This is a genomic window from Frankia sp. RB5, from assembly GCF_059816245.1.
Genome location: NZ_JCBATA010000007.1, coordinates 57672 through 115342, shown reverse-complemented (window position 1 = coordinate 115342; position 57671 = coordinate 57672). Strand labels below are relative to the sequence as shown.

The window sequence follows — 57671 nt, the reverse complement described above, 5'->3', positions numbered from 1 at the left end:
TCCTCGTCGCCATGCCCGTAAGGTAGTGGCCACTCACTAACTCTGTCAATCCCTCTCGCCATCGCCGCGCCGCGCTCGTGGGCTGAGTGTGCCCCTGTCATAGGCGAGGGTGCGGTTCACCCGGACAGTCAGGGCGTGCGCCCGCGGCGGCGTCGGACGATCGCGACGCCGACGGCAGCGAGAAGCGCGACGCCGGCGACCAGACCGCCGATCGTGGTGATACGTCGGGTGGTGCCCGTCACGTGCGCCGCGACGGGCGCCGCGCTCCCGGCGGTGTGCGGGAAGGTGACGGCTGCCGCGGATGTGTAGTTGTCGGAAACGGCCAGTGGATGCGGGAGCGGGACACCGGAGCGGGACGATCGGTCGGGCAGTTCCGAAACCGCGGTCAGGGTCGTGGTTTTCGGAATGGCTGGTGAACGGGTGAGGAGCGTTGACCTCCTCGGTTGAGCGGCGAGCCGGCGCCGGGCGCCTCAGCGGGCCGAGGTCTCGGTGTGGATGCGGCGGGAGTCGAGGCCGGCGGCGCGCAGCGCGCGCGTGACGGCGGTGACCATGCCGCGCGGCCCGCAGACGTAGACGTCGTGGTCGACGAGATGGGGGACGAGCGCGACCAGCCGGCGTGGACTCAGCGGATCGACGTCGGTGCCGGTGCCGGGCGGTGACGCTCCGGTCAGGTAGTGCACGGTCGCGCCGCGTCGCAGGGCGAGCTCGTCGATCTCCTCGCGGAAGATCACCTGGTCGGCGCGTTCTGTGCGGTACAGGAGTGTGAGCTCATCCTGGGCGGCCTCGAGGCCCTCCAACAGGGCGCGCAGGGGGGCGATACCCATCCCGCCGGCGATCAGCAGGACGCGCCGTCGGGTCCGCGCCCGCGCGGTAAGCGCGCCGTAGGGACCGGAGGCCAGCAGCCAGCGGCCCGGTTCCAGACGCGCCATGGCATTGCTGTAGTCGCCGACCGCCTTGACGGTGAAACGCAGACGGTCACCGCTTGGGGCCGCGGACAGCGAGAACGGGTGCGAATGCCGCCACATCGGCCCGCGCAGGGCCCGCAGGCGGAAGTACTGCCCTGGCTGGGCACCCACCGCGCCCAGCGCGTGCCCGGACACCAGAATCGAGACGACGTCGGGTGACTCCCGTTCGACGGCCTCCACGGTAAGTTGGTGACGCAGCGTCAGCCAGGCCGGCGTGAGGATGCGATACCAGCAGACGGCGGCCAGGGCCACGAGGTGTAGACCCGTCCACAGCACGCGAGCCGGCGTCGTGGTGAGGTCGGCCCCGAGCAGCTCGTGGGCGAAGCTGACCGCGATCGCCGGGTAGACGACCAGGTGCAGCAGATGCCACCAGCCGTAGGGCATCGCCCGGCGCACGACGGGAATCGAGCTGATCCCCGCGACCAGCAGCAGCGCCAGGCCGATCATTGCCAGCCAGACATACGGCAGGCCGAACGTCACGCCGACCAGTGCCGAGGCGAACGACGTCCCCACCGACGCGCCGTTTGCCGCGATCGCGAGCGCCGCGTGCGCGGTCGTCAGCGTCAGGAAGGCCAGCCCGCAGCCGAGGTGGATCGTCCGGATGCGATGGACCGGCACCGCGTGCTCGACCCAGGGCAGTCGAGCCGCCAGCAGGACCTGCGCGGCACTGAGATACCCGGCGACGAGCCCACACAGGCGTGCGCCCGCGTCGTACCGGCCCGCCGAGCCGGGCAGCGCGTGCTGGGTGAGCTGGTGTACTCCCCAGCCGGCGACGAGCAGCGCGCCGCCGACCAGGAGCCCGACCAGCACCCGGTCGCTGTCGCGTGTGGGGTCGGCGGTGACCAGGCCCGGCCGCGCCGCGTGCGGCGGAAACGGGGCCGGGTTCGTCGACATTGCGTCACGCTAACCCGGCCACCTGTGTCGTCCCGGGCCAGGGGGACGTATCGCCCGGCCGGTCGCGCCGAGCCTCCACGGAAGGGTGCGCCCGGGCGTCAGGCCGGCAGGGTGGCGACGCCGGGCGGGGCGAAACGCTCGCCCGTGACGGCCTCGCTGACGCCGATGCGGTCCAGGTACGGCGTGATGCCGCCCAGGTGGAACGGCCAGCCGGCGCCGAGGATCATGCACAGGTCGATGTCGGCCGCCTCGGCGACGATCTTTTCCGCGAGCATGAGATGGATCTCCTCGGCGAGTGCGCGCAGCGCGGCCGCCCGCACGTCCGCCGCGCTCGGGGCCGCGGCGGTCGGCGGTCCGTCCAGGGCCGAGGGGGAGGCGCTCGGGTTCGGGGACGAGCCGGCCGGGGCCGTGGCGGCGGAGGGGGCGCGCAGGGCTGCCGCGGCGACGGGATCGACGACGCGCTCGCCGGCCGGACCGGTCTGGTAGACGCCGCGGCGGCCGGCCTCGACGAGGCGGGCAAGGCTCGTCGGCGCCCGGAAGCGGTCCGGGAAGGCGGCGTGCAGGGTCGCGGCGACGTGCAGCGCCACCGGCGGGCCGACCAGTTCCAGCAGGACCAGCGGGGTCATCGGCAGGCCGAGCGGGTCGAGGGCGTGGTCGACCTCGTCGAGGGGGGTGCCGAGCTCGGCGGCCGCGAGCACCTCGCCGAGGAAGCGGGTGAGCAGCCGGTTCACGATGAAGGCCGGGGCGTCCGCGACCAGCACCGCGTTCTTCTTCAGGCTCTTCGCGACGGCCAGCGTGGTCGCCACCGTCGCGTCGTCGGTGTGCGCCGCGCGGACCACCTCGACGAGCGGCAGGACGGCCACCGGGTTGAAGAAGTGCAGGCCGGCGACCCGCTCGGGATGCTCGAGGCCGGCGGCCATGTCGGTCACCGACAGCGCGGAGGTGTTCGTGAGCAGGACCGTCGTCGGCGCGACGATCGCCTCCAGCTCGGCGAACACTGCCTGCTTCACCGCCAGATCCTCGAAGACGGCCTCGATGACCAGATCGGCGTCGGCGAAGGCGTCCTTGGTCAGCGAGCCGGTGACGTTCGCCCTGTACCGGTTCGCCTGGTCGGGGGAGATCCGGTGGCGCAGCAGCAGGGTGTCGATCTCGCGGTGGACGGACGCGACCCCGGCGTCGAGCCGCTCGGCGTCGATGTCGGTGAGCACGACCGGAACCTCGAGCCGGTGGGCGAACACGAACGCGAGCTGCGCGGCCATGAGCCCGGCCCCGACCACCCCGACCTTGGTGACCGGGCGGGCCAGTGACGGATCCGGCCCGCCGACCGGACGCCGCGCCCGCTTCTGGACCAGATCGAAGGCGTACAGGCTCGCGGCCAGCTCGCCGGTGACGGCCAGGTCCGCGAGCGCCTGCGTCTCGGCGGCGAAGCCACGCTCCCGGTCGGCCGTCTCGGCGAACGCGATCAGGTCCAGGGCCCGGTAGGCGGCCGGCGCGGCGCCGTGCAGCTTCGCGTCGGCGAGGGCCCGGCCGCGCTCGACCGCGGCCGCCCACGCCGCCCCGCGCTCCACCGGCGCGCGCCCGGCCGCCGGGTCCACCTCGGCGCGCAGCACCCGCCCGACCCAGACCAGCGCCTCCTCCAGGAAGTCGGCCGGATCGAGCAGCACGTCGCCGAGGCCGAGCTCGAACGCCTTCGGGCCGCGCAGGGTGCGGTTCTGGCTGAGCGCGTTGTCGAGGATCACCGTGACGGCGCGGTCGGCGCCGATCAGGTTCGGCAGCAGCTGGGTGCCGCCCCAGGCCGGAACCAGCCCGAGGAACACCTCGGGGAAGGCGAGCGCGGGAATGCCGGCGGACAGCGCCCGGTAGTCACAGTGCAGCGCCAGCTCCAGACCGCCGCCGAGCGCCGCGCCGTTTACCAGGGCGAACGTGGGCACCCGGCGATCGCCGAGCCGGCCGGAGCCCAGCCGGGCGAACGCCTCGTGGCCGAGCCGGCCGAGCGCCTCCAGCGCCGGGCGCAACCGGTCAACCTCGGTGATCGACGTCCGGAAGGCCAGGTCCGCCCCGACGGCGAAGATGAACGGCTTGCCCGTGACGGCGATCGCGGCGACGGGCGGGTCGTGCATCTCGATCTCGTCCGCGGCGGCGAGCAGGCCGCGCAGCCCGGCGGGGCCGAACGTGCTGGGCCGGGTGTGGTCGTGGCCGTTGTCGAGCGTGACCAGCGCGACCGGCCCGGCCACCCCGGGCAGGGCCACGTAGCGGACGTGGGCCGCGGTGACGACCTCGTCCGGGAAGTCGAGGCTGTCCGAGGCGTACGAGGTGCTCGGGCTGACGTCGTCGCTCATGCCGCGTCTCCTGCCGCCGGGTGGTGGGGGTTCGCCCAGATCGTCGTCGCGCCCATGCCGAGGCCCACGCACATCGCGGTCATCCCGTAGCGGACCTCGGGATGCTCGGCGAACTGGCGGGCCAGCTGCGTCATCAGCCGCACCCCGCTGGACGCCAGCGGATGGCCGAGCGCGATCGCCCCGCCGTACGGGTTGACCCGCGGATCGTCATCGGCGATCCCGAAGTGGTCGAGGAAGGCGAGCACCTGCACGGCGAACGCCTCGTTCAGCTCGAACAGCCCGATGTCGTCGATGGCGAGGCCCGTGCGGGCCAGCGCCTTCTCGGTGGACGGGATGGGGCCGACGCCCATCACCTCCGGGTCGACCCCGGCGAAGGCGTAGCCGACCAGCGTCATCTTCGCCGTCAGGCCGAGTTCGGCGGCCACGTCGGCGGCGGCGAGCAGGCAGCCGGTCGCGCCGTCGTTGATACCCGCGGCGTTGCCGGCGGTGACCCGGCCGTGCGGGCGGAACGGGGTGCGCAGCCCGGCGAGCGCGTCCAGCGTCGTCGTCGGGCGGGGCGGCTCGTCGGCGGTGACGAGATCCCAGCCGCTGTCCGCGTGGCGGGCGGCCATCGGCACCAGGTCCGGCTGGATCTGGCCGTTCGCGTACGCCTTCGCGACCTTCTCCTGCGACGCGAGGGCGAACGCGTCCGCCCGCGCCCGGGTGATCGCCGGGAACCGGTCATGTAGGTTCTCCGCCGTCGAGCCCATGACCAGCGCGGACGGGTCGACGAGGCGCTCGGCGATGAACCGTGGGTTGATGTCGGCGCCCTCGCCCATCGGATGGCGGCCCATGTGCTCGACCCCGCCGGCGACGGCCACGTCGTAGGCGCCGACGGCGATCGACGACGCCGTCGTGGTCACCGCGGTGACGGCGCCGGCGCACATCCGGTCGATCGCGTAGCCGGGCACCGAGCGGGGCAGACCGGCGAGGATGCCGGCGGTGCGCCCGATGGTCAGGCCCTGGTCGCCGATCTGGGTGGTGGCCGCGACGGCGACCTCGTCGACGCGGTCCGGGGGCAGCGACGGGTTGCGCCGCAGCAGCTCTCGGATCACGCGGACGATCAGGTCGTCGGCCCGCGTCTCGACATAGACACCCTTGGCCTTGCCGAACGGCGTGCGCACGCCGTCGACGAAGACCACGTCGCGGAGCTGGCCGCGGGCTGAACCGAACACGGTGGCCTCCCCACCGGCGACATCCGGCCGCCGGCACGCTCGCCAGGGACCGACCGGCCACCGCCGGGACCGGCGCGCGGGCCGGGGCGGTCGGTCGACACCGGCGCGGACATCGCCGGCACGCGCTAGCCTACGGCAGGAGTTACCGGCGGGTAGGTCACACGCCTGTTATGCGCCGGTGTCGCGAGATGCCGGCTCGGTTCCCGCGGGCCCGCCGGTTGACGACGCCGCCGGCCCGGCGCTGCCGCGCTCACCCGCGCCGACGGCGCCTCGGCTGGCCCGGCTGCCGCCGCGCCCGCCCCGCCCGCCGCGGGAGCGGGTCCGTTCCCCGGCAGCGCCGACGCCCGTCCCGCCGACGGCCGCGCCTCCCGTGTCGGCGCCTCCCATGTGGGCACCGCCCGCCGCGCCGGCACCGCCCGCCTCGTCCGTGCCGGCGCTGCCTGCCCCGCCTGCCCCGCCTGCCCCGCCCTGCCCTGCGTCGGACCTGCGGGCGCCGCCGGGCCGCTTCGGCGCGCGGTTGACCGGTCGTGCCGGTCGCTCCCCGGCCGGGTCGGGCGGCGGATCGACCAGCGCGACCAGCAGCGCCGGGGCGGTCAGGTCCCGCTGCCACGCGCGGGCACCGCCGGCGTCGAGCGCGTCGCGCAGGCCCTGCTCCGTCAGCGGGGACGGCGGGGACCAGGCGAGTCGCCGGGACAGCGCCGGTTCGAGCAGGTTCTCCACGGGCATGGTGCGCGCGGTCGCGACGGCGGACAGGCCGGCTCGTACCCGGGTCAGCCGGGCCGCGGCCACCGGGTCCCGCTCGGCCCAGCGGTTCGGCGGGGGCAGCCCGTCGCCGCTGGGGCCGGCGGGGGCGGGCAGTTCGTCGTCGGGCAGGGCGGCGGCGGCGCGCAGCGCGTCCAGCCAGGTGTTCGCGGTCCGGCGGATGCGCGGCCCGGAGAAGACCGGCAGCCGGATCAGCGCGGCGGCGTCGGTGGGGGCGTGCAGGACCGCGTCCATGATCGCGCTGTCGGGCAGGACACGGCCGGGGGCGACGTCGCGGGCCTGCGCCAGCCGGTCGCGGGCGGACCACATGGCCCGCACGGCGGCGAGCTGGCGGCGGGTGCGGGCGCGGTGGATGCCGCTGGTGCGCCGCCAGGGCTCGGCCCGCGGCTCGCGGGGCGGCGCCGCCACGATCGCGGCGAACTCCTGCCGGGCGAACTCGATCTTGTCCTGTTCGATGAGCTCGGCCTCGAGTGCGTCGCGCAGCTCGACCAGCAGCTCCACGTCGAGCGCCGCGTAGCGCAGCCAGGGCTCGGGTAGCGGCCGGGTCGACCAGTCGGCGGCCGAGTGGCCCTTCTCCAGCCCGTAGCCGAGCACCCGTTCGACCATCATGCCGAGGCCGACGCGCTCGTAGCCGAGCAGCCGGCCGGCGAGCTCGGTGTCGAACAGCCGGCTCGGGCGCAGGCCGAGCTCGCCCAGGCAGGGCAGATCCTGGTTGGCGGCGTGCAGCACCCACTCGACGTCGCCCACCGCCGTCTGGACGACCTCGAGGCCCCCCAGCGCGACCGGATCGAGCAGCAGCGACCCGCTGCCGCGGCGGCGGATCTGCACGAGGTAGGCCCGCTGGCTGTAGCGGTAGCCCGACGCCCGCTCGGCGTCGAAGGCGACCGGGCCGGTGCCGGCGGCGAGCCGCTCGGCGGCCGCGGCGAGCTCGCCGGGATCGACGATGACGGGAGGAACGCCGTCCACAGGGGTGAGCAGCGGAATGGGCTCGCGGGCGCCGGTGCTGGGCTCTCCCTCCACCGCTGCGCTCACACCCCCGCTGACCTGCTGTGTTGATTCTGGAACCGACGACGTCACGATCGGCGATCGTACGTCTGAATGCTCGCGGAGGCAGCAGCGCTGTTCAGCGAATCGCGATAATTATACGCATAGTGAATCTGCCACCTGGTACGGTGGCCGGATCGTTCGCGAGGGTGACGTTCCCCGGGCCGGACATGCGGCCGGTGGCGGGACGGACACGGCGACGGCGCCGCCACGGGCGTCGGTTCGGCGGCCGCCCGCTGGCCTCCCGCGCCCGCTCGCCTCCCGCGTTCGCGGGGGGCGAGGGCCGGCACCGCGCAACGGGAACCCCGGCGCCCGCTCAGGCCCGGCGCTGGGTGAGCGGCACGACCCCGGACAGTGCCGGCGGCAGGCCGGCCATCGCGGCGAGCAGGTCGGCGAAGGCGAGTAGATGGGCGTTGGCCGCCGCCGGGCTCGATGCCGATCGGGACGGGTCGGCCACCGGCCGCGGCGCGTCGGCGGCGGGAGCGAGGTCGGCCTCCGCCCAGTCGGGCGACCAGGAGCAGCGCAGTTCCACGTCGAAGGTGTCGCCCTCGGGTCGCAGGACGCCGAAGCGGCGCGAGGACGTGGTCGTCACCGTCCCGCCGAGGGCGCGGACCTGGGCCCCGTGGGAGTCGAGCGCCTCGCGCAGCCACGACCAGGCGACGTCGGTGAGCAGCGGGTCGGTGGCGATCTCCGGGTCGACGCTCGCCCGGGCATAGCAGACGATCCGGACGCTGCCCTGCCAGGCGGGCTGCCCGTCCGGATCCATGAGGACGATCAGCCGACCGGCCGCGGCGTCAGCGGCGTCGCCGGTGAGCCCGCCGGACAGGGCGAACGCGAACGGCGCGAGCCTGTTCGGTGCGGCCACCTCGTGCACGGTGATCTCGGGGCGCAGCCGGGTGATCCCCGCCCGCAGGGCGTCGGTCACCATGCGGAAGAGCTGCGGGCTAGCCTCGAACGACTGCGCGGCCCCCATGACGGCAACGTTAGGGCGTCGACCTTGATCGCGCTGCGTGGACGCCGGAGCGTGCGCCTTCGACCCCGTTGCGTGCGGTCGGCTGCCGAGGGTGCGGTGCGTGCCCCGATGCCCCGTCGCCTCCCGCAGGACGGGAACCTCCCGCGGGGCGGGCAGTCTCGGCGCCGCGGCGGGCTCGCCGAACTCCCCGCCGTGACCGGCGGGAGGGTCGTAGTCGGGCCTCGGGGCGGGGCTGCGCAGGCTCACGCCGGGATCCGGGCGGCGGCCCGGTCACGCCCGCGGTGCTCCCGGCACGCGACCGGCTCCCGCGACGACCGGGCCCGCCCCGCGCCGCGAGCGGCCGGGACCGGGCCGACCAGCACCGCGGCGCCGCACTCGACGCAGGCCCACTCCGGGCAGTCGGCGCCGTGCCCGTCCGCGCAGGGCGGCTGCGCGAAGGGTTGCTCGACGCCGCAGACCGCGCAGTCGAGAACGATGTGATCGTCGAGGCTCAGCCGGACCGATTCCACTCGAGCACCACTCCCCGCGCACCGCGCACGTCGGCCTGTGTTGCGTGTCTCGCCGGACGCGGCCGGCACACCGCGCAACCACGCACCGCGGCGGCGGGCCGAAGAGGGAACGCGGACAACGCGCACCCTCTACCCTCATTCCGACCGGACTGACGGTGCCACGGGACGGACAGATGTCCGCGCATTCCCTCCGGCGTGTCGCGTGAGCCCGTCTCGATCGGGTGTGCGGGAGTCCTCCCCGCTTGGGTGACTCGGGGGATTCTCGGTGAGTCGCAGCTTGTCACCGATGTGTCCGCTTTTGGTCCACCGTGTGCTTTTCATGACGACAATGCGGTCGAATTACGGTCACATCATGGCTGGATCGAGGCCGCGTCCCGGTCCTGACGGGGGAGCGGCGTACCGGGGGTACCCGACCCCGGTGCGCCGGGGCCGGATGTCGGGGCGGCGCGCAGCCAGCGGCGCTCGACGACGAACGGCGCGACCGGCAGCACCGCGGCGGCCAGCGCCAGCACCGTGCGCCGTCGAGGCCACCGTTCGACGAAGGCCAGGTAGCCCACGAGCGCGCAGTAGGCGAGGAACAGCACCCCGTGGATCGGCCCGAGGATCTTCACCCCCTGCGGATGGTCCGCGCCGTACTTGACGGCGGTGGCGATGAGCAGAAGGAGGAACGACGTCGCCTCCGCGAGCGAGACGACGCGGGCCGCGGTGCGGATCCGTGCGTCGCCCTGTGGGGCCTGGTCGGTCATCGGTGCCCTCTCCCTCGTCGGTGTCATCCGGTGTCATCCGGTGTCGTGCCGTCCGTCCCGGCCGGCCCGGGTGCGCCCGCCGGCTACCGGGGTGGACAGCGGCCTTCGTCACATCCCGCGACCGATGGGTCGTCCGGTCCCGCCGGCGGTGGCCTGATGATCGCGGATGGCCGAACCCGCTGGGACCAGCCGGTTTCTTCTACTGCAAGTAGAAGATAGCTGATGCCCGCGGGCCGAATCGATCCCCGCCGGGACGGCGCCGGCGCCGTCCCGCGCCCACTCGGTCGATCGACGTGACCCCGGTCGCACCCGCAGTGGTGCGACAGACATGCAACGATCGAGGCATGTCTGTCGTCCACATCGACGCTGGAACCGGTCCCGCGCCGGCCGGCGCCGCCCAGGTCCACCCGGATGCCGTCGAGCTCGGGGCGGGTGCTGTCCGGCCGGCCGTGGGCGACGGGCCGCGGCGGCCCGGCCTCGCCGCCACCGCCCCGTACCTGCGTGCCTGCCGGCGCGAGCGGCCCGACACCACACCCGCGTGGTTCATGCGCCAGGCCGGCCGGGTGCTGCCCGAGTACCGGCGGCTGCGCGAGAGCGTGCCGATGCTCGACTCCTGCCAGGACCCGGCGCTGATCACCGAGATCACCCTGCAGCCGGTCCGCCGCTTCCGCCCGGACGCCGCGATCTTCTTCTCCGACATCGTCGTGCCGCTGCTGGCGATCGGCGTCGACGTCGACATCGTCGCCGGCGTCGGCCCGGTCGTCGCGAACCCGGTGCGCGACGAGGCCGGTCTCGCCGCCCTGCGCCCGCTGGAGCCGGACGACGTGCCCTACGTGTCCGACGCCGTGCGGGCGCTGCTCGGCGAGCTCGGCACCATCCCGCTGATCGGCTTCGCCGGTGCGCCGTTCACCCTCGCCAGCTACCTCGTCGAGGGCGGGCCGAGCCGCAACCACCTGCGCACGAAGGCGCTCATGTACGGCGCGCCGGACCTCTGGCACGAGCTGCTCGACCGGCTGGCCACGATCACCGCCGCGTTCCTGCGCGTCCAGGTGGACGCCGGCGTCGACGCGATCCAGCTGTTCGACTCCTGGGCCGGCGCCCTGAGCGAGGACGACTACCGTCGTTACGTCGCCCCGCACAGCGCCCGGGTGCTCGCCGCGTTCGAGGGCGAGGTGCCGCGCGTCCACTTCGGGGTGAACACCGGCGAGCTGCTCGATGTCATGGGGGAGGTCGGCGCGGACGTCGTCGGCGTCGACTGGCGGGTCCCGCTGGACGAGGCCGCGCGCCGGGTCGGGCCCGCCCGCGCGGTGCAGGGCAACCTCGACCCGGCGGCGGTGTTCGCCCCCGAGGAGGTCCTCGACGCCAAGGTCCACGACGTGCTGGCCCGCGGCGCCAAGGCGGCGGGGCACGTGTTCAACCTCGGGCACGGGGTGCTGCCGGAGACGGATCCCGGCGTGCTCGCGCACATCGTCGACGTCGTCCACGCGGGCTGACGTCGACGTCCACGTGGGGGTCCGTCCACGTGGGTTGAGCCGGCGCGGGAGCGGCCGTGCCCGGGCCGGCCCCGCCCGCGCGGAGCACGTCCCGGCCGCACCCGCGCCCGTCACCGCCCGCCGGTGCGGATGCCGGCGGGGATATCGGCGAGGATGGTGAATCCTGGGTGACACGCGGTGCGCGTCGGCAAAGGGCGGTGCGCGTCGGGAAAGGGCGGCAGGAAGCTCATCGTGAAGGGCGGCAGGAACGTGCGGGTTGTCATCGTGGGTGCGGGGGTCGCCGGGCTCGCCGCGGCGCACGCCCTGGCCGGACAGGCCGAGGTGACCGTCCTGGAGGCGTCGCCGCGGGTCGGCGGCAAGCTGCGTACCACCCCGCTGGAAGGCATGGACGTCGAGGAGGGCGCCGAGTCGTTCCTCGCCCGGGTCCCGGACGGGCTGCGCCTGGCCCGCCAGATCGGCCTCGGCCACGACATCGTGCATCCGGCGACCACGTCGGCGTCGCTGTGGATCCGCGGACGGCTGCGGCCGATCCCGCCGAACACTCTGCTCGGGGTGCCCACCGACGTACTCGGTCTGGTCCGCTCCGGAGTGCTCTCGCCGTGGGGCCTGGTGCGTGCCGCGGCCGACCTGGCACTGCCGCGCAGCCGCTTCCCGCAGGACCCCACCGTCGGCGCCTACGTCGGCGCCCGGGTCGGCCGCGAGGTCGTCGACCTGCTGGTCGACCCGTTGCTCGGGGGCGTCTACGCGGGCCGCGCCGACGCGCTGTCGCTGCGCACCACCGTGCCGCAGCTCGTCCCGATCCTCACCGAGGACCGGTCGCTGCTGCTCGGCGCGCACCGGGTGCGGGCTCGCACCGGCCCGGCCAGCAGCGGGCCGCCGGCACCGGTGTTCGCCAGCCTGCGCGGCGGCCTGGGGACGTTCGTCACCCGCCTGGCCGAGCGCGGCGGCGCCGACGTGCGCACCGACGTCCCGGTGCGAGCCGTGGAACGGGCCGCGGAGGGCTGGCGGGTGGTCTGCGGCCGCGGCGCCGACGGGCGGACCGCCGAGCCGCTGCTCGCCGACGCGGTGATCCTCGCGGTGCCCGCCGGCGTGGCGCGCACCCTGCTCAGCCCGCTCGCCCCGCACGCCGCGGCCCCCCTCGCCGGCGTGCCCTACGCGTCCGTCGGCCTGGTCACGCTGGTCTACCGGGACGTCACGCCGCCGGCGGGCAGCGGATTCCTGGTGCCGGCGCGGGCGGGCACCTCGGTGAAGGCGGCGACCTACCTGACCACCAAGTGGCCGCACGTCGGCGCCGAGCGGCTCACCGTCGTGCGGGCCAGCATCGGCCGCGCGGGCGCCGAGCACGAGCTGCGCCGCGGCGACACCGAGCTCGCCGGTGTGGCCGCGGCGGAGATCGCCCAGATCGCGGGCCTCACGGCCCGCCCGATCGCCACCCGGGTCAGCCGGTGGGACGGCGGCCTGCCGCAGTACCTGCCGGGCCACCTGAGCCGGATGGCCACGGTCCGCCGGGCGCTGCCCGCGGGCCTCGCACTCGCCGGCGCCGGGTACGACGGCGTCGGCATCCCGGCCTGCATCCGATCGGGGGAGGCGGCCGCCGCGTCGGTGCTGCGCGCCGCCCGGCCGGCCGCCCAGGGCAGCGCCGCCGATCCGGATCCGGTGGGCCCGGGAGTCTGAGAACAGGTCCCGGCCGGCCCGCGCGGGGCCGGCCGGACGAGAAGGAGACGGGTATGCCGGAGTCCACGAAATCCGCGAACGAGCTCAACGCCGAGCTGCTCTACACCGGCTGGTCGGTCTTTGCCGCCGACCGCCCGCTGCCGGCGGATCGGACCCCCCTGGTCGACGAGGTGAACGCGCTGCTCGACGGCGCGCTGGCCAAGGACGTCTACACCCGCGGCGTCTACGAGATCTCGGGCTACCGCGCCGACGCCGACCTGATGGTCTGGTGGACCAGCCCCGACCCGGACCTGCTGCAGGAGACCTACCAGCGGTTCCGCCAGACGGCGCTCGGTGGCCACCTGCGGCCGGTGTGGTCGGCGGTCGGGCTGCACCGTCCGGCCGAGTTCAACCGCAACCACATCCCGGCCTTCGTCCGCCGGGAGGACCCGCGCGGGTACATCTGCGTCTACCCGTTCAACCGGTCGCTGGAGTGGTACCTGCTGCCGGATTACGAGCGGCGCGGAATGCTCGCCGAGCACGGCATCATGGGTCGCGAGTACGAGGACGTGCGGGCCAACACTGTGGCCTCGTTCGGGCTGGGCGACTACGAGTGGCTGCTCGCCTTCGAGGCCGACGAGCTGCACCGGATCGTCGACTGCATCCGCCACCTGCGCGCGAGCGCGGCGCGCCGGCACACCAGGCTGGAGACGCCGTTCTACTCGGGTGCCCGCAAGTCCGTCGCCGACATCGTCGCCGCTCTGCCCTGACCCCCGGGGCCCTGACCCCGGGGCCCTGACCCCGGGGCCCTGACTCCGAGGTCCTGACCCCGGGCGTTGACGCCAGCAGTCGGCGCCTGCCTGGGCGCCCCCACCCGTCCGGCAGGCGCCGACCGTTCCGTATCCGTGCCGACCGGCGCTCGTGACGCGGACCCGGTCGCACGGATGTCCCCCATCGGCGTCCACACGGGCCGGACGGCCGACGGCTGTCCGACCGGAGCCGAAGAGCCATGACGCACAGTAGCAGGTCGGGCGCCGATTGTGTACGCAGCGTGTCGTCGGCGGGTGTCTGTCCGGCATATCAGCAGGCACTATCAGACGCGCGAAATGCGCTACGTCCGGTTACCAGAAATCGACGCTGACTCTGCTACGTTGAGTCGCCACAAACGGATGACTGACGCCGCCGCAACAGCCGGCGGTCCCGGTATCGCCGAGTACCCGCTCCGCCGGGCCGCTGGTAGATCGGCTAGGGAGAGCCGGTAACGTTGGCCCGTGACCATGGAGGGCCGGCCGCGCCGGTACCCGGCGGTCGGGTTCGCGCCGATGTCTGGTGGCGTGCACCAATGGGTTCCGGACGACGCGCGAGCGGCCGGCCCGCCGTCCACGGTGGCTCACAGTCAGTGGCGGGGGAAGATCGCTGGAGGTCCGGTCGATGCGTCACCGAGAGTTGAGCTCGACGCCGTCCGAACGAGCCGCGGCTCGACACGGCGGAACCGGTCCCGCCCGGCGATTCACTGTGTTGCGGCGACCGCGGCGCGCCGGGCGATCAGCGCAGTACCCCACAGCCATCGACACGCGCGCACCGGCGCAGCACGGACCAACCGTCCGGCCCGCCCGGTCCGGGCGAACCTCGTGACGCGGGCCAGCATCACACGGCGGACAACCAGCGCCGCCGGGACGCCGCGGCCCTTCGCCACGCACGCTCCGGCAGGGGGTCGCGCGTGACCGAGATCATCTCGGGGAACCGAAGGACGACCGGCGACGGCGGCTCGACCTTCGCGCCCCGCTCACGCGGCGGCCAGGCACCACCCGTGCCGTACCCGCCCGGGCCCGGACGGGGGAGCGACAGCCCCTACGGCCGGCACGCCGCCCCGCCGCCGCCCTGGAACGGGGGGGGCGGCCGGCACAGCGCCGCCCGGATGGGCGCGGGCGCCGACGACCCGGTGGCCTACCGCGCGCAGGTGACCTGGGAGCGTCGCTACGTGCGGCTGCTGGTCCTGTTCGACGCGGGGGCCTGCGTGCTCGCCGCGGCGCTGGCGTTCTTCGTCCGCTTCGGCAACCTCGTCGACTTCGAGACCGAGCCGGTGTCGATCAAGCCGTACATCCTGATGACGGTGCTGCTGCCGCTGGCCTGGGTGCTGGCGATGTCGCTGAACCGGGCGTACGAGAGCCGGTTCCTCGGCGGCGGCTCGGAGGAGTTCCGGCGCGTCGTCAACGCCGCCGCCCGGCTCACCGCCGCGCTTGCCATCCTGTCCTACGCGACCAAGGCCGAGATCGCCCGAAGCTACGTGCTGATCGCCTTCCCGGCGGCGATGCTGCTGTCGGTGGCGGGCCGGGTCGTCGGGCGCGGCATCCTGCACCGGATGCGCCGGGCTGGGCGCTGCCTGCACCGGGTGCTCGTCGTCGGCGCCGGCGAGTCCGCCGCCACCCTCGTCCGGCTCGCCCAGCGTGACCCGACCTCCGGCTGGGCCGTCGTCGGCGTGGTGCTGGACCGCTCACCCGGCCGCCACAGCCACGACCGGCCAGAACGCAGCGGCTTCGACCTGCTCGGCGTGCCGATCGTGGGCACCTTCGAGACCCTGCACACCGCGATCACCGCGACCCACGCCACCACCGTCGCGATCTGCCCGCAGATGGACGGCGAGACCCTGCGCCGGGTGCTGTGGACGCTCGAGGGCAGCGACGTCGACGTGCTGGTCTCCTCGGCGCTGACGGACGTCACCGGTCCGCGGATCTCGATCCGCCCGGTGGCCGGGCTGCCGCTGCTGCACATCGAGGAGCCGGAACTGACCGGCACCCGCCGGGTGATGAAGGGCGTGTTCGACCGGTTTGTCGCCGGCGTGGTCATCCTGCTGGCCTCGCCCGTGCTGCTGGGCCTGGGGATCGCCGTGCGGCTGACCAGCCGCGGGCCGGCGCTGTTCAAGCAGACCAGGGTCGGGCGGGGCGGCAGCCATTTCACGATGTTCAAGTTCCGGTCGATGTACGTCGACGCGGAGGAACGGAAGAAGGAGCTGGAGGCGCTCAACGAGCGTGCCGAGGGCCTGCTGTTCAAGATGCGCGACGACCCGCGGATCACGAAGGTCGGCAAGTTCCTGCGCAAGTGGTCGCTCGACGAGCTGCCGCAGCTGATCAACGTCCTCAACGGCAGCATGTCGCTGGTCGGCCCGCGCCCGCCGCTGCCGAGCGAGGTCGCCCAGTACGAGGACGACGTGCACCGCCGGCTGATGGTCAAGCCCGGCCTGACCGGGCTGTGGCAGATCAGTGGGCGCTCCGATCTGGAGTGGGACGAGTCGGTCCGGCTCGACCTGCGCTACGTGGAGAACTGGTCGCTGGCGATGGACTTCGTCATTCTCTGGCGGACCGTCTTCGCCGTCCTGCGCCGCGAAGGCGCCTACTGACCTGACCTCGGCATCGTCTGGCCTCGGCCCGGTCTGACCCCGGTCTGACCCCGGTCTGATCCCGATCTGGCCTTGGCTCTGGCCTTGGCTTCGCCCGGCCCGGCCGGCTCCGGTGGACGCCCGCGCTCGTCGCCGGCGCGGGCTGCCGGCTCGGATCCGGGCCCGGTCAGGTCGCGGCGAGCCAGCCGGCGACGCGCAGATGGTCGAGGACCCGGCCCACGGCCGCCTCGCTGGACAGCTGCGCGGTGTCGACGGTGACGTCGGCGTCGTCCGGCTCCTCGTACGGGTCGGACACCCCGGTGAAGGCGGGGATCACCCCGGCCCGGGCCTTCGCGTACAGGCCCTTGCGGTCCCGTTCCTCGCACACCGCCAGCGGCGTCGACACGTGGACGAGGACGAAACCACCCCCGGCCGCGCGCACCATCTCGCGGATCTCGGCGCGGATGTTCGCGTACGGCGCGATCGGCGCGCACACCGCCGTACCGCCCGCGCCGGCGACCTGGGCGGCCACGAAACCGATCCGGCGGATGTTCGTGTCCCGGTCGGCCCGGGAGAAGCCGAGCCCCCGGGACAGGTGGTTGCGCACGACGTCGCCGTCGAGCAGGGTGACGCGCCGCCCGCCCTCCTCGAGCAGCCGGCAGACGAGCAGCCCGGCGAGCGTGGACTTCCCTGAGCCCGACAGGCCGGTGAAGAAGACCGTCAGGCCACGCCGGGACCGCGGCGGCACCGCCCGGATGAGTTCGGCGGCGACAGTCGGCGGTGTCAGCTCGGCCGGGATCGGGTTGCCGGCGTCCAGCAGCGAGGCGAGCTCCTGGCGTCCCGGCACGCCGATCGCCGGCCCGATCAGGCTGCCCGTCAGGCCGTAGACGCTGGCCAGGTGCGCCCGCTGGGCGGTCAGCCGGGCCAGCAGCGCCGGATCCTCCGCCGCCGAGCGGTCCAGGTCCGCCGCGGGTCGGCTGTCGGTGAGGTCCGCCGCGGCGGCTGCCGCCGTGGCCGTGACCGTGCTGTCCGCGGGCAGCAGGACCGTCGCGCTCATCCCGGGCTCCCGTGGCGTCGCCAGCAGTGGGGACGGCAGCACGGGCACGAGGACGAGCAGGCTGCGGTGCCCGTGTGGCTCGTCGGCCGCGCCGGGACGGCGGTAGGGGTCCGGCGGGGGCTCGGGGTGGCGTCCCGCGGCGGTCGCGTCGGACGCCAGCGCCTCCGAGGCGAGCGTCGCCTCACTCGGGCGCAGCGGCGCGTCGACCGCCTTCAGCGCGGCGAGCAGGCAGCGGATCCGCAGATGGTGCCCGGCGTCCGCGGGGTCGGCGGCGCCGACCGGGGCGAGCACGACACAGCGCTTGCCCTGGCGGGTCAGCGCCCGGATGCGACCCACATCCGCGGTGTGCAGCAGGCCGTCCGCCCAGACCGCCCAGACCGCCCAGGCCGCGGCGGAGTCGACCTGCGGCCCAGTCCACCCCCGGGCGCGCAGTTCGGCCCGCACCTGGTCCGGGGTCAGGCGCAGATCGGGGTGATCCGGGTGATCCGGCAGCCGCACCCCTTCCACCGCACCGACCAGCCGCACCACGCCGGCATCGCCCGTCGCTCTCCCCCTGTCCGTCGCTCTCCCACTGTCCGTCGCGCCCGCGCTGTCCGTCGCGCCCGCACTGTCCGCCGCACCGGCGCCAGCCGTCGCGCCAGCGCCGTCGGTCGCGGTCGGGCCGCCGTCCTCGGCCGCGCCGCCGGCGGGGACGGGAATCGTCACGCGCAGGTGCAGCGCGGCGATCATCACCCCTTCCTGATCGCGCAGCGCGACGGTGGTGCCGGCGGCCAGCGGCGCGGCGGCGTCGGCCGGCACGACGAGGGACGGCACGGGGACACCGTCGACCTCCTCCTCGGCCGGATAGCCGGGCTGCGGGCCGAAGGACCCGACGAGCAGCAGCTCGAGTTCGGCGAGTTGACGCGGCGTGAGCGTCAACGACGGCCAGTCGCGCGAGGCCGCGGTCAGCTCAGCGGCGCGGTCGGCGCCGACCAGGGCGAGCAGCGGATCGCCGTCGGCGCCGTCGCCGCGCTCGCCAGGGCCCGCGCCGAGCGGGCCGGCCCGGTGACGGTCGGTGTCCGGATCAGAGGTGGCACTCACACCCGCGACCGTAGCGGGTGACAGACTCCCACTCGATGAACACCGACGACACCAGCCCGCCGGCCCTCGTCCCCGTCGACATCGCGTCCGACGAGATCGACGACGACGTCCTCGCCCGGCGACTGGCCACGGACGCCGGCAAACTGCTGCTCAAGATCCGCGAGGAGGTCGGCTTCGCCGAGCCCGCCACGCTGCGGGACGCCGGTGACGCCCGTTCGCAGCAGCTGCTGGCCCGGGCGCTGGCCCGCCACCGACCGGACGACGCGGTGCTCTCCGAGGAGGCCGCCGACGATCCGGCCCGCCTGCTCGCCGAGCGGGTCTGGATCGTCGACCCGCTCGATGGCACCCGCGAGTTCGCCGAGCCGGGGCGCAGCGACTGGGCGGTCCATGTCGCGCTGTGGCAGGCCGGCGAGCTCATCGCGGGTGCGGTGGCCCTGCCGGCGCTCGGCGTCACCCTGTCGGCCGCGGGCGGTCTGCCGTCGCGGCCAGCCGCCGCCGGCCCGCCGCGCATCGTCGCGAGCCGGACCCGGGCCCCCCGCCTCGTCGGCGAGGTGGCGGAGGCGCTTGGCGCGACCACCGTTCCGATGGGTTCGGCCGGGGCCAAGGCCGCCGCGGTCATCCGCGGGCAGGCGGAGATCTACCTGCACGCAGGCGGCCAGTACGAGTGGGACTCCGCCGCGCCGGTCGCGGTGGCCCGGGCGGCGGGCCTGCACACGAGCCGGCTCGACGGCTCGCCGCTGCGCTACAACCAGCCGGATCCGTTGCTGCCCGACCTCGTGATCTGCGACGCCGCCCTGGCGCCGGCGGTGCTCGCGGCCATCGCCGCGGCTGGTCCACAGGATCGGTAGGACCGTCCGGACCGAGCGTGGCCATGGCGGCTCGCGTTCGTCCGGCGGCGGATGGTGGGGGCGGCGGCACGGGTATGCCGTGAGCTGCTCGCGTTGACGTACCTCCAGGCCAGGTGAGCCGGTTAACGTCGGCGAAACCGGTGTCCGAACGGCCAGGTCGGCTACTTTGGACTGATACACCGGCTCGACGAGGGGTATCCGCGTGCCTGTCACGGGTTACGAGCTCTCCCACCTGGAGATGCTCGAGGCCGAGGCGATCCACATCTTCCGTGAGGTCGCGGCCGAGTTCGAGCGTCCCGCGTTGCTGTTCAGCGGCGGCAAGGACTCGATCGTCATGCTGCGGGTGGCGGAGAAGGCGTTCTGGCCGGCGAAGCTGCCGTTCCCGCTGCTGCACATCGACACCGGGCACAACTTCCCCGAGGTCCTCGCGTTCCGTGACCACCGCAGCGCCGAGCTCGGCGCGCGTCTCGTCGTCGGTTCGGTGCAGACGGCCATCGACGCTGGGGAGCTGACCGAGGACACCCGCCCGGGTGCCTCGCGCAACCAGCTGCAGACGCCGGTACTGCTCGACACGATCGCCGAGAACCGGTTCGACGCCGTGTTCGGCGGCGCGCGCCGCGATGAGGAGAAGGCCCGGGCCAAGGAGCGGGTCTACTCGTTCCGCGACGAGTTCGGCCAGTGGGACCCGAAGAACCAGCGTCCCGAGCTGTGGTCGCTCTACAACGGCCGGCACCGCCCCGGCGAGCACATCCGCGTGTTCCCGCTGTCCAACTGGACCGAGCTGGACATCTGGCGCTACATCGCCCAGGAGCGCCTCGAGATCCCCTCGATCTACTACGCGCACAGCCGCGACGTGATCGAACGTGACGGCATGCTGCTCGCGGTCACCCCGCTGACGCCGCCGCGCGCCGGCGAGATCGCGCTGCCCCGGCAGATCCGCTACCGCACGGTCGGCGACATCACCTGCACCGGCGCCGTCGAGTCGACCGCGGCGACGGTCGAGGAGGTCATCGCCGAGGTGGCGGCGACGAGGATCACCGAGCGCGGCGCCACCCGGGCCGACGACCGGGTCAGCGAAGCCGCGATGGAGGACCGCAAGCGGGAGGGGTACTTCTGATGACCGAGCTGCTGCGTGTCGCGACCGCGGGTTCGGTCGACGACGGCAAGTCGACCCTGATCGGCCGCCTCCTGTACGACACGAAGTCACTGTTCAGCGACCAGCTCGCGGCGGTGGAGCGCACCAGCCGGGAGCGCGGCGACGGCTACGTCGACCTCGCCCTGCTCACCGACGGCCTGCGGGCCGAGCGCGAACAGGGCATCACGATCGACGTCGCGTACCGCTACTTCGCCACCCCGCGCCGGTCGTTCATCCTGGCGGATACGCCGGGGCACGTGCAGTACACCCGCAACATGGTCACCGGCGCCTCGACGGCGGACCTGGCGCTGCTGCTGGTGGACGCGCGCAAGGGCGTGCTGGAGCAGACCCGGCGGCACGCGTTCCTCGCCTCGCTGCTGCGCGTTCCGCACATGGTCCTCTGCGTGAACAAGATGGATCTCGTCGACTTCGACCGCGAGGTCTTCGAGAAGATCAAGGAGGACTTCCGCCGCTTCGCCACGAAGCTGGAGATCGTGGACGTCACGACGATCCCGATCTCCGCCCTCAGCGGCGACAACGTGGTCTCCCGTTCGCCGAGCACCCCCTGGTACGACGGCAGCTCGCTGCTGCACCACCTGGAGGAACTGCACATCGCCTCCGACCGCAACCTCATCGACGTGCGTTTCCCGGTGCAGTGGGTGGTCCGCCCGCGCACCGACGAGCTGCACGACTATCGCGGCTACGCCGGACAGGTCGCCGGCGGTGTGCTGAAGCCGGGCGACGACGTGATCGTGCTGCCCTCGGGGCTGAGCACCCGGGTCGCCGGGATCGACAGCTTCGACGGCCCGATCTCTGAGGCGTTCCCCCCGATGTCGGTGACGGTCCGCCTCGAGGACGACCTGGACGTCTCCCGCGGCGACATGATCGCCCGCCCGAACAACCAGCCCACGGTCGGCCAGGACCTGCAGCTGATGGTCTCGTGGATGGCGGACGCGCCGTTGCGGCGGCGGGCCCGCATCGGGATCAAGCACACCACGCGGTCGGTGCGGGCGATGGTCACCGACGTGAGCTACCGGGTCGACATCGACACCCTGCACCGGGACGAGTCGGTCGAGACGCTCGGGCTCAACGACATCGGCCGGATCGCGCTGCGCACCACCTCGCCGCTGTGCTACGACCCGTACCGCCGCAACCGCACCACCGGCAGCGTGCTGCTCATCGACGAGTCGACCGGCGCCACCCTCGGCGCAGGCATGATCCTCTAGCCGGAGCCGGCTGCTCGGTCGGCCTCGCGTGACACGCGTCGGCGGGGTGGGTTCGGGTCGTCGCGGATCGCGGGAGAGCCGCCCAGGCCGGTGCGCCGTGGCGCATCCGTCGGCCGGGTGCGGGAGGATCGGCGCGTGGACCTGCCGGTCATGCCACCGATCAAGCCGATGCTCGCGCGTGCCGTCGGTGAGATCCCGCCCGGGCTCGTCTACGAACCGAAATGGGACGGCTTCCGCGCGCTGGTGTTCCGCGACGGCGACGAGGTGGAGATCACCTCCCGGGCGACGAAGTCGATGACGCGCTACTTCCCGGAGCTCGTCGCCGACCTGCGGGCGTCGCTGCCCGAACGCTGTGTCCTGGACGGCGAGATCGTCGTCGTGGGAAGCGACGGGCTCGACTTCGAGGCGCTGCAGCAGCGGGTGCATCCCGAGGCGAGCCGGGTGGCCCGCCTCGCGGCCGAGACGCCGGTGTCCTTCGTCGCCTTCGACCTGCTCTCGGACGGCGACGCCGCGCTGCTCACCTGCCCCTTCGCCGACCGTCGGGCGCGTCTCACCGCACTGCTGGCGCAGGTCGGGGACCGGTCCGCCCGGATCCACCTCACCCCGGCGACGGACGATCTCGCGGTGGCCCGAGCGTGGTTCGACCGCTTCGAGGGCGCCGGGCTCGACGGCCTCGTCGCGAAGGCGCCGGACTCCCGCTACGAGCCCGACCGGCGGACGATGTTCAAGATCAAGCATGACCGGACGGCGGACTGCGTCGTCGCCGGCTACCGCGCGCACAAGTCGGGCGTCGACGCGCTGGGCTCGCTGCTGCTGGGCCTGTACCCGGACGCCCCCGCCGACGGCACGCCGCCCGGCGGGGGTCTGGCCGCGGTCGGCGTGACCTCCGCGTTCCCGATGGCCCGGCGCCGCGAGCTGGTCCGCGAACTCGCCGACCTGGTGATCCCGATCGAGGAGCATCCCTGGGCGCCCGGTGCCGCCGGCGGCACCCGCACTCCGTGGGACGCGGGGGAGAGCCGGTGGGCGTCGGGCCGGGACCCGTCGTTCGTCCCGCTGCGCCCGGTACTGGTCGTCGAGGTCCGCTACGACCACATGGAGGGGCTGCGGTTTCGCCACACCACACAGTTCGTGCGCTTCCGGCCGGATCGTGAGCCGCGCGGCTGCACCTTCGCCCAGCTGGAGCGACCGGCGAGGTTCGACCTCGCCGACGTGCTGCGGTGACGTCCGCCCTGCCGTCGGGGCGATGACGGGCATGTCATCCTCCCGGCCGCAGGACGTGGTCGGGCGGCACCGGTGGTTCCTCGGCGCTGCCGGCCATCCCGGCGAGGACCGGCAACCGGTCGTTGTTCGCGACCATGGCCGGGCTCTCCAGCCAGGCGAGGTAGGCGCCGCGCTGCGCCGACGTCATCGCCGCCGCCGGCCGTGGGTCGCCGGACGGGTCGAGGAAGTCGGTCGCCGGGCCGGTGATGAAGCCGTCGTGGCGGGGATCGCCGGTATAGACGCGGGGGCGGCCGTCGGCGCCGGTGACGGTGACCGGGCGCAGTGGGTCACTACCGCGTCGCTGCCACAGCAGGCGGGCGCTCGCCTCGTACGCTCCGGCCCAGTGGGGGTTCGCGCGGGCGGCGACCCGCAGTTCGGCGAGGACCCGCCGGGCCTCGGCGGTGGGCACGTCCCGGAACCGATCACGGATCATCGCCTCCACCTCGACGACGGTGACCCCGACGCCGAGGCGGGCGAAGGTACCCGCCGGGTCCCTCGGGTCGATCGCGCCGGCGGACGTGGCGAGCAGGTCCAGCAGCACCGCCTGCTGTCTGCGGTGCTGCGCGCCCGCGTCGGCGTGCGCGCGCACCACCGCGTCGGCCGCGTCGCCGAGGGCCTCGGTGAAGAAGGCCTGCGCCCGCACGGCACGCAGGTAGCCGAGTGCGCGCGGGCTCGCGGGCAGGCCGCCGGGTGTGACGTTCCAGCCCTGGGTGCGCCGCGCGGTCGCCTCCTCGAGGCCGACGCCGAACGCCGCCGCGTCCCGGGCCAACAGCCCGGTCGTCGCACCGCCGCGCAGGGACTCCCGCAGCAGCGCCCGCCACGCCGAGTCGGGGACCGCCCGGACAGCGTCGACCGGATCCACCACGCCGACCGGATCCACCACGCCGACCAGATCCTTGGAGCCGGCCAGATCCTCGGAGCCAGCCGGACTCTCGGAGCCGGCCGGACCTCGCGCGCCTGCTGGACCTGCTGGACGCGTGGAGCCGATGGCGCCCGGCACGACGGTCGTCACCGCGCCGTAGATCTCGGCACCATAGGTGTGCAGCGCCGGGACGAACGCCGCGCGCAGCCGCAGGGGCAACGCCGACTCGCCGGCGGCGGCGACGGCGAGGGCGAGGCCGGTGACGAACCGCGCTGAGCCGGCCGGGTCGGCCTGGCGCACAGCCGTGCTCCCGGCGGTGGCGACCAGCCGCGACCATGCCCGCGCCGCCTGCTCGGTCAGGCCGACCCGCACGGGCAGGCCCAGCGCGCCCACGGACGCGACCTGCAGGACCTCCGCCAGATGCCGGACGGCGAAGCGGGCGACCAGGCCCGGAGCGGCGGTGATCGCGTCCAGCAGGGTGACCTCGTAGGCGGCGAGCTCCGCCGCTGCCCGCCGGCCGGGACCGGCGGGCAGCTGGCGCACCACGGCCAGGCTCCGGTCCGCCGGCGCCGGCGGCTGACGCCCGGGGCCGAAGGCGAGCCGGCCCAGCCGATCCAGCAGCGCCGGATCGACGCGGCCGGCGCCGAGCAGCGGCCGCAGCAGGACGGCATCGGCGCGATCGGCCCGCCCCAGGGTGTTGAGTCGTCCCAGCCAGGCGTCGCCGAGCGTCCGCAGCCGGCTGTACGCGGCGAACGCACGGCCGAGCACGGGCACGTCCACCTGTTCGTCCAGCCCGGACGGCGGCGCCGGACGGTTGCCGAGCGGCCCTGACGGGCGGCCGCTGAGCACAGTGAGCAGCCGCGCGAGCCCGGACGGGCCCAGTTCGTCGAAGAAGCCGGTGACGAACCCGGCCTGGCCCCCGTGGGCGCGCAGGGCATCGAACGCGCCACGTGCGGCGGACGAGCCCGGCGTGCTGCCGCCCACGGTGGCACCGCCACCTGGTGTCCCGAGCCGCCGGCCCGATCCAGCGCCGCGTGGCGCCGCGCCATGCTCGGGGCCCGCCGCGCCACCGCGCCCGGCACCGGCTGTGCCGCCGCGGGCCACGGCCACGGGTGCCAGCAGCCTGGCGGCCGCCCGCCCCGCGGCCAATGCCGCTGCGTCCGCGCCGGTCGACGCCGAGGCGTTCGCGTCGGTCGACGTCGCCGCGTCCGCGCCGGTGAAGGCAGCGGAGCGCACTACCAGCGCGTCGGACCAGGGTGAGGGTGGGGTATCGCCGGCGTCAGGCCACCGGGCATGGGGTATCGGTAGCGGCCTGTCGGCCTGCGCGGCCTGCGTGAGGTGGCCGTGCAGCGAGGTCGCCTCCGCGTCGACGGCGGCACCCACCCGGGCGAGTCGCGCAGCGGGCGCCACCGAGGCACCGATCGTAGACAGGGCCCAGGCCAGGCCGCGCGCGCCGGACCGCAACGCCTCGGCGGCGGCGCGCACCGCCGCGACCAGCGCGGCCAGCCTTGCCAGGTCGACCATGATCCGCCGCTGGGCGGAGGGCCCGTCGGTGCGGTGAAGGGGTGCCGCGGCACCGGGGGTGGCCATCCGCCGCTCAGCCGATCGCCCGCGGCGCCGCGGCGCCGGATGGGTGGGCACGGGCCTGCTCGCAGGCCCGCACACCGCTGTCCAGCAGCTCGGTGGCCTCCGCCGCGAGCCGGCGCAGCAGCCCGGCGGACAGCTCCGCGGCCGAGCCTTCCCAGGCTCCGACACCGGCGGCCACGACACGTTCCAACGCGGCCGCCACCTCACGCTGGGCGCGGCGCGCCACGGCAAGCGCGCCGGACACCGTCGTTCCGGCTCCGTCGGGAATCGTCATCGGCACACCACCGTCGGTTCAGGGTCGGTGCGGCGACCGTAACAACGCCGGCGACGGGTGCGAAGGCTCCGATCAGCTCCTGTGGACGACCCCCGGGCGCTGCCCGCCCTGTGGACGGAGGCGGGTGAAACCCGGCACCGAGTGAGCGCACCCAGCCCGGTCACCCCTGCGCCCGGCCCGGTGGCCTCGGGCCCAGGCCGCGATCAGGACCGCCGGTAGCGCAGGAACAGGTTGTCGTCCTCGGCCAGCACGTGGACCAGGCGCATTGACACCGGCCGTGGCCACGCGGCGCCCTGCACGATGCCGATCCGCCCTGGTCCGGCCAGCAGCGGGGCAACCGTCAGACAGAGTTCGTCGAGCAGCCCGGCGCCGCCGAGCTGGGCGTGCAGCATCGGGCCGCCCTCGGTGAGCACCCGGGTCAACCCGCGGGCCGCGAGTGCCGCGAGCGCCTGCGGCATGTCGACGGCCGCGTCCCCACACACGACGACCTCCGCGACCTCCGCCAGCGCCGCCCGCCGCGCCGGGGAGGCGGCGTCGCAGGTGAGCACGAGTGGGCGTACCTCGGCGTCGAACAGCCGGGCGGCCGGGTCCAGGCCGGCGCTCGCGGTGACGACGGCGACCGGCGGGACCTCCGCGAGCCCGGCGGCCCGTCGGCGCTCCCGCCGCTCGGGTGGCACGATCACCGGACCGTAGTTCTCGTGCCGGGCCGTCCCGGCGCCGACGAGGACCACGTCACTCAGCCAGCGCAGCGTCCGGAAGACCCGCAGGTCCGCCTCACCGCCGAGGGGGCCCGACCGGCCGTCGACCTCCGCCGCGCCGTCGACGGCGCCGACGAAGTTCGACCGTACGTAGCTGGTGTGGGCGGCCTCGGCCGGGTAGGCGTACGCCGCGTCGAGATCGGCCTCGTCGCCGGGCTCCTGCCCGGGTGGCACATCACCGAACGGTGCGGGTGAGGGGAGCAGACATCGCACCGCGTCGACTGTATCCGCTCCCCGCGTGGCACCCACACGCTCGAGCCGATCCTCACCGCGGCGGACAGAGCCACGCCCGCGTGCCTTCAACAAGCGGGACGGTCCGTGCCTGTGCCTCTTCGTCCGGTGCCGCCTCCGTGCCCGATGCCGGCCACGCCGGTGGACGGCCTGTCGCCGGCGGCGGGTGCTCCTGGGACGATGGACGCATGGGAACCTACGTCGTCCTGCTGGTCATGGTGCTGCTCGTCGGTCTGGCAGTGCTCGGCGGGCTGTACGCCTACCTGACCCGCGAACGCGTCCGCCGCTGACCGACCGCGTCCGGCCGAACCAGGCCCGCCCGCCGCGCCGGGCCACGGGACGGATTAGGACGCGGACGGCTCCGGCGGGAGCAGCCGGGTGATCACGACGGACTCGCCGTCGAGCTCGACCCGACCGGGCATGTACGTGAAGCCGGGCGCGGAGGCCGCCGGAGCATCGAACGGGACCCCGTCGAGCGGCACGGCCTGGCGTTCCCCGGCGAGGTTCGCGACGATCGCCACGTCCCCGCGGCGCACCACCAGCCAGCGAGCGTCCTCGTCGAAGGTGCAGCCGACGGACGACCAGGCCGGGTCGGTCAGCGCGGGCAGCCGGCGGCGCAGCGCGATCAGGCGGCGGTGCCAGTCCAGCAGGCCGGCGTGGCCGGGCCGGGTCGGTTCCGACCAGTCGAGCCGGGATCGTTCGAACGTCGCCGGGTCCTGCGGGTCGGGCACGTCCTCCGGGCCCCAGCCGTGCGCGGCGAACTCGGCGCGGCGACCCTCCCGCACCGCGTCACCGAGACCAGGCGCGGTGTGGTCGGTGAAGTACTGCCAGGGCGTGTGCGCCCCCCACTCCTCACCCATGAACAGCATCGGAGTCAGCGCCGACGTCAGCAGCAGCGCGGCACCGATGCGCAGCAGCCCGTCGCTGAGCAGCACCGACGACCGGTCGCCGACGGCGCGGTTGCCGATCTGGTCGTGGTTCTGCAGGAACGTGACGAACCGGTAGGCCGGCGTCGTCGGCGGCATCGGTCGGCCGTGCGAGCGGCCGCGGAACGTCGAGTAGCCGCCGTCGTGCACGAAGCCCTTCGTCAGCGCCTGGGCGAGCGTCGCGATCGACCCGAAGTCGACGTAGTAGCCCTGCCGCTCGCCGGACAGCGCCGCCCACAGCGCGTGGTGCGCGTCGTCGCACCACTGCCCGTCCAGCCCGTAGCCGCCGGCCTCCGGCGCGGAGACGAGCCTCGGGTCGTTCAGGTCGGACTCGGCGACGGCGAACAGCGGCCGGCGCAGCTGCGCGCCCAGCCGGTGCACCGCCTCGGAGATCTCCTCCAGCAGATGCAGCGCCCGGCTGTCCTGGAAGGCGTGCACCGCGTCGAGGCGCAGCCCGTCGCAGTGGTAGTCCCGCAGCCACGACAGCGCGCTGTCGACGATGAACGACCGGACCTCGTCCGAACCGGGGGCGTCGAGGTTCACCGCCGGGCCCCACGGGGTGATGTAGCGGTCGGTGAAGTAGGGGCCGAACTGGGCCAGGTAGTTTCCGTCCGGGCCGAGATGGTTGTAGACGACGTCCATGACCACGCCGATGCCGCGGGCGTGCGCCGCGTCGACGAACCGCTTCAGCCCGTCGGGCCCGCCGTACGGCTCGTGCACGGCACACAGGCCGACCCCGTCGTAGCCCCAGCCGTGGCTGCCCGGGAAAGCGTTGACGGGCAGCAGCTCGACGGCGTCGATGCCGAGTTCGGCGAGATGGTCGAGCTTGCCGATCGCGGCGTCGAACGTGCCCTCCGGGGTGAACGTCCCGACATGCAGTTCGTAGAGGACGCTGCCGGCGAGCGCGATGCCGCGCCAGTTCGCGTCGGTCCAGGTGAATGTCGCATGGTCGACGAGACGTGACCGCCCGTGCACGCCGGAGGGCTGCCAGGCCGAGCGCGGGTCGGGCAGCTCGTCGCCACGCCCGTCGAGCACGTAGGCGTAGTCGGTGCCATGCTTGGCCGAGGGCACGTTCACCCACCACCAGCCGCCGCGCCCGGCGGACATCTCATGGGTGGCGTCGCCGGCGGAGTCCGCCACGACCAGGCTGACCGTCTTCGCGTCCGGGGCCCACAGCCGGAAGGTGCTCATAGCCTCCTGTCTACCGCCCCCCGCCGCCGGACATGCCGTGTCCGTGACAACGGCCCCAACCAAAGGTGCCCGTACTACCCGGTTTCACCACCCGAACGCCCCAGCCCGCACGGTCCGAGCGGACGGTGCCACGTTCCCGCATGACCACCACCATCAGCCCGACCGGTCGTGTATGCCCCGCTCGACCTCCTACGGTGGCCCTGGAGCTCCTGCCTGATCCCCGCCATCGCGACACACCGCCCGCGACGTCTGAGCCGAGCCACCCATGCCATGATCCGACAACGGTCACCGTCTATCGATGCCAAGACCCGGACAAGATCTGCCGATGTTGATGTCAGACCGCCGGCCCGCTGCAAACCACCCCCGTTCCACCCCCACGACACGCCGCCTGACGTGCCCGTTTATCCTCGGGTCCTCATCGCCCCTACGAGGGATTGCAACTGGCTGCCGTTGTGAGAAGTGCTCTGCCTGGAATGTGGCGGTCCGCATCGCCCCTACGAGGGATTGCAACACGTAATGCGCGGAAGGGAATAGTCCGGACATCGGCTGCCGGAATTGGTGGTGTATACCGACTTTCAGGTGGTCTACGGAGATCCGGTCGGGGCCGGTGGTGGGGGAGGCGGCTGTGGCGGGGCTGGTGACATGGTGGCCAGTGTCGCCTCGATGTCGGGGATCCAGAGGGCGACCTCGAGGGTCTTGAGGGCGGCCCACCGGGACAGTTCGTGGCCGGCCCGCGTCGCGCCGACAAAGCCGACGAGAAAGGCCGCCACGCAGAATCCCGCGAGACCACGCTCGGGTCCGGCGGCCAACTCGACAAGGGCGACGACCGCGGCGAGGAGGAAGGCGAATCCGGCGTTGCGCAGGGCGATTCCGCTCGCCCGCAGCCGGCTGATCTCCACCGCCGAGTCGGGCGCCTTGACCTCGACGGCCGCGAAGACGACCGCCGGGTCGACGCGGACGAACGCCATCGCCTGGGCGGGCGGATAACGGTCGAGGAACTCCTGCCTGGCGCCGGGCCCGGGATGCAGCCACTGAGGCAGCCGCCGTCCCAGGAAGCGCCTCGGCGCGTAGGTGAGGTGACCGAGCAGGTAGCTGGCGAGGATGCCGCCGACGATCAGCAGCGTCGCGTTGAGATCGCCGATCTGCCCGAGATCGGCCCAGCCCGCCTGGTCCAGGACGAACAGCAGGAGCGCGAGGTACAGCGAGCCGGGAACCGAGTAGGCGAAGATGTCGAAGACGCCGAGGCTGAGATTCACGGGTTCCTCTGTCCGGTCTGTCCGGTCGGTCGCGGCTCGCCATCTCCCGGCCACGCCAGCGCGGCGCAATGTCCGTACCTGTGGTGACAGCGTTCGACCTATGGTGACAGCGCCCGCGGCCCGGCGCGGTCGACCCCCGTGGTGTGCCGAGAGGGGCTGTTCGCCCGGTTCCAGGTGGCACCATCAGGTGAGGTCACGTGGGTACGGGCGTGGGGGGCACGGTTGGCAGGGCTTCGGATCGAGCTGTTCGGCGGGTTTCGGGTGCTGGTCGGGCACCGGGCGGTGCCGGACGGTGCGTGGTCACGGCGCAAGCCGGCGGCGCTGGTCAAGCTGCTGGCGCTGGCGCCGGGGTATCGACTGCGGCGCGAGCAGGTGATGGACGTCCTGTGGCCGGAGCTGGAACCGGCGGCCGCTGCAGCGAACCTGCGTAAGGCGCTGCACGCGGCCCGCCGCGCACTGGATGGTGACGGCCTCTCGGCGGACGGCGCCGCGCTCATCGAGTCGATCGGTGACCTGCTGTGCCTGCGCTCCGACGGGCTGTCCGTCGATGTCGCCGAGTACCGGGCCGCCGCGGCGCTGGCCCGCCAGAGCAGGGACGCCTCCATCCACTGGGCGGCCCTCGACCTGTACCGCGACGGTCTGCTGCCGGAGGACCGTTACGAGGACTGGGCCGCCGGCCCACGGGACGAGCTGCACGCGGACTGGACGGCGCTGGCCACCGAGCTCGCCCGCGTGCTGGAGGAGCGCGGCGAGTTCAACGAGGCCGCCCGCGTGGTCAACCGGCTCGTCGCGGGGGCCGACGCCGCCGCCGACACCGTGCAGGAGGAGAACCATGTCCGGCTGATGCGCCTGTACGCGCTGGCGGGACGGCGGGACGAGGCCCGGCGGCAGTACGAGCGGCTAAGGGCGGCGCTGCACGCCGAGCTGGGCGTGGAGCCGAGCCCACGGGCCCAGCGGTTGTACGAGGAGATCCGCGGCGGCCACACCGCCGAGCCCGATCTCGCCGTGGAGCTGTGGGAGAAGGTCGGCGACCTGCGCGCCCAGTCGGGCGACGCGGACGGTGCCGGCAAGGCCTACGAGCAGGCGCTGCGGGCCTCGAACGAGCCGGCTAGCACTGGCAGGCTGCACCGGCGGATGGCCACCGCGCTACTCATGGGCCATCAGACCGACGCCGCCGCCGACCATCTCGCCAAGGCCGACGCGCTCGGGCCGGACACCGCCGAACGCGGCCGGCTGGCCTGCGTGCGCGCCCACCTGGCCTGGGAACACGGCGATCTGGGCGCTGCCCGCGACCTTGCCGACGAGGCACACGAGACGGCCCGCGAACACGGCGACGACGAGGACATCGTCGACGCCCTCGAGGCGCTGGCGATCATCTCCCACCTGCGCGGCGACTGGCGGGCAGGCCTGCAGGCGCAGGTCCGCCGGCTGTCCGGCACCGACCTCGGCGGCCAGGTCAGCCGCTACCTGGAGATCAACCACTGCGCCGGCCAGTACCAGCTCTACGGCGACGCCCTCGCCGGCGACGTCGGCGACTACGCCCGCCAGACCCTGGCGCTGGCCGAGCGCTGCGACGCGGTGGCGGTGCAGGCCTTCGCCTGGTGTCTGCTCGGCGAGTCGCTGCTGCTCGCCGGCCACTGGGGCGAGGCGGACGCCTGCCTGGCCCGCAGCTGCGAGCTGTACACGCCGATGGGCAGCCGTACCGTGGCCCTGCCGTGGCTGCGCCGCGCGGAGCTGGCGGTCTGCACGGGAGCGTTCGAGGACGCCGCGGCGCATCTGCGGTGGGCGACCGCGATCGCGACGGTGGCGCCGAGTTCACGGCATGCCTGGGCCCGCCTGCACGGCATCGCCACACTCGCCGCCCTCGAACAGGGCGATCTGGATGCCGCCGTCGCCGCTGTCACCGCGGCGCGGGAGACCGCGAGCCGGTACGGCGACTGCCCGAGCTGCGGGGCGATGCTGAACCCACTCGCCGCCGAGACGCTGGCCCGCACCGGTGACCTGCGTGGCGCCCGCGAGTTCGCCGCGATCGCCGAGCGCACCGCCGAGTCGTTCGACAGCACGGCCTGGCAGGCGATGGCCTCCTCGGCGGCCGCCTGGATCGCGGTCGGCGAGGGTGATCGGGCGGCCGCCCGGGAAGGATTCGAGGCGGCGGCGGCCGCGTTCGACAAGGCCGGCCACCCCTACTGGACGGCCCGAGCCCGCCGCCAGGCCGGTGGCGTCGAGTAGCACCCGGCGCAGGGAACGCTCAGGGAACGCCCTGTCCGTAGTGTTCTCCCTGCACCACCTACCAGGCACGATCTACCAGGCACGATGCAGCACCGGCAGCATGCGGCGGGGGAATCGCCGCACACATGACGGACGACGCACCAACGCGCCGCGGCGCCCCGAGCCCCGCGGCCCTGCGAAACGGAGACGAGACGACGATGACTCTGACGATCGGCGACACCGCGCCTGACTTCGTGGCCGCCACCACCGAGGGCGCGATCAAGTTCCACGAGTGGATCGGCGACTCCTGGGCGGTGCTCTTCTCGCACCCGAAGAACTTCACCCCGATCTGCACCACCGAGCTTGGCTACGTGGCCAGCATCAAGCCCGAGTTCGACCGCCGCGGCGTGAAGATCATCGGTCTGTCGGTCGACCCGGTTGACAAGCACGCCGACTGGGCGAAGGACATCGAGGAGACCCAGGGCACCGCCCCGAACTACCCGCTCATCGGCGACGCCGACTTCACGATCTCCAAGGCGTACGGCATGCTCGGCGCCGACGTCAGCGGTGACCCGGCCGACCGCACCGCCGCCGACAACCAGACCGTGCGCAACGTGTTCGTCATCGGCCCGGACAAGAAGATCAAGCTGATCCTCGTCTACCCGATGACCACCGGCCGCAACTTCGACGAGGTCCTGCGGGTCATCGACTCCCTGCAGCTCACCGCGAAGTACAAGGTCGCCACCCCGGTGAACTGGAAGCAGGGCGAGAACGTCGTCATCGCCGGCTCCGTCAGCAACGACGAGGCCAAGAAGGTCTACGGCACCTGGGAGGAGCCGAAGCCCTACCTGCGCATCGTTCCGCAGCCGACCTCCTGACCTGATGCAGCCGAGGCCCACCGGGCGCCCCGCGAGGGGCCGCCGGGTGGGCCTCGCGCGTTCCCGGCGCGACCCAGCCCGCCCGGCACACCGGGCCGCGGCCGCAGCGCCGGGCCGCTATCCGGTCGCGGTGGGGAAGTGGGCGGCGAGCAGCAGGCCGCCGCCGGGGTTCGGGGTGGCGGTGAGGGTGGCGCGGTGCACCGACGCGATCGACCGGACGATGGACAGCCCGAGCCCCGAGCCTGCCGCCGAACGGGTCCGCGGCGTGTGCAGCCGGCGGAACGGCTCGAAGATCTCGGCGAGGCGGTCGTCGGGGACGACCGGACCCGTGTTGCTGACCGTGAGGACGCCCGCCGCCGACAGGTGCACGGCCACCGATCCGCCGGGATCGTTGTGCCGCACGGCGTTGTCCAGCAGGTTCCCGACCAGCCGCGCCAACAGGACCGCGTCGCCGAGCACGACCACGGGCTCGGCGTGGATGGCCAGCGTGACCCCGGAGGGGAGCCGCACCCGGCTCGTGAGCGCCCGGTCGTCGGAGAGCTCGTGGGCACCGGGTGGCTCGCCGTCGGCGGGGGGCAGCATCTCCAGGGCCACCTGCCGGACGAGGGCGTCGAGCGCCACCGGTTCGAGGGTGGCGAGGCCCCGTTCGGTCTGGGCGAGCAGCAGCAGGGCGTCGATGAGGCGCTCGGTGCGCTGGTTGGCCGCCAGCAGCTGGCCGCGGACCTGGGGGAGGCGGTCGGGATCGGGATCGGTCAGCCCGATCTGGATGGCGGCGCGCTGCAGCGCCAGCGGGGTGCGCAGCTCGTGGGCGGCGTTGGCGATGAAACGGCGCTGCGCGTCGACCGCGGCCTCGAGCCGGCAGAGCATCTCGTCGAAGGTGTCGGCGAGATCGCGCAGTTCGTCGCGCGGGCCGGCGAGCGCGATCCGTTCGTGCAGGTTCGACAGGGACAGCCGGTGCGCGGTGGCCGTGATCCGGTGCAGCGGCCGCAGCAGCCGCCCGGCGAGCCACCATCCGGCGGCCACGGACACCAGCGCCAGAATCCCGATCGTGATCGCCGCGACCGTCCACTGGTAGTGCAGCACCGTGTCCGGGAGACGGTCGACGACCGCCAGACGGCCGAAGTAGACGTCGGGCGAGCCGGTCTGGTCGGGGCCGCCAGGCACCGCCGCCGGTGCGCCGGACCCCACGGCGGACCCCACGCCGGAGCCGGTGAACGCGCTGGTCCCCCCGGCGCCGATGCCCGCGCTGGGCGCGGGGGCGCCGGCGCCCACCGGTGACGTCGCGGTGATAGCGGTGACCTTGCTCCGCAGCACGCCCCGCAACAGCAGGTTGGTCACCACCAGCAGGATCGTGGACGTGAGCAGGAACAGGCCGCTGTAGAGCAGGGTCAGCCGCGTCCGGACCGTCCCCAGCCGGCCCGCTCCCCAGCGCCCCCGCATCCCGCCGTCGTTCACAACCGGTATCCCGCGCCGGGCACGGTGTGGATGCACGGCGGGTCGCCGAGCTTGCCGCGCAGCCGACTGATGATCACTCGGACCGCGGACGTGAACGGGTCGGCGTGCTCGTCCCACGCGGACTCCAGCAGGGCCTCGGCGCTGACGACCGCGCCGTCCGCCCGCATCAGCACCTCCAGCACGGCGAACTCCTTCAGGGACAGCCGCAGGTGCCGACCGTCCCGCGACGCCTGCAGATGACGGGTGTCGAGCACGAGGCCGCCCCGGGTCAGCACCGGCGCCACCGGGGCCCGGCTGCGCCGCCCGAGCGCCTGCACCCGGGCGACCAGTTCGGCGTAGTCGAACGGCTTGGGCAGATAGTCGTCGGCGCCCAGGCCGAGCCCGGCGACCCGCTCGGGCACCGAGGCCGCCGCCGTCAGCATCAGGATGCGGGTGCGTGCCCCGGCCCGGGCCAGGTCGCGGCAGATGTCGTCGCCGTGCACCGCGGGCAGGTCACGGTCCAGCACCAGGACGTCGTAGTCGTGGACGGCGAGTCGTTCGGTCGCCGCGGCGCCGTCGTAGGCCACGTCGACGGCCATCGCGTGCCGGCGCAACCCCTCGGCGACCAGGTCGGCCAGCTCACGTTCGTCCTCCGCCACCAGCACGCGCATGTCGACCTTCTATCGAACAGGCTGTAACACCGGCGTTAACGATCGCGTTCATCCTGCGGCAACATCCTCGCTGACAGCCTGGCCGACATGAGATCTCCCCTGCGAACGACACGGAAGTCCGTGATGGCGGTGGCCGCCATGGCCGTCGCCCTGCCGGTCGGTGTGGGCCTCACCGCCGGCGCCGCCCAGGCCTCCCCGCCGAGTGGCTCCGTCTCCTCGGCCGCCGGCGTCACCGCCACCAGCGTCAGCTCCGCCCACCCGGCGATCGCCAACGTCACGGCGGCGGGCGACGGCAAGGGCGCCCCCTGCCCGCTGCCCCCCGACGGCATCGTCCACAAGACGCTGCCGGGTTCGGGCGGCCAGCCCGCGGGCGGGGCGGTGCACAACGAGGTCTTCGGCGCGGGTGGGCAGTCCGCCTCGGCGCCCGCCCTGCCGGCCCCCGAGGGCGCCCCGGTGGACGGCGAGACGGTGGACGGCGCCACGTTCGTGGCGGGCGGTGCCGGGGACGGCTCGGGTCCGGTGACCCGCCGCAACGTGGTCCGCGCCCCGGCGGGCGAGGCGGGCGGCACGGCCGAGTTCGGCATCGCCACCTGCGACACGCACGGCGGGCAGGTGTTCGCCATCCACGTCGGCCCGCCGGCGGGCGGCGGCGCGCCGGTGCTCACCATCGCCCAGGTCCAGGGCGGGCCGGCCGCCGCGGCCGGACTGCGGGCGGGTGACGTCGTCCAGTCCATCGACGGGGCGGCGCCGATCGTGAACGGCAAGCCCGACCGGAAGGTCATCGAGAAGCTGCTGCCGCCGGACTCGGGGACGCGGACCGTGCACCTCGTCGTCCACCGCCCGTCCACGAACCGCACCTGGACGGTGGCCCTCACCCTCCAGCCGCCCCCCGGCGCCCCGGCGGGCAAGCCGTGGATCCACCGGTTCGTCCACCCGGGCGCCCCGGGCGGCGCGGGCGGCGCGTCGGGGTCCGATGCCCCGGGCAGCGCACAGGCCGTGCCCGCCCCGCCGACCCTGGGCGGCTGACCGCCGCACATCGATGACGGCGCGCGCCGGATCGTTTCTCCTGGAGGGCAGAGGGCGGTCCGGCGCTCGCCGTCGCCCGGGAGAGGCCGTCAGGAACGGACGAGCAGGCTGACGGGGAAGTCGCGCAGCAGACGCAGGACGTAGGCCGTGCCGCCGTCATGCCTGCGGCCGGTCAGCACGTCGGTCCACCGGCCGTCGGGCAGCGTCACGGTGGTGTCCCGCCAGCCACCGCCGCGGCGCAGGCCGAGGACCAGGCGCGGCGCCACCGTCACCACCGACTCGGAGCGGGTGAACGCCACCACGTTCTCCGCCGCCGAGCCGGACGCCCACAGCGGCCGGTAGGTGGCGTGCGCGCCGAACCACTCCGGGTGGTCCCGGCGCACCCGCAGCGCGCGGGCGACCACCAGCAGCTTCGCCGCGCCCGAGTCGTCGAGCAGCGGCGGGCGGCGCGGGCTGGCGCCTTCCGCGGCGATCTCGGCGCCGAGCTCGGCGAGCAGCTTCGTCCGGTCGCCGAAGTTCACCGGCCGCCGGTTGTCCGGATCGACCAGCGACAGGTCCCACAGGTCCTGGCCCTGGTAGACGTCGGGCACGCCGGGCATCGTCAGCTGCAGCAGCTTCTGGGCGAGGGAGTTCTGCCGGCCGAGCTCGACCAGCCCGCCGACGTAGCCGCCGAGCACGGCGAGGAACTCGTCGTCCTCCAGCACCGACTCGATGTAGTTCGTGAGCGCCGACTCGTAGGCGGGATCGCTGTCGGTCCAGCTGGTGTACAGCTTCGCCTCGCGCACGGCCTTGAGCATGTAGCTGGTGGCCCGCTCGGTGGGCAGCGGCCAGGCGCCGACCAGCGTCTGCAGCAGGAAGTAGATCGTCGGCCGGTCCGGCCAGCCCTGCTCGGTGTCGCGGTGGCGCTCGCCGAGGCGCACCAGCCGGCCGGCGACCTCCGCCCAGCCCCGCGGGTCCTCGGACAGCACTGCGAGCCGGGCCCGCACGTCCTCCGAGCGCTTGGTGTCGTGGGTCGACAGGGTGGTCATCGTCAGCGGCCAGGTGCGCTGCGCGGTGACGTTCGCCTCGTGGAACTCGTTGACGGCGCTGCGCGGATGCCCGGTGGTGAACGCGGGGAAGCGGGCCGGGTCGCCGCCGACCTCGTTGAGCGCGATCATCCGCGCGTACCGGTAGAACGCGGTGTCCTCGATGCCCTTGGCCATCACCGGGCCGCAGGTCTGCTGGAAGCGGATCACGAACTCGGGCGGTCCGCCGAGCGCCAGGTCCTCGATCAGGTCGATCTCGGCCGAGCGGCCCGGCAGGTAGGAGCGCGCCTGCTCGCAGGCCCGCACGACGTGCCCACGGGCCTCCAGGCTCGGCGTACCGTCCGGGCGGATGTAGGCCCGGTAGACGTCGAAGGCGGCCAGCACCTCGCACAGCGCCTCGCGCAGCCCGGTGCGGGTGAGGTCGGCGCGGGCGCGCCGGGCCTCGCCGAGTGCCAGCGTGGTCAGCCGGTCGATCTCGGGCTGCAGCACGGTGGCGAGCACGTCGAGCTTGGCGGCCCGCGCCTCCGCCTCGTAGCCCGGGTCGACGCGGGTGATCTCCTGGTAGAGCGCGGCGAGGGGATGCCCGGCGACCGGGTCGAGGAACAGCCGGGTCAGCCGGCCGATGCCGTCGTAGCCGGTGGTGCCGTCGCACGGCCAGCTCTCGGGGAGCGCCTCGTCGTCCTCGAGGATCTTCTCGACGACGGTCCAGACCCCGCCGGACGCCTCGGCGAGGCGCCGCAGGTACTCCTCCGGGTCGGCCAGCCCGTCGGGATGGTCGATGCGCAGCCCGTCGAAGGTGCCGGCCCGGACCTGCTCGATGAGCAGCCGGTGCGTGGCGGCGAAGACGTCGGGCTCCTCCTGGCGCAGCCCGGCGAGGGTGGTGATGTCGAAGAAGCGGCGGTAGTTCAGCTCGGTGGCGCCGACCCGCCACCAGCACAGCCGGTAGTACTGGGCGTCGAGGGTGCCGGCGACGTCGTCCGGGTCGGCGGTGCCGGGCGCGGTGGGCAGCACGTGGTCGTAGTAGACGACGACCCACGCGCCCTCGGTGTCGCGCTCCACCGAGATCTCCCCGGCGGCCAGGCAGTCGGCGAGCCCGGTGCCGAGGATCGGCACGAGCACCCGGCCCGGGTTGTCGGGGGCGGCCCAGTCGATGTCGAACCAGCTGGCGTACGGCGACTCGGGCCCCTCGCGCAGCACCGACCACCAGGCCGCGTTCGCCGCCTGCGGCGTGACCGACATGTGGTTCGGCACGACGTCGACGACGAGGCCGAGGCTGGCCTTGCGGCAGGCGGCGACGAGCCGGCGCAGGCCTCCCGTGCCGCCGAGCTCCGGGTTGATCTGCCCGTGCTCGACGACGTCGTAGCCGTGTGTCGAGCCGGGTGCCGCCTCCAGCACCGGCGACAGGTACAGATGCGACACCCCGAGCGCGGCGAGGTACGGGACGACCACCGCGGCGTCGGTGAAGGAGAAGTCGAGGTTGAGCTGCAGCCGGTAGGTGGACGTGGGCACGATCCGCGCGCGGCCGGAGCCGCCCAGGGGCGTCGTCGGGTCAGCGGACACGGCGCAGCACGACCGTCGAACGGGCGTCGATCTCGAGTGGGTCGCCGGCTTTGACGACCTTGCCGATGTCGGCGGGGTCGAGGGCCGAGTGCGCCAGCGCGATCGACTCCAGGCCTGCTTCGACCTCGGCGGTGGAGCGCCGCGTGTCGACGACCGTCTCCCACTCGTCGCCGAAGGTCGGCGCCGGAACCCGGAAGCCGACCGGCTCGAAGTGGGCGTTGAAGAACAGCAGGAACGAGTCGTCGACGATGCGTTGGCCGAGCGCGTCCGGGTCGGGGATGGCGTCGCCGTTGAAGTACACGCCGAGGGAGCGCGCGGTACCGGACTCCCAGTCGGCGTCGGTCATCTCCAGGCCGTCGGGACGCAGCCAGACGATGTCCTTGCCGGACGGATCGTCACCCGCGCCCGCCGCGTCGGCGCCGCCCTGGCCGCGCGGCGACGCGCCCTGGAAGAACTTCCGCCGCCGGAAGATCGGGTGATCGTGGCGCAGCCGCGACACATGGCCGACGAAGTCGACGAGATCGGCGTTGCGCTCGGCGTCGGCCCAGTCCAGCCAGGAGATCGGGGTGTCCTGGCAGTAGGCGTTGTTGTTGCCGTGCTGGGTGCGGCCCATCTCGTCTCCGGCGACCAGCATCGGCACCCCCTGGGACAGCAACAGCGTCGTCAGCAGGTTACGGGTCTGCGCGGCCCGAAGCGCGAGCACCTGCGGATCGTCCGTCGGCCCCTCGGCCCCGCAGTTCCACGACCGGTTGTCGTCGGAGCCGTCGCGGTTGTCCTCGCCGTTGGCCTCGTTGTGCTTGTTGTTGTAGGAGACGAGGTCGTGCAGGGTGAAGCCGTCGTGGGCGGTGATGAAGTTGATCGACGCCCAGGGTCGGCGGCCGCTGTTCTCGTACAGGTCGCTCGACCCGGTCAGCCGGGAGGCGAACTCGGCGATGCCCTGTTCCTGGCCGCGCCAGAAGTCGCGGACGGTGTCGCGGTACTTGCCGTTCCACTCCGTCCACAGCGGGGGGAAGTTGCCCACCTGGTAGCCGCCCTCGCCGAGGTCCCAGGGCTCGGCGATCAGCTTGACCTGGGAGACGACCGGGTCCTGCTGGACCAGGTCGAAGAACGACGACAGCCGGTCGACGTCGTAGAACTCCCGGGCCAGTGTCGCCGCCAGGTCGAAGCGGAAGCCGTCGACGTGCATGTCGGTGACCCAGTAGCGCAGCGAGTCCATGATCAGCTGCAGGACGTGCGGGTGACGGACCCGCATGCTGTTGCCGGTGCCGGTGTAGTCCATGTAGTAGCGCGGGTCGTCGTCCACGAGCCGGTAGTAGGCGGCGTTGTCGATGCCGCGGAAGGCCAGCATCGGGCCCATGTGGTTACCCTCGGCGGTGTGGTTGTAGACGACGTCGAGGATCACCTCGATCCCCGCCTCGTGCAGGTTCTTGACCATGCTCTTGAACTCCTGCACCTGCCGGCCCTGCCCGCCGGAGGCGGAGTAGCCGTTGTGCGGGGCGAGGAAGGCCAGCGAGTTGTAGCCCCAGTAGTTGCGCAGGCCCTGGCGCACCAGGTGCTCGTCGTGCACGAACTGGTGCACGGGCAGCAGCTCGATCGCGGTCACGCCGATCCGCCGGTAGTGCTCGATCATGAGCGGGTGGGCGACGCCGGCGTAGGTGCCCCGGTATTCCTCGGGCAGGCCCGGATGGTTCTTGGTCAGCCCGCGCACGTGCGCCTCGTAGATCACCGACTCGTTGTAGGGCGTGCGCGGCGGCCGGTCCCCGTTCCAGTCGAAGAACGGGCTGATGACGACCGACTTCATCATGTGCGGCCCGGAGTCGGCGTCGTTGACGCTGTCCGGGTCGCCGAAGGCGTAGGGGAACACCGCCTGATCCCAGGCGACCTCCCCATCGACGGCCTTCGCGTACGGGTCGAGCAGCAGCTTCGCCGGGTTGCACCGGTGGCCGGCGGCGGGCGCGTACGGGCCGTGGACGCGGTAGCCGTAGCGCTGCCCCGGACCGACCGAGGGTAGGTAGGCGTGCCAGACGAAGGCGTCCCGTTCCTTCATGTCGATCTGTTCCTCATGGCCGGCGTCGTCGAACAGGCAGAGCTGGACCCGGTCGGCGATCTCTGAGAAGATCGCGAAATTCGTTCCCGAGCCGTCGTACGTGGCGCCCAGGGGATAGGGGCTGCCCGGCCAAACCTGCGACATAGGCACGAAGCCTACGGGCAGCGGGCCCTCCCTGATCGAGGGGCGCGTGAACATCGAGGTCACGACACCCGGGACATTGAAATCTCATTGATCCGCGGCTGACCGGCCGGGCCTAGCATGGAAGCATGGCCGACTGGGCGATCTGGGTCGTCGTCGCCGGCGCTCTGTTCGTCGGCGAGCTGCTGACCCTGGACCTGACGCTGGTGATGTTCGCGCTGGCCGCGCTGGTCGGCGCGGCGGCCGCGCTGCTCGGCGTGGACGCGGTCTGGCAGATCGTCGCCTTCGCCGTGGCCGCCGGCGGGTTCGGACTCGGCCTTCGCCCGGTGGCCCGCCGCCACCTCCAGCGTGACGTACCGCAACTGCGCACCGGGACCGAGGCACTGGTCGGCGAGCGGGCGGTGGTGCTGGAGCGGGTCGACGGCGACGGCGGCCGGGTGAAGATCCGCGGGGAGGTCTGGTCGGCCCGGTCGTACCCGACCTCGACCGTGCTGGAGGCCGGCAGCGAGGCCCACGTGCTGCGCATCGACGGCGCGACCGCCATCGTGCACAGGTTCGAACTCTGACCCGGGATCCCCGGGCCCGGGACGGGCGGACCCGGCCCCGCTGACCGGCTCCGGGCGGTGGGGCGCCGGTCCAGACAGGGAGGACAGGTCATGGCAGGTGTCATCGTCGCCGTGGTGATCGCGGCCGTACTGCTGATCACACTGGCCAGGGCGGTGCGGATCGTCCCGCAGGCGCGCGCGATGGTCGTCGAGCGACTCGGCCGGTACCACCGCACCCTCACCCCGGGGCTCGCCCTCGTGGTGCCGTTCGTCGACCGCATCCGCGATCGCATCGACCTGCGCGAACAGGTCGTCAGCTTCCCGCCGCAGCCGGTGATCACCGAGGACAACCTCGTGGTCGGCATCGACACGGTCATCTACTTCCAGGTCACCGACCCGCGGGCGGCCACCTACGAGATCGCCAACGTCATCCGCGCGATCGAGCAGCTGACCGTGACCACCCTTCGCAACGTCATCGGCGGGATGAACCTGGAGGCCACCCTCACCTCCCGGGACCAGATCAACGGCCAGCTGCGCGGCGTCCTCGACGAGGCGACCGGCAAGTGGGGCATCCGGGTCAACCGGGTCGAGCTCAAGGCGATCGACCCGCCCCGCTCCATCCAGGACTCGATGGAGAAGCAGATGCGCGCCGAGCGGGACCGCCGCGCCGCCATCCTGACCGCCGAGGGGGTCAAACAGAGCGAGATCCTGCGCGCCGAGGGGGAGAAGCAGGCCGCGATCCTGCGCGCCGAGGGGGAGCGGGAGTCCCAGATCCTCACCGCCCAGGGTGAGGCGAAGGCCATCGACACGGTCTTCCGGGCCATCCACGAGGGCAACGCCGATCAGAAGCTACTGGCCTACCAGTACCTGCAGACCCTGCCGCAGATCGCGCAGGGCCAGGCCAGCAAGCTGTGGATCGTGCCCAGCGAGCTGACCGGCGCGCTCGGCGGCCTCGGCGGGCTGCTGGGCGGCGCGGTCGAGGCCGCCGCCGTGAAGCCTCCGGGCCGTGAAGCCCCGGCTGCGAAGTCCCCGGCGGCGACGGCCGCGGCCGGGACGTCACCGGCCGTGACACATCCCAACCCGACGCCGCCGGCCGCGCCGGATCACGACCAGGGCTGACCTGACCTGACCGGGTGGCGACCGGGCCCCTGCCGGACGAACCAGCCGGCGCCCGCCAGCCATGGTTCGGCGGTAGGCCCACCTTTGCGACTAATGAGTCATACCTCTGGGAGGGGGTGGGGCTAGTCCGCCGGGCGCGGCCATGGGACGATTCCGGCAAGCCATACGGGGGCGGGTCGATGAGACGCAGGGGAAGGCGTTCCTCGTCGACGGAGGTCCCGCGTGGTCGCAATGTCCCCGACAGCTCGTGAGCTGTCATCCGGCTCGTCGTCCTTCGCCGTGCCGGGCAAGCTGGCGGTTCTCGCCTGTCCGCCGGCGCTGTGCCCGCACCTGGAGTTCGGCGCGTCCGGAGTGTTGTCGTCGCCGGTGTCGCTGACCTGGACGGCGCAGCCCGGCATGCCCGGATTCCTGTTCGCCGGGCTGGAGTGGCGCGCCTCGCCGGGCACGGCGGGCCGGGTCGCGGCGGCGCTGCGCCGGCTGGGCCATGTCACCTTTGAGACAGTCGAGGGTCCCTCGCCCGGGTGTGACGCCGAGCGCTACTCCTACACGCCGGATCTCGGCCTGCATCGGGCGGCCATCGCGGCCAACGGGGACGTGGTGGTCGGCGAGGCGGCGCTGCGGGCGCTGCTCGAGCGCGGCGAGGCCCGCGAGACGCTCGCCCGCGGGCTGCACCGGCTGCTCGGCACCGCGTGGGACGACGTGCTCGAACCGCTGCGCCGCGGGGCGCACGGGGCCCCCATCACCTGGCTACGCCGGACCGGCTGAGCGCCGGCCCACGCGCCCACGCACCACGCGACGGCGCGCCTGGCACCGACCCCGCACGGCCGGGGGAGGGGGTCGGGCTGGGCCGGCCGCCGGCCAGCGGCATCCATGGCCACACTGCCGCTGGCCTGCGTCAGCGTGATCCGGAGTCGCCCATCGTCCGGTGCCGCGCACGCATCAGGGCGGATCGGACACCCGGGTGTGGTGAAGCCCACATCAGGGTAGCGCGGGTCTGACGGGCACATACCCCGGCGGTCATGCGTTGAGGCTTGCGCACGACCACGAACAACCTTTCTGGGAGTTACTTAAGTGGCCACCGATTACGACACCCCTCGCACAGCTGACATAGAGGACGCCTCCGAGCAGAGCCTCGAGGCCCTCAAGGCGCGACGGGCGGATGCGGCGGCTGACCTCGGTGACGACGTCGACCCGTTCGAGACCGAGCTCGGCCTGCCCGGCGCTGACCTGGCCGGGGAGGAACTGAACCTCCGCGTACTGCCCCGCCAGGCCGACGAGTTCACCTGCACGCAGTGCTACCTCGTGCACCATCGCAGCCAGCTCTTCGACGAGCGGCGGATGGTCTGCCGGGACTGCGCTGCCTGACCGGTCCGAGCCGCCTGGCCAGCCCGAGCAGCTGACCGAACCGCACCACTGACCGACCGATGTCGATCGACCCCGGGTCGACCGACCTGACCCCACGAAGCATCGACTCTCCCCGCCGGCCGACCGCGTGGTCGTCGTCCGACCACCTGCCGGCTGGCCGGGTCAGCCGACCAGCACTCCGGCGTCGCGCATCGCCGTCACCGCCCGCCCCTCGTCGTCGGGCTCGAGGTTGACGAACCGCGTGAGCGCCAGGGGCAGCCGCACCGACAGACCTCGCTCCCGCGCGTCCAGCGCGCTGGCCCGGACGCAGTGGTCTCCGGCCAGGCCGACCACGACGAGCGTCGCCACTCCGAGCTCGGCGAGCCGGGCGCCCAGCAGGGTCGCGCGGCGCTCGCCGGACGACGGATCGCGTACCGAGAACGCCGAGTAGCCGTCGCCGCCGTCCACCCCCTTGCGGATCACCTCGCCGGCCACCACCAGTTCGGGATGGAAGGCCGCGCCCGCGCTGTCCGCCACGCAGTGCGGCGGCCAGACGCCGCCGCCGGTGACGAAATGGGGCGTATGGGCGGGATGCCAGTCCTGGCTGTAGAAGACGGGGGAGTCGGCGGCCCGGGCCGCGGTGACCTCCGCGTTGATCCCCGCCACGACCTGCTCACCGCCCGCCACGTAGAGGCTGCCCGCCCGGTCGGCGAAGTCGTTCTGGACGTCCACGACCAGCAGCGCGATCCCAGGCCCGTAGCGTTCGGTCACGTCCGGCCGCCTCCCGTCGACGCCCCGCCCCGGCCTGCCCGCGCGGCGGGTTATGCCCTTAGTGTCGCATCCCGACACGCCCGTGCCGATATCCCTGATCATGGGCGTCTGACGGCTTAGGTTCGCGGCATGCGCAGCCGCGACTACGGCCCCGACGTCCTGGCGCCCGCCGCCCGAACGAGCCGGCCGACGATACCCGAGGTCGAGCTCGAGGCCGACCTCGTCGTCGAGGACGTGGTCAGCGGCTTCTGCGGTGCCGTGGTCGGCAGTGAGCTCGGCGCGGTCACGCTGGAGGACCGGCATGGTGCCCGGCGGGTGTTTCCGCTGGAGCCCGCCGCGTTCCTGCTGGAGGGCCGTCGGGTCACCCTGGTGCGGCCACGCCGCGCGATGCCCGCGGCGCTGGCGCGCACCGCCTCCGGGTCGATCGCCGTCGCCGGCCATCGCGCGCGGGTGGCCCGGGCCAGCCGCATCTACGTCGAGGGGCTGCACGACGCGGCCCTGGTCGAGCGGGTGTGGGGGGACGACCTGCGGGTCGAGGGGGTCGTCGTCGAGTGCCTCGACGGCGTTGACGAGCTGCCGGGGGTGATCGAGGAGTTCCGGCCGGGGCCCGCGCGGCGCCTCGGCGTCCTGGTCGACCATCTCATCCCCGGCTCCAAGGAGAGCCGCATCGCGGCGGCGGCGGCGGGCCCGCACGTCCTCGTCACCGGGCATCCGTACGTCGACATCTGGCAGGCGGTGAAGCCGACGTCGGTAGGCATCGCGGCCTGGCCGGACGTGCCCCGCGGCCAGCCGTGGAAGGAGGGTGTCTGCCAGGCACTCGGAGTGGCCGAGCCGGCCGAGATGTGGCGGCGGGTGCTGGCGAGCGTCGACAGCTTCGCCGACCTCGAGGTGGGGCTGCTCGGCGCGGTGGAACGCCTGATCGACTTCGTCACCGCCTGAGGCCCGCGGTGCCGCCGCGGACACCACGCGGTGGTCTCGGCGTGACGGGGTGCGTGGCCCCGTCGCGGACGTCGCATACGGTGTGAAGCCGACGCGTACGGATCTGCCCGCCGCCTCCGGCGGCGCCACCCGTGGCCGGATCCCTCCGGCCGCACCACCCCTGGACTGTTCCACCCTCCACTCCACCCTGCACCGCTCCCGCTCGCCCTCGTGCGGCGGGAGCCTGAACGGCGGGAGACTGCATGCCGGTCAGGTTCCGGCCGGCGATCCTGCTCTACGTCGCCGCCGTGGTGGTGCTCGCCCTGGTGACCGGATTCGCCCTGCGATACGTGCTGGATGGCGGGCACGGCCGCTCCGCCGCCGGATCGGGCATCTCGCCCGGGCCGACCTCGCTCGCCGGCCGCGTCATCGTGCTCGACCCCGGCCACGACGGCGGCAACAGCGGCGCCGGCGCGGCCATCAACCGGCAGGTCCCCGCCGGCGGGTTCGACAAGGAGTGCGACACCGTCGGCGCCGAGACGAACGCCGGCTACCCCGAGCACGCCTTCACCTTCGACCTCGCCCAGCGGGCGGCGGTCCTGCTGCGCGCCCGCGGCGCGACGGTGCGACTGACCCGCGCCACCGACACCGGGGTGGGACCCTGCGTCGACGAGCGGGCCCGGATCGGCAACGACGCCGGCGCCGCGGCGGTCGTGTCCATCCACGCCGACGGCGGCCCACCGACCGGGCGCGGCTTTCACGTGATCGCGCCCGCGCTGAGCCCTGATCGGGAGAACGCGGCCATCCTGGCACCGTCGAGCCTGCTCGCCGGCACGCTGCGCTCGGCCTTCGGCCGAGCCACCGGGCAGCCGCTGGCGGACTACCTCGGTGTCGAGGGCATGACGATCCGCTCGGACCTCGGCGGCCTGAACCTCTCCCGCGTCCCGAAGGTGTTCCTGGAATGCGGGAACATGCGCAACCAGGCGGACGCGGCCCTGCTCGTCGACCCGACCTGGCGGGCCCGCGCCGCCGCCGGCATCGCCGACGGGCTCACGGCCTACCTCCTCGGCGCGACCAGCACCCCCGCTGCCCCCGCCAGCTGACGCCTGCCGGACATGACGAAGGCCACTCCGAGGAGTGGCCTTCAGGTGATGGTCTGATGCTGTGCGGGGTGGGCGATACTGGGATTGAACCAGTGACCTCTACCGTGTCAAGGTAGCGCTCTCCCACTGAGCTAATCGCCCGCGATGAACCAGAGGCGGAGGCGGGAATCGAACCCGCGTACAGGGCTTTGCAGGCCCTTGCCTAAACCACTCGGCCACTCCGCCGCGGGAGGCCGTTGCTTGACGGACCTCAAGCCCCTCTGCTTCCGAGCGGACGACGGGATTCGAACCCGCGACCCTCACCTTGGCAAGGTGATGCTCTACCAACTGAGCCACGTCCGCATCGCACCGCCGCTGGTCTTGCTGGAGTCGTTCTTGGCGGTGCAGGTAGCACTCTAGCGGACGAAGGCGCCTCGCGTCGAATGGCCCGCGAGACGTCGCGGAAGTGTTGCGCTGGGTCAAGGGATCCCACGTGAACATCGGGTTTCTCCCACGGCACGTCCACCGGGCCCGCGGGAGCCTCCCACCGTGGGCGCTGGCCCGGGGGCGGTCCCGCCCGGGCGAGGCGGGTCAGCTGGCGACCGCGTACCGTGATCGGGGTGAGCCGGACGAACATGGGCGCTCCAGAACGGACCGCTCGCCGCGGCGCGGCAACACCGCCGCGCCGGCCCGGCCCGTACCTGCTCGCCGGCGGGCGCCTCGCGAGCGGGGTCCGGGAGATCAGCGACGATCCCGCGGTGCTGGACCGCGGCGGGTTCTGGGGCGTCGTCGCCGACTTCGAGGGCGCGGTGCGCTGCGTGCGCTTCGCCGACGTGCGCCCCGCGCCGCCCGGCGGCCCGGCCGCCCTGCGGCGGGGCGCGTGGAGCGGCCCGCCGCCGGGATCCTGGCGCAGCAGTCTCGACCAGGCGGCCTACCTCGCGGGGGTGGCCGCCATCCGGGAGCGGATCGCCGCCGGCGACGTCTACGAGGTGAACCTCTGCCGGGTGCTGTCGGCACCCCTGCCGTTCCCGGGGGGCGGCGCGCCCTCGGCGAGCGGGGCGGCGGGCGGGGGAGATCCGGCGGGGCTGGCGGCCATCCTGGCCGCCGGCAATCCGGCGCCGTACGCCGTCGTGCTGGACGTGCCCGAGGCGGGCCTGCGTGTCGTCGGAGCCTCGCCGGAGCTGTTCCTCGAGCGCGCGGGCGACGTCGTCCGGTCCAGCCCGATCAAGGGAACCGGGCGGACGGAGCGGGACCTGGGGGACAAGGACGTCGCCGAGAACATCATGATCGTCGACCTGGTACGCAATGATCTCGGTCGGGTGGCGCGGCCGGGCAGCGTCACCGTACCAGCGCTGTGCGCGGTCGAGGAGCATCCGGGGCTGGTCCACCTGGTCTCGACCGTGCGGGCCAGGCTGCGGCCCGGCGTGGGCTGGGCGGAACTGCTGGCGGCGGCGAGCCCGGCCGGTTCGGTGTCGGGCGCGCCGAAGTCGAGCGCGCTGCGCGTCATCCGGGAGCTGGAGCCGGTGGCCCGCGGCCCCTACTGCGGGGGCATCGGCTGGGTGGACGCCGACCGTCGCCGCGGCTGGCTGTCCGTCGGCATCCGGACGTTCTGGTTCGGGGATGGCCGGCTGCACTTCGGCACCGGCGCCGCCATCACCTGGGGCAGTGATCCCCTGGACGAATGGCAGGAGACCGAGCTCAAGGCCCGCCGTCTCGTGGGGCTGGCGAGCGGCGCGGCCGGCTGACCGCGGGCCCTGGCTCCGGCCCGGACCGCGACGACATGGCGGCGGGGGCTGCCACGGTGCGGGCCGCGGCGGTGACCGGCGTGAAGGCCCGCAGACGACGACCCGCCCGGCCGGATGTCACCGGCCAGGCGGGTGGGTGCTCGTCGTGCGAATGGGTGCGACCGCAAGAGATGCGAGTTGGGGCAGCGTCTCCCCTGTCGAGTGCCCGCACCGGCTCGCCGGGATCGGGCAGTGCTCCCGGCCCCGGTGAGATCACCGCTCGGGACCGCCCCAGATCAACAGGGCGAGCTCCGCGTCAAGATCGATGATGTCGCTCTCACCACCGAGCGGGACCGCGGAGTAGGTGCGCCGCAGGAAGGCCAGGACCTCGGAGCGCGGCATCTCGAACAGCGCGTGCCCCGACGGGCTCGACAGCGACAGGCAGACGATCCGCCCGCCGGACTGGGCGGCCGGCCAGACCTGAACATCGCCATCGCCGGCCGGGCGGCGCACGCCGTCGCTCAGCAGCTGTCGCGCGAAGGTCCACTCGACGACCTCGTCCGCCCCCGTACGGAACCCGATGCTGATGGCGTAGGGGTCGGCCGGCTCGTACCGGACCGTCGCGGCGACCGGCACGGGCGCGCCGCCGGGGACGACGAGGCGAAGGGCAAGTTCGGCGGTGATCGAATCGTGACGAATAGTCATCGGGCGGCCTCTCATGGTGCGTGGTGCGGGCGAGCACCCGTGTAACGGGATAGTTCCCTCTCCGAGTCCCGTTGGAAACAAGATTATGCCAAGACAACATCCGTTACGGCGGCTTGGGCGAGTTGCCCGGCCCGGAAGGGTGAACCTTTCCCGGGTAGAGCGCGAAACGGTTGCACTACGGACAGCTCTCCACCGCTGGGCGGAAGAGTGATTACTGTGCGTAGCGTCCGAGCGTCCCCCCGAGAGCTGGGCCAACCTGCCGAGGCCGTGCCACCTTGAGCCTTCCCCGTCCGGGTGGTTCTCAACCTTGGCCAGTCATGGCGAACCCGGCGCAGTCCGCCCACCGGGCGGGACGGCAGACATCGCCGCATCCGTCCGCCGAGACCCCCCTGCGGGCCGATGTACGCGGCCGTGTAAGGTGGTGTCACCACCCGCGAGGGCCGGTGACGCAGGGGCGTATAGCTCAGGGGTAGAGCGCTGCCTTCACACGGCAGAGGTCCGTGGTTCGAAACCACGTACGCCCACACGATCTGACTCTTCATGCTGCGGTCCCGCTGTCGGCGAGAGGCCTTGCCGGGGAGCCCGCGCGATGCGCCGACTCTGTGCAGCGGCCCCTCGGAATCCCCGGATACGCCGAGGTGAGGTGGGTTGGGGGAGGTCGGGGGCGTGGGTGGGTCCTGCGGTCCGGAGGCCTGGGTGAGGGTCAGGCAGGCCGTCCTTGGTTCATGGTTGCTCCTCCGGCGGATCGGCGCGACTGATCTGCCGCGGATTCCCCTTTGGTGGCGGTCGGCGCAGTCCTGACCTGTGGCCTGGCAGGTGGGGCCGGGGTGGGGTGTACGGCGCGCTCGGACCCGGGCGGCGGTCGGAACCCGGGCGGCGGTCGCCAGCGTGGCCTGCATATATAGCGCGATTCGGACAGATCTGCCAGCCGTCGGCCGGCCGCGAGGCTGGGGGAGAGGTGGCCCGCACCCCCACTTTGGTGCCATGGCGGTGGGGGCGTTCGTCGGCGGGCGCGCGGACGGGGCTCCCGCGCGATCGCGGGAGCCGGCCGCTCGGTGGTCACGAGGTGTGACGGCCGGCGGGTCGGCGGCGAGGCCCGCGGGCGCCACGGAGGGCGATGGCGCGGTCGGTCGGCGGGTGTCGGAATCGGCGCGGGACTGTCGGGGAACCTTCAGGTGGTCCGGGTCCGGACGATCGGCGGGACCCGGACCGCCCGGGCCGGCGCGCCGGACGCCGGCAGTGGCCTTCTCCGATGGGGCGACTGATGTTTCTCGCGGGTGTCGCCCGGGAGGGTCGTGATGGTCGCGGCGTCGAGCCGTCGTTATTGCGGCGAGCGTTGCGGCGGCGGTTGGCCCGTCGTGGATCGGCATCGTCGTGCGCCCCGCTCTTTCGGTGAGGTGGTTGGTGGGTCCGTGGGTTCACGCGGCACCCGCCGGGTGTCGGGTCCGGTTATTTCCGGGTGGCATGAGGGACGCCCTGTACAGATCGGCTCGCCGCTCGCTAAGCTGATCGTGCAGGGCGTTACGGTCCGGGCAGTTCAACGGCGCAACAGTCCAGCGGTGATGCGATCCGGCGCGCGGTCGGCCATTGTGGCCGACCAATGTGCTGGCACGGCCGCCGGGGCGCCGTGGTTCACGAACCCCGAGATAACCGAACACGCCATGTGGGGAGACTGGCGGCGACCCCCCCACGCCGTCAGTCTCCCCCTTCGTCTTCCTCCACGCACCCGCGCGGCCGGCCCGCCGCCCGCCGTCGCGGGCCGGCCCGTCAGCCCACATCCTGATAAATTGGCGGGACGGTGACCACCCTTCGAGGGGGATCGTTCGACGGGGCGGCGGGCGCGCTGCCGGTGCGGAGGTGGCGCGGGTGGCGCGAGCTGGGCAGTTCCGGGTCGCGGCCGCGGCGGCCGTCGCCGCTGGCACCCTGACCGACGTCGGTGCCGCCGAGGCGGCGCGGCGGTGAGCGCCGAGGTGTCACCAAGCGCGGAGGACTCACCCGCGGTCGAGGTCTCGCCGGGCGGAGTATCCCTGGAGGAGCAGGCCGGCGTCGGCGGCCCGGACTCGTTCCAACGCCTCTACACGCCGCACCGGCTGGCCTACGTCAAGGGCGAAGGACGCGGCCGGGACGACGAGTGCCCCTTCTGCTCCATTGTCGGGATGTCCGACGAGGACGGCCTCGTGGTAGCCCGTGGGAAAGCCGTCTACGCGGTCCTCAACCTCTATCCCTACAATGCCGGCCATCTCCTCGTCGTGCCCTATCGCCATGTCGCCGACTACGCGGACCTGGAAGCCGGGGAAATCGTCGAAATGGCCTTCTTCGTGCGGCGCGCTCTGCGTGTCCTGCGTGCGGCCAGCGGCGCCCACGGTTTCAACACCGGTATGAACCTCGGCCACGTCGCGGGCGCCGGGATCGCCTCCCACGTGCACCAGCACGTCGTTCCCCGCTGGGGTGGCGACACGAACTTCATGCCCGTGGTCGGCGTGACCCGGGTGCTGCCCGCGCTGCTCGGGCAGACCCGCCAGCTGCTCGCCGAGGCCTGGGCCGACACCGCTCCCGACGAGTAGCCGACCCGGCCACCGGCTGGTCGGGCGGCCGGGACCCCGGATGGTCAGGCGGGCAGCGCGTCGGCGAGCTGGCGGGGCATCGGCTCGTAGCCGTGCGGCTCGCGGTGGAAGCTGCCGGTGCCGCGGCTCAGCGCGCGCAGCTCCAGGACATAGCGGGACATCTCGCTCTCCGGCACCTCGGCGTGCACGACGGTGCGCGCCATCGCGCCCGAGCCACCGCCGCCGTTGCCGAGGCCGCCGGCGGCGGCCTGCGCAACCGGCGCGGGCTCCAGCCCGACGACCCGGCCGCGGCGGGTCGACAGGTCGCCCATCACCGCGCCGACGTACTCGTCCGGAACACACACGTCGACGGCCAGCACCGGTTCGAGCACGACCACACCGCCGGCGCGCAGCGCGTCGCGCAACGCCAGGCCGCCGGCGATCTGGAAGGCGACATCCGACGAGTCGACGCTGTGCGCCTTGCCGTCGACCAGCCGCACTCGCAGGTCGGTGAGGGGGTGACCGGCCCGGACGCCCTGGGCCATCTGCGCCCGGATGCCCTTCTCCACCGACGGGATGAACGCGCGCGGGATCGCCCCGCCGACGACCTCGTCGACGAACTCGAACCCGCCGCCCGGCGGCAGCGGCTCCACCTCGATCTGGCAGACGGCGTACTGGCCGTGCCCGCCCGACTGCTTGACCTGGCGGCCCAGGCCGCGGGCCGGGCCGCGCAGCGTCTCCCGCAGCGGGACGACGGTGGGAACCCGGTCCACGGCGGCGCCGTACCGGTTCGCGAGCCGGTCGAGCACCGCCTCGGCGTGCGCCTCACCCATGCTCCACAGGACGAGCTGGGCGGTCTGCGGGTCCTGCGCGACGCGCAGGGTGGGGTCCTCGACCGCGAGCCGGGCCAGCGCCGTGGACAGGCGGTCCTCGTCGGCGTGGCCATGCGCGCGGATGGCCACCGGCAGCAGCGGCTCGGGCATGGTCCACGCGGGCAGGTGGCACGGGTCGTCCAGGCTGGACAGGGTGTCGCCGGTCTCCGCGGTGCCGAGCTTCGTCACCACGCAGATGCCGCCGGCCGGGCAGTCCGTCACGCTGTGCAGGGACGCGCCGTGGGGGCGCGACAGCGCGCCGACCCGCTCGGTGTCCTCGTGGTCGGCGTGCCCGACCGCGACCCGGCCGTGCCCGCTGACCTTGACCAGGTCGTCCGGTCGCAGCGTCCCGCTGAAGACCCGCACGACGGACATCCGCCCGACGTAGGGGTCGGTGGTCGTGCGCACGACCTCGGCGACGAGCCCTCCGTCGGGGTCGCCGGTGGCGGGCGCGCGCACCGAGCCGTCCGGGCGGGTCAGCGTCGGGAGGGGATGTTCCGCGGGGGCGGGGAAGCCGCGGGCGATCAGATCGAGCAGTTCCCGGGAGCCGAAGCCGCCGGCGCCCGCCGCGCCGCGGCCGGCCGCAGGCAGCTGGCCGACCGGCAGCACCGGGAAGAACGTGCCGCGGGCCACGGCCTTCTCCAGGTCGGCCAGCAGCCGGTCGGGGTCCGGGTCCGCCCCGGACAGGTAGTCGTCGAGCAGGATCTCGTCCTCGCTCTCGGCGATGATGCCCTCGACGAGGGCGGCCCGCCCCGGGGCGCGGCGCGCCTCGTCCGCCGTCCGGTCGAGCTCATGGCGGCCGGTCGGGCCGTACTCGACGATGCGGCCGGTCAGCAGGCCGGTCAGCCGGATCCGGCCGTCGCTCGAGCGGGTGGGCAGCCAGGCGGGCACCACACCGGGCCCGAACGCGTCCCGGCAGGCGCGCAGCGCGGCGGTGAAATCGCCGCGGACGTGGTCGAGATGGGTGATCGCGAGGGCGCGGGGCATGCCGACCTCGGCGCACTCCGCCCACAGCATGCCGGTCGCGCCGTCCACGCCGTCGACGGCGCTGACGACGAACAGCGCGGCGTCGGCGGCCCGCAGGCCCGCGCGTAGCTCACCGACGAAGTCGGGATGCCCGGGGGTGTCGAGCAGGTTGACGGTGAGCCCGTCGTGGCTGACCGAGCACAGGGTGAGGCCGGTCGAGCGGGTCGGGCGGTGCTCGGGTTCGGCGTGCCCGACGTAGCTGGTGGGTGCCGGCTGATGGTCGTCGTTCTGGCGCTCCGGGGGTCCGGCGGTGGCCAGCAGCCGGTCCACCAGCGCCGTCTTGCCGGCGCCGGTGTGCCCCACCAGAACGACGTTGCGTACTTCACACGCGCGTGTCGACATCCCGCCTCCTAGATCGACAGTTCTCCTCCCGTCCGTATCGGCAGGGTCCTCCCCTGTGACGTGGAGCACAAGCCCGTGGGGGAGCGTGGTCGGGAATGCACCGATCGTGGCGGCGGTACTGTGAAGACCGCCCGAAGCCGGGCACACGCGGGACGACGGGACGGACATGCTCGCTAGCAAGGCACGACCGCAGATCCAGAAGGTGCTCGACCCGGTGAGCCAGTGGGCCGCCCGGTCGTCGGTGTCGCCGGACGTGGTGACGATCATCGGCACCGTGGGGGTCGCCGGGGCCGCGCTGGGCTTCTTCACCCGGGGGGTGTTCTTCCTCGGTACGGTCGTGATCACCCTGTTCGTCTTCTCCGACCTGATCGACGGGGTGATCGCCCGGGCTCGGGGCATCTCGTCGAAGTGGGGCGCGTTCCTCGACTCCACCTCGGACCGGGTCGGCGACAGCGCGATCTTCGGCTCCCTGGTGATCTGGTATGCGGGCGACGGCGACTCGATACCCCTGGTGGTCGCGGCGCTGATCTGCCTGGTGGCGGGCTCGATCACGTCGTACGTCAAGGCGCGCGCCGAGGGGCTCGGGTTCAGCTGCAACGTCGGGTTCGCCGAACGCGGGGAGCGGCTGCTCATCCTGCTGGTCGCCGCCGGGCTGTACGGCCTGGGTGTGCCGTACCTGCTGCCCGCCGCGCTGTGGTTCCTCGTCGGTGCCACGACGCTGACGGTGGTGCAGCGGGTCGTGCACGTGTACCGGCAGTGGTACCGGGCCGGTGATCCGCCGGCCTCGACGGCGGCGCCGACGGTGCCGCCGGGCTCGGTCGTCCCGCCGGGCACGCCCATTCCGCCGGGTTCGCCGCTGCCGCCCGGCTCGGCGTTCGTCGCCGGTGACCCCGCGGCGGCCGCCTCCAGCCGTGCGCTGTGAGGCGCGTGCCGGCGAGCCCGCCGGCGCCGCCCACCGGCCCGCCGGTCGGGTGAGGCGCGGCCCCTCGTCGCGATGGCCGTGACCGCGGGGCGCCTCGTCCGTGGGCGGCCGCGCGCGGCGGACCTGACCGACCTCGCCTACGCCGCGGGGTGGCGGGGCGTGCGGGCGCTGCCCGAGCCGCTGGCCGCCGCGGCGTTCCGACTCGGCGCCGACCTGGCGCTGCGTCGCGACGGGCGCGGGGTGCGCCGGCTGCGTGCGAACCTGGCCCGGGTCGCCCCCGCCGGCACCGACCTCGACCGGCTGACCCGGGCGGCCATGCGCTCCTACGCACGGTACTGGCTGGAGGTCTTCCGCCTGCGCGAGCTGGGCGAGGATCGGATCGTCGGGCGCATGCGCCTGCTCGACGAGCACCTGTTGCGCCAGTCCCACGCCCGCGGCGGGGGAACGATCCTCGCCCTGCCGCACATGGGGAACTGGGAACAGGCCGGTGCGTGGCTGGCGGCGACCGGCATTCCGTTCACGACGGTCGCCGAGCGGCTGCGCCCGGAGTCGCTGTTCGAGCGGTTCGTCGCGTTTCGCACCGCGCTCGGGATGGAGGTCATCCCGCTGACCGGCGGTGAGAGCCCGCCGTTCGACCTGCTGCGCGAGCGGCTGCGGGGCGGGGGGACGCTGTGTCTGCTCGCGGATCGGGACCTGTCCCGGTCCGGGGTGCCCGTCGAGTTTTTCGGCGCCACCGCGCGGATGCCCGGCGGCCCGGCCGCGCTGGCGCTCGCCACCGGGGCGACCCTGCTGCCCGTCACACTGTGGTTCGACCGCGACGGCTGGAGCGGGCGGATCCATCCGGCCGTGCCGCCCAGCGACGTGGCCACGATGACCCAGAGTCTGGCCGACGCGTTCGCCGCCGGCATCGCCGCGCATCCGGCCGACTGGCACATGCTCCAGCGCGTCTGGCGTGACGATCCATGAGCCACCAGGGCCGCGGCGGTGGCCGGGCGTCGGTGGCCCCGTGAAGATCGGCCTCGCCTGCCCGTACACCTGGGACGTGCCCGGCGGTGTCCAGGTGCACGTCCGTGACCTCGCCGAGACGCTGATCGCGGCGGGGCACGAGGTGTCCGTCATCACTCCGGTCGACGACGAGCGGACGCTGCCCGCGTACGCGGTCGATGCCGGCCGGGCGCTGCCGGTGCGGTACAACGGTTCGGTCGCCCGGCTGCTGATGGGCCCGGTCTCCGCGGCCCGGGTCCGGCGGTGGTTGCGCGAGCACGACTTCGACGTCCTGCACGCGCACGAGCCCAGCGCCCCCAGCATCGGCCTGCTGGCCTGCATGCTCGCCGACGGGCCGATCGTCGCGACCTTCCACACGGCCAATCCGCGCTCGCGGTTCCTGGTCGCCGCGCAGGGGGCGCTGCAGCCGTCGTTCGAGAAGCTGCGGGCCCGCATCGCCGTGTCCGAGGCGGCCCGGCGCACGCTCGTCGAGCATCTCGGCGCCGACGCGATCCTCATTCCCAACGGTGTTGCCGTCGACGGCTTCGCCGACGCCCAGCCGCTGCCCGGCTACGGCGACGGCCGGCCCACCGTCGTCTTCCTCGGCCGCATCGACGAGCCGCGCAAGGGGCTCGACGTGCTGCTCGCAGCGATGCCGGCGCTGCTGGCCAGGATCCCCGACGCCCGGCTGCTGGTGGCCGGACCCGGGGACGCGGCGGGGCTGCGGGCACGACTCGAACCGGACCTGCGCACCCGCGTCGACCTGGTGGGCCTCGTCTCCGACGCCGACAAGCCGCGGGTGTTCGCCTCCGGGCAGGCGTACTGCGCCCCGAACACCGGCCAGGAGAGCTTCGGCATCGTGCTGCTGGAGGCGATGGCGGCGGGAACGCCGGTGGTCGCCAGCGACATCGACGCGTTCCGGCGGGTGCTGGACGACGGCCGCGCCGGGCGGCTGTTCGACGTCGGCGACCCAGGCCGGCTCGCGGCCGTGCTCGCCGAGGTGCTCACCGACCCGGAGGCGGCCGCCGAGCTGGTGCGTCGTGGGCGTGGCGTCGTCGAGACCTACGACTGGCGCACGATCGCCGAGCGCATCGTCGACATCTACCAGATGGTCTCCGGGGACCGGCAGGTCTCGGTGGCCGCGAGCTGACCGCCCGGGCCGGTGAGCCCTGCGCCGGGACCGGCGCAAGGTCACAATCGGCCGTTGGTTACGCTGCGTGGGATGAGTGTCCTCGTGGTGGTGGTCGCCCTCGTGGTGGCGGTCGCGACCTATCTGACCTGGCTGGCGCTGCGACTGGACCGGCTCGCCGCCCGGGTGGCGGACGCCCGTGGTGGCCTGGTGGCCCAGCTCGTGGCCCGTGCGGCCGCGGCCGGTGATCTTGCCGAGCGCTGCGCGCTCGACGATCTGGCGGCGAGCGCCCGCCGGGCGCGGGCGGTCTACCCGCCGCTGCTCGCCGGCGCCGCCCTCGACGGCGGCGTCGAACTTGTCGAGAACGCGCTGAGCCGGTCCCTGCGCTCGGCGGAGGTCGCGGCCGCCGGCCAGCGGTTCCCGGCCGAGCTGCACGCGGTGGACTCCGGGGCGGCCCGGGTGGCCCTCGCCCGCCAGTTCCACAACGACGCGGTGCGCGACCTGCGGGCCCTGTCCGGTCGTCGCCTGATCCGGGTGCTGCACCTGTCCGGTCGCCGCCCGGCGCCCGGCTACTTCGAGATCGACGACGCGCTGCCAGTGCGCGACGACGCGGCGGCCGCCCACGGCGAGCCCTTCGATCACGGCGAGCCCTTCGATCACGGCGAGCCCTTCGATCACGGCGACCGTCCCGGCCTGGCCTCCTAGCCCGCGCGAGCGTCCCCGCCCGCGCGGGGGCGGATCCGCGCCCGCCCGGTCGGGCCGGGGTGCGCCGTACGATGGGGTACCGACCCACCCGCACGGGAATCACCAGGCCGGGTATTCGTCATGCAGGCTGGCCCGGACAGGGCGGCGCGCCTGCGGGCGGTGCCCTGTCGTCCGTGGAGCCCGACTGGAGCGAAAAGAGACGGCACATCATGTCCGAGGCCCAGACCGCCTCCACCGCCGGCACGGCGGCTGACACCGCCGGGCAGGCCGACTCCGCCCGGCAGGCCGGCA

Annotated in this window: 45 protein-coding genes and 4 tRNA genes (2 of these 49 cut by a window edge); 25 read left to right on the top strand and 24 right to left on the bottom strand. The window is 73.7% G+C overall.

Annotation, left to right across the window (positions count from 1 at the left end):
• The 8 genes from AC6EXY_RS05525 to AC6EXY_RS05490 form a co-directional block, all read right to left on the bottom strand.
• On the bottom strand, positions 1-13 hold the beginning of the coding sequence (locus tag AC6EXY_RS05525; protein ID WP_101830384.1) for a TetR/AcrR family transcriptional regulator. Its footprint begins 566 nt before the window's first position; only the first 13 of its 579 coding nucleotides appear in the window; its start codon is at positions 11-13; the stop codon falls past the left edge of the window.
• A 457-nt stretch (positions 14-470) separates the two neighbouring features.
• The gene (locus tag AC6EXY_RS05520; protein WP_101830383.1) at positions 471-1859 is read right to left on the bottom strand and encodes a ferredoxin reductase family protein; all 1389 of its coding nucleotides are present in this window, start codon (positions 1857-1859) and stop codon (positions 471-473) included.
• Between the two features lie 98 nt (positions 1860-1957).
• Positions 1958-4198 (bottom strand): 3-hydroxyacyl-CoA dehydrogenase NAD-binding domain-containing protein, encoded by a 2241-nt coding sequence (locus AC6EXY_RS05515; RefSeq protein WP_101830382.1) that lies wholly within the window; start codon positions 4196-4198, stop codon positions 1958-1960.
• Positions 4195-5412, bottom strand: coding sequence for a thiolase family protein (locus AC6EXY_RS05510; RefSeq protein ID WP_101830381.1), 1218 nt, complete (start codon positions 5410-5412; stop codon positions 4195-4197). The genes AC6EXY_RS05515 and AC6EXY_RS05510 overlap by 4 nt, the downstream gene beginning before the upstream one ends.
• Before the next feature lie 168 nt (positions 5413-5580).
• The gene (locus tag AC6EXY_RS05505; RefSeq protein WP_499816689.1) at positions 5581-7206 is read right to left on the bottom strand and encodes an HRDC domain-containing protein; all 1626 of its coding nucleotides are present in this window, start codon (positions 7204-7206) and stop codon (positions 5581-5583) included.
• Between the two features lie 328 nt (positions 7207-7534).
• Positions 7535-8191 (bottom strand): DUF3000 domain-containing protein, encoded by a 657-nt coding sequence (locus AC6EXY_RS05500; protein WP_101830380.1) that lies wholly within the window; start codon positions 8189-8191, stop codon positions 7535-7537.
• A 242-nt stretch (positions 8192-8433) separates the two neighbouring features.
• Positions 8434-8700 (bottom strand): hypothetical protein, encoded by a 267-nt coding sequence (locus AC6EXY_RS05495; RefSeq protein WP_101830379.1) that lies wholly within the window; start codon positions 8698-8700, stop codon positions 8434-8436.
• Between the two features lie 350 nt (positions 8701-9050).
• Positions 9051-9446 carry a DUF3817 domain-containing protein gene (locus tag AC6EXY_RS05490; protein ID WP_101830378.1) on the bottom strand — a complete coding sequence of 132 codons (396 nt, stop codon included), beginning with the start codon at positions 9444-9446 and terminating at the stop codon, positions 9051-9053.
• 344 nt (positions 9447-9790) lie between these two features.
• Between AC6EXY_RS05490 and hemE the strand changes: the two genes are divergently transcribed.
• The 4 genes from hemE to AC6EXY_RS05470 all read left to right on the top strand — a co-directional run bounded on the left by hemE (position 9791) and on the right by AC6EXY_RS05470 (position 15989).
• Entirely contained in the window at positions 9791-10939 is a 1149-nt protein-coding gene (gene hemE, locus AC6EXY_RS05485) for a uroporphyrinogen decarboxylase (protein ID WP_101830377.1), read from the top strand.
• Positions 10940-11188: 249 nt separating this feature from the next.
• Positions 11189-12613: a protoporphyrinogen oxidase gene (gene hemG / locus AC6EXY_RS05480; RefSeq protein WP_101830387.1), complete on the top strand. Its 1425-nt coding sequence runs from the start codon at positions 11189-11191 to the stop codon at positions 12611-12613.
• A gap of 53 nt (positions 12614-12666) precedes the next feature.
• On the top strand, positions 12667-13362 hold the full coding sequence (hemQ, locus tag AC6EXY_RS05475) for a hydrogen peroxide-dependent heme synthase (RefSeq protein WP_101830376.1): 696 nt from the start codon (positions 12667-12669) through the stop codon (positions 13360-13362).
• 1148 nt (positions 13363-14510) lie between these two features.
• Positions 14511-15989, top strand: a complete 1479-nt coding sequence (locus AC6EXY_RS05470) for a sugar transferase (protein WP_499816708.1) — start codon at positions 14511-14513, stop codon at positions 15987-15989.
• A 166-nt stretch (positions 15990-16155) separates the two neighbouring features.
• On the opposite strand, the gene cysC is transcribed toward AC6EXY_RS05470, so the two are convergent.
• Positions 16156-18105: an adenylyl-sulfate kinase gene (gene cysC / locus AC6EXY_RS05465; RefSeq protein ID WP_101835071.1), complete on the bottom strand. Its 1950-nt coding sequence runs from the start codon at positions 18103-18105 to the stop codon at positions 16156-16158.
• A 35-nt stretch (positions 18106-18140) separates the two neighbouring features.
• On the opposite strand from cysC, the gene AC6EXY_RS05460 reads away from it, so the two are divergent.
• The 4 genes from AC6EXY_RS05460 (at position 18141) to AC6EXY_RS05445 (ending at position 22535) form a co-directional block, all read left to right on the top strand.
• Positions 18141-18953: a 3'(2'),5'-bisphosphate nucleotidase CysQ gene (locus AC6EXY_RS05460; protein WP_101835069.1), complete on the top strand. Its 813-nt coding sequence runs from the start codon at positions 18141-18143 to the stop codon at positions 18951-18953.
• A gap of 202 nt (positions 18954-19155) precedes the next feature.
• Complete coding sequence (gene cysD, locus AC6EXY_RS05455) at positions 19156-20070, top strand: sulfate adenylyltransferase subunit CysD (protein ID WP_101835067.1); 915 nt, start codon at positions 19156-19158, stop codon at positions 20068-20070.
• Complete coding sequence (locus AC6EXY_RS05450; RefSeq protein ID WP_101835065.1) at positions 20070-21314, top strand: sulfate adenylyltransferase subunit 1; 1245 nt, start codon at positions 20070-20072, stop codon at positions 21312-21314. Before cysD ends, AC6EXY_RS05450 begins: the two co-directional genes overlap by 1 nt.
• Before the next feature lie 135 nt (positions 21315-21449).
• Positions 21450-22535 (top strand): ATP-dependent DNA ligase, encoded by a 1086-nt coding sequence (locus tag AC6EXY_RS05445; protein WP_101835063.1) that lies wholly within the window; start codon positions 21450-21452, stop codon positions 22533-22535.
• Positions 22536-22569: 34 nt separating this feature from the next.
• On the opposite strand, the gene AC6EXY_RS05440 is transcribed toward AC6EXY_RS05445, so the two are convergent.
• From AC6EXY_RS05440 to AC6EXY_RS05420, 5 genes are all read right to left on the bottom strand, one after another.
• Positions 22570-25026, bottom strand: a complete 2457-nt coding sequence (locus AC6EXY_RS05440) for a hypothetical protein (protein ID WP_133150875.1) — start codon at positions 25024-25026, stop codon at positions 22570-22572.
• 7 nt (positions 25027-25033) lie between these two features.
• On the bottom strand, positions 25034-25297 hold the full coding sequence (locus tag AC6EXY_RS05435; protein ID WP_133150874.1) for a hypothetical protein: 264 nt from the start codon (positions 25295-25297) through the stop codon (positions 25034-25036).
• Between the two features lie 203 nt (positions 25298-25500).
• A complete protein-coding gene (locus tag AC6EXY_RS05430) occupies positions 25501-26229 on the bottom strand; it encodes a pyrimidine reductase family protein (protein WP_499842303.1) in 729 nt (242 codons plus the stop codon).
• Positions 26230-26630: 401 nt separating this feature from the next.
• Positions 26631-28403 carry a malto-oligosyltrehalose trehalohydrolase gene (gene treZ / locus AC6EXY_RS05425; protein ID WP_101835053.1) on the bottom strand — a complete coding sequence of 591 codons (1773 nt, stop codon included), beginning with the start codon at positions 28401-28403 and terminating at the stop codon, positions 26631-26633.
• Positions 28404-28987: 584 nt separating this feature from the next.
• Positions 28988-29659: a hypothetical protein gene (locus AC6EXY_RS05420; protein ID WP_499816691.1), complete on the bottom strand. Its 672-nt coding sequence runs from the start codon at positions 29657-29659 to the stop codon at positions 28988-28990.
• Between the two features lie 222 nt (positions 29660-29881).
• Here AC6EXY_RS05420 and AC6EXY_RS05415 point away from each other — a divergent pair, with 222 nt between their 5' ends.
• Together AC6EXY_RS05415 and AC6EXY_RS05410 are read left to right on the top strand one after the other, a co-directional pair.
• Positions 29882-31888 (top strand): AfsR/SARP family transcriptional regulator, encoded by a 2007-nt coding sequence (locus tag AC6EXY_RS05415; RefSeq protein ID WP_101835049.1) that lies wholly within the window; start codon positions 29882-29884, stop codon positions 31886-31888.
• Between the two features lie 197 nt (positions 31889-32085).
• On the top strand, positions 32086-32745 hold the full coding sequence (locus AC6EXY_RS05410) for a peroxiredoxin (RefSeq protein ID WP_101835047.1): 660 nt from the start codon (positions 32086-32088) through the stop codon (positions 32743-32745).
• 117 nt (positions 32746-32862) lie between these two features.
• On the opposite strand, the gene AC6EXY_RS05405 is transcribed toward AC6EXY_RS05410, so the two are convergent.
• The gene (locus AC6EXY_RS05405) at positions 32863-34200 is read right to left on the bottom strand and encodes a sensor histidine kinase (RefSeq protein WP_207770553.1); all 1338 of its coding nucleotides are present in this window, start codon (positions 34198-34200) and stop codon (positions 32863-32865) included.
• Positions 34197-34850 (bottom strand): response regulator transcription factor, encoded by a 654-nt coding sequence (locus tag AC6EXY_RS05400; RefSeq protein ID WP_101835045.1) that lies wholly within the window; start codon positions 34848-34850, stop codon positions 34197-34199. The genes AC6EXY_RS05405 and AC6EXY_RS05400 overlap by 4 nt, the downstream gene beginning before the upstream one ends.
• Positions 34851-34973: 123 nt before the next feature.
• Between AC6EXY_RS05400 and AC6EXY_RS05395 the strand changes: the two genes are divergently transcribed.
• Positions 34974-35876 carry a PDZ domain-containing protein gene (locus AC6EXY_RS05395; protein WP_499816693.1) on the top strand — a complete coding sequence of 301 codons (903 nt, stop codon included), beginning with the start codon at positions 34974-34976 and terminating at the stop codon, positions 35874-35876.
• Between the two features lie 89 nt (positions 35877-35965).
• Here the strand turns inward: AC6EXY_RS05395 and treY are convergent, their stop codons facing one another.
• Positions 35966-38413: a malto-oligosyltrehalose synthase gene (gene treY, locus AC6EXY_RS05390; protein WP_499816710.1), complete on the bottom strand. Its 2448-nt coding sequence runs from the start codon at positions 38411-38413 to the stop codon at positions 35966-35968.
• Positions 38414-38450: 37 nt separating this feature from the next.
• Complete coding sequence (gene glgX, locus AC6EXY_RS05385; RefSeq protein WP_101835075.1) at positions 38451-40652, bottom strand: glycogen debranching protein GlgX; 2202 nt, start codon at positions 40650-40652, stop codon at positions 38451-38453.
• A gap of 125 nt (positions 40653-40777) precedes the next feature.
• Between glgX and AC6EXY_RS05380 the strand changes: the two genes are divergently transcribed.
• The 4 genes from AC6EXY_RS05380 (at position 40778) to AC6EXY_RS05365 (ending at position 43678) form a co-directional block, all read left to right on the top strand.
• Positions 40778-41215 carry an NfeD family protein gene (locus tag AC6EXY_RS05380; protein ID WP_101835041.1) on the top strand — a complete coding sequence of 146 codons (438 nt, stop codon included), beginning with the start codon at positions 40778-40780 and terminating at the stop codon, positions 41213-41215.
• 90 nt (positions 41216-41305) lie between these two features.
• A complete protein-coding gene (locus tag AC6EXY_RS05375; RefSeq protein WP_243408033.1) occupies positions 41306-42313 on the top strand; it encodes an SPFH domain-containing protein in 1008 nt (335 codons plus the stop codon).
• A gap of 231 nt (positions 42314-42544) precedes the next feature.
• Positions 42545-43078: a DUF3145 domain-containing protein gene (locus tag AC6EXY_RS05370; RefSeq protein WP_165818634.1), complete on the top strand. Its 534-nt coding sequence runs from the start codon at positions 42545-42547 to the stop codon at positions 43076-43078.
• A 306-nt stretch (positions 43079-43384) separates the two neighbouring features.
• Positions 43385-43678 (top strand): DUF4193 family protein, encoded by a 294-nt coding sequence (locus AC6EXY_RS05365; RefSeq protein WP_101835037.1) that lies wholly within the window; start codon positions 43385-43387, stop codon positions 43676-43678.
• A 162-nt stretch (positions 43679-43840) separates the two neighbouring features.
• Here AC6EXY_RS05365 and AC6EXY_RS05360 read toward each other — a convergent pair whose 3' ends face one another.
• Positions 43841-44428 carry an isochorismatase family protein gene (locus tag AC6EXY_RS05360; RefSeq protein WP_101835035.1) on the bottom strand — a complete coding sequence of 196 codons (588 nt, stop codon included), beginning with the start codon at positions 44426-44428 and terminating at the stop codon, positions 43841-43843.
• Positions 44429-44557: 129 nt separating this feature from the next.
• On the opposite strand from AC6EXY_RS05360, the gene AC6EXY_RS05355 reads away from it, so the two are divergent.
• Together AC6EXY_RS05355 and AC6EXY_RS05350 are read left to right on the top strand one after the other, a co-directional pair.
• A complete protein-coding gene (locus AC6EXY_RS05355; RefSeq protein WP_101835033.1) occupies positions 44558-45367 on the top strand; it encodes a DUF3097 domain-containing protein in 810 nt (269 codons plus the stop codon).
• 242 nt (positions 45368-45609) lie between these two features.
• On the top strand, positions 45610-46449 hold the full coding sequence (locus AC6EXY_RS05350) for an N-acetylmuramoyl-L-alanine amidase (RefSeq protein ID WP_101835031.1): 840 nt from the start codon (positions 45610-45612) through the stop codon (positions 46447-46449).
• 69 nt (positions 46450-46518) lie between these two features.
• Here the strand turns inward: AC6EXY_RS05350 and AC6EXY_RS05345 are convergent.
• From AC6EXY_RS05345 to AC6EXY_RS05335, 3 genes are all read right to left on the bottom strand, one after another.
• Positions 46519-46590: transfer RNA gene (locus AC6EXY_RS05345), tRNA-Val, on the bottom strand.
• Positions 46591-46602: 12 nt separating this feature from the next.
• Positions 46603-46674: transfer RNA gene (locus tag AC6EXY_RS05340), tRNA-Cys, on the bottom strand.
• Positions 46675-46718: 44 nt separating this feature from the next.
• Positions 46719-46791, bottom strand: a tRNA-Gly gene (locus tag AC6EXY_RS05335).
• A 257-nt stretch (positions 46792-47048) separates the two neighbouring features.
• On the opposite strand from AC6EXY_RS05335, the gene AC6EXY_RS05330 reads away from it, so the two are divergent.
• Positions 47049-48173, top strand: coding sequence for a chorismate-binding protein (locus tag AC6EXY_RS05330; RefSeq protein WP_499816694.1), 1125 nt, complete (start codon positions 47049-47051; stop codon positions 48171-48173).
• Between the two features lie 252 nt (positions 48174-48425).
• Here the strand turns inward: AC6EXY_RS05330 and AC6EXY_RS05325 are convergent, their stop codons facing one another.
• Positions 48426-48857, bottom strand: a complete 432-nt coding sequence (locus tag AC6EXY_RS05325; RefSeq protein ID WP_009739629.1) for an SsgA family sporulation/cell division regulator — start codon at positions 48855-48857, stop codon at positions 48426-48428.
• Positions 48858-49309: 452 nt separating this feature from the next.
• Between AC6EXY_RS05325 and AC6EXY_RS05320 the strand changes: the two genes are divergently transcribed.
• Together AC6EXY_RS05320 and AC6EXY_RS05315 are read left to right on the top strand one after the other, a co-directional pair.
• Positions 49310-49381: transfer RNA gene (locus AC6EXY_RS05320), tRNA-Val, on the top strand.
• Between the two features lie 1434 nt (positions 49382-50815).
• On the top strand, positions 50816-51421 hold the full coding sequence (locus AC6EXY_RS05315) for an HIT family protein (protein WP_423748151.1): 606 nt from the start codon (positions 50816-50818) through the stop codon (positions 51419-51421).
• 44 nt (positions 51422-51465) lie between these two features.
• On the opposite strand, the gene AC6EXY_RS05310 is transcribed toward AC6EXY_RS05315, so the two are convergent.
• Complete coding sequence (locus tag AC6EXY_RS05310) at positions 51466-53640, bottom strand: elongation factor G-like protein EF-G2 (protein WP_101834227.1); 2175 nt, start codon at positions 53638-53640, stop codon at positions 51466-51468.
• Positions 53641-53806: 166 nt separating this feature from the next.
• Here AC6EXY_RS05310 and pgsA point away from each other — a divergent pair, with 166 nt between their 5' ends.
• From pgsA to pdxS, 5 genes are all read left to right on the top strand, one after another.
• Positions 53807-54562 (top strand): phosphatidylinositol phosphate synthase, encoded by a 756-nt coding sequence (gene pgsA / locus AC6EXY_RS05305; RefSeq protein ID WP_243407966.1) that lies wholly within the window; start codon positions 53807-53809, stop codon positions 54560-54562.
• Between the two features lie 78 nt (positions 54563-54640).
• Positions 54641-55528, top strand: a complete 888-nt coding sequence (locus AC6EXY_RS05300; protein WP_243407967.1) for a phosphatidylinositol mannoside acyltransferase — start codon at positions 54641-54643, stop codon at positions 55526-55528.
• A 40-nt stretch (positions 55529-55568) separates the two neighbouring features.
• Entirely contained in the window at positions 55569-56696 is a 1128-nt protein-coding gene (locus tag AC6EXY_RS05295; protein ID WP_101834233.1) for a glycosyltransferase family 4 protein, read from the top strand.
• Positions 56697-56768: 72 nt separating this feature from the next.
• The gene (locus AC6EXY_RS05290) at positions 56769-57380 is read left to right on the top strand and encodes a hypothetical protein (protein WP_499816696.1); all 612 of its coding nucleotides are present in this window, start codon (positions 56769-56771) and stop codon (positions 57378-57380) included.
• A 209-nt stretch (positions 57381-57589) separates the two neighbouring features.
• On the top strand, positions 57590-57671 hold the 5' end (the start) of the coding sequence (gene pdxS / locus AC6EXY_RS05285) for a pyridoxal 5'-phosphate synthase lyase subunit PdxS (protein ID WP_499816697.1). The gene runs 869 nt beyond the window's last position; the window shows 82 of its 951 coding nt (coding positions 1-82); its start codon is at positions 57590-57592; the stop codon falls past the right edge of the window.

Excerpts from the sequence above, each read along its gene's own strand:
- AC6EXY_RS05520 (WP_101830383.1), bottom strand. The coding sequence starts at position 1,859 with ATGTCGACGAACCCGGCCCCGTTTCCGCCGCACGCGGCGCGGCCGGGC.
- AC6EXY_RS05515 (WP_101830382.1), bottom strand. The coding sequence starts at position 4,198 with ATGAGCGACGACGTCAGCCCGAGCACCTCGTACGCCTCGGACAGCCTC.
- AC6EXY_RS05500 (WP_101830380.1), bottom strand. The coding sequence starts at position 8,191 with ATGGGGGCCGCGCAGTCGTTCGAGGCTAGCCCGCAGCTCTTCCGCATG.
- AC6EXY_RS05490 (WP_101830378.1), bottom strand. The coding sequence starts at position 9,446 with ATGACCGACCAGGCCCCACAGGGCGACGCACGGATCCGCACCGCGGCC.
- hemE (WP_101830377.1), top strand. The coding sequence starts at position 9,791 with ATGTCTGTCGTCCACATCGACGCTGGAACCGGTCCCGCGCCGGCCGGC.
- hemQ (WP_101830376.1), top strand. The coding sequence starts at position 12,667 with ATGCCGGAGTCCACGAAATCCGCGAACGAGCTCAACGCCGAGCTGCTC.
- AC6EXY_RS05470 (WP_499816708.1), top strand. The coding sequence starts at position 14,511 with ATGGGCGCGGGCGCCGACGACCCGGTGGCCTACCGCGCGCAGGTGACC.
- AC6EXY_RS05460 (WP_101835069.1), top strand. The coding sequence starts at position 18,141 with ATGAACACCGACGACACCAGCCCGCCGGCCCTCGTCCCCGTCGACATC.
- AC6EXY_RS05450 (WP_101835065.1), top strand. The coding sequence starts at position 20,070 with ATGACCGAGCTGCTGCGTGTCGCGACCGCGGGTTCGGTCGACGACGGC.
- AC6EXY_RS05440 (WP_133150875.1), bottom strand. The coding sequence starts at position 25,026 with ATGGCCACCCCCGGTGCCGCGGCACCCCTTCACCGCACCGACGGGCCC.
- AC6EXY_RS05435 (WP_133150874.1), bottom strand. The coding sequence starts at position 25,297 with ATGACGATTCCCGACGGAGCCGGAACGACGGTGTCCGGCGCGCTTGCC.
- treZ (WP_101835053.1), bottom strand. The coding sequence starts at position 28,403 with ATGAGCACCTTCCGGCTGTGGGCCCCGGACGCGAAGACGGTCAGCCTG.
- AC6EXY_RS05410 (WP_101835047.1), top strand. The coding sequence starts at position 32,086 with ATGACTCTGACGATCGGCGACACCGCGCCTGACTTCGTGGCCGCCACC.
- AC6EXY_RS05400 (WP_101835045.1), bottom strand. The coding sequence starts at position 34,850 with ATGCGCGTGCTGGTGGCGGAGGACGAACGTGAGCTGGCCGACCTGGTC.
- AC6EXY_RS05395 (WP_499816693.1), top strand. The coding sequence starts at position 34,974 with ATGGCGGTGGCCGCCATGGCCGTCGCCCTGCCGGTCGGTGTGGGCCTC.
- glgX (WP_101835075.1), bottom strand. The coding sequence starts at position 40,652 with ATGTCGCAGGTTTGGCCGGGCAGCCCCTATCCCCTGGGCGCCACGTAC.
- AC6EXY_RS05380 (WP_101835041.1), top strand. The coding sequence starts at position 40,778 with ATGGCCGACTGGGCGATCTGGGTCGTCGTCGCCGGCGCTCTGTTCGTC.
- AC6EXY_RS05375 (WP_243408033.1), top strand. The coding sequence starts at position 41,306 with ATGGCAGGTGTCATCGTCGCCGTGGTGATCGCGGCCGTACTGCTGATC.
- AC6EXY_RS05370 (WP_165818634.1), top strand. The coding sequence starts at position 42,545 with ATGTCCCCGACAGCTCGTGAGCTGTCATCCGGCTCGTCGTCCTTCGCC.
- AC6EXY_RS05355 (WP_101835033.1), top strand. The coding sequence starts at position 44,558 with ATGCGCAGCCGCGACTACGGCCCCGACGTCCTGGCGCCCGCCGCCCGA.
- AC6EXY_RS05350 (WP_101835031.1), top strand. The coding sequence starts at position 45,610 with ATGCCGGTCAGGTTCCGGCCGGCGATCCTGCTCTACGTCGCCGCCGTG.
- AC6EXY_RS05325 (WP_009739629.1), bottom strand. The coding sequence starts at position 48,857 with ATGACTATTCGTCACGATTCGATCACCGCCGAACTTGCCCTTCGCCTC.
- AC6EXY_RS05310 (WP_101834227.1), bottom strand. The coding sequence starts at position 53,640 with ATGTCGACACGCGCGTGTGAAGTACGCAACGTCGTTCTGGTGGGGCAC.
- pgsA (WP_243407966.1), top strand. The coding sequence starts at position 53,807 with ATGCTCGCTAGCAAGGCACGACCGCAGATCCAGAAGGTGCTCGACCCG.
- AC6EXY_RS05290 (WP_499816696.1), top strand. The coding sequence starts at position 56,769 with ATGAGTGTCCTCGTGGTGGTGGTCGCCCTCGTGGTGGCGGTCGCGACC.